Annotated in this window: 41 protein-coding genes (2 of these 41 running past the window's edge); 11 read left to right on the forward strand and 30 right to left on the reverse strand. The window is 63.6% G+C overall.

Going from position 1 to position 57,671, the window contains the following annotated elements:
• From SKZ59_RS27585 to SKZ59_RS27705, 25 genes are all read right to left on the reverse strand, one after another.
• On the reverse strand, positions 1 to 60 hold the 5' end (the start) of the coding sequence (locus SKZ59_RS27585; RefSeq protein WP_034753822.1) for an ABC transporter permease. It extends 702 nt beyond the left edge of the window; only the first 60 of its 762 coding nucleotides appear in the window; its start codon is at positions 58 to 60; the stop codon falls past the left edge of the window.
• Entirely contained in the window at positions 57 to 974 is a 918-nt protein-coding gene (locus SKZ59_RS27590; protein WP_072457445.1) for an ABC transporter ATP-binding protein, read from the reverse strand. Before SKZ59_RS27590 ends, SKZ59_RS27585 begins: the two co-directional genes overlap by 4 nt.
• 211 nt (positions 975 to 1,185) lie before the next feature.
• Positions 1,186 to 1,533 (reverse strand): lipid asymmetry maintenance protein MlaB, encoded by a 348-nt coding sequence (locus tag SKZ59_RS27595; protein ID WP_034753819.1) that lies wholly within the window; start codon positions 1,531 to 1,533, stop codon positions 1,186 to 1,188.
• Between the two features lie 52 nt (positions 1,534 to 1,585).
• Positions 1,586 to 2,221, reverse strand: coding sequence for a phospholipid-binding protein MlaC (locus tag SKZ59_RS27600; RefSeq protein ID WP_034753816.1), 636 nt, complete (start codon positions 2,219 to 2,221; stop codon positions 1,586 to 1,588).
• 71 nt (positions 2,222 to 2,292) lie between these two features.
• Complete coding sequence (locus SKZ59_RS27605) at positions 2,293 to 3,174, reverse strand: VacJ family lipoprotein (RefSeq protein WP_319993538.1); 882 nt, start codon at positions 3,172 to 3,174, stop codon at positions 2,293 to 2,295.
• A complete protein-coding gene (gene mlaD / locus SKZ59_RS27610; protein WP_034753810.1) occupies positions 3,171 to 3,641 on the reverse strand; it encodes an outer membrane lipid asymmetry maintenance protein MlaD in 471 nt (156 codons plus the stop codon). The genes SKZ59_RS27605 and mlaD overlap by 4 nt, the downstream gene beginning before the upstream one ends.
• An 80-nt stretch (positions 3,642 to 3,721) precedes the next feature.
• Positions 3,722 to 4,504, reverse strand: a complete 783-nt coding sequence (gene mlaE, locus SKZ59_RS27615; protein WP_034753807.1) for a lipid asymmetry maintenance ABC transporter permease subunit MlaE — start codon at positions 4,502 to 4,504, stop codon at positions 3,722 to 3,724.
• Positions 4,501 to 5,310 (reverse strand): ABC transporter ATP-binding protein, encoded by an 810-nt coding sequence (locus SKZ59_RS27620; RefSeq protein ID WP_034753922.1) that lies wholly within the window; start codon positions 5,308 to 5,310, stop codon positions 4,501 to 4,503. The genes mlaE and SKZ59_RS27620 overlap by 4 nt, the downstream gene beginning before the upstream one ends.
• A gap of 259 nt (positions 5,311 to 5,569) precedes the next feature.
• Entirely contained in the window at positions 5,570 to 7,033 is a 1,464-nt protein-coding gene (locus SKZ59_RS27625) for a glutamate synthase subunit beta (RefSeq protein ID WP_072457449.1), read from the reverse strand.
• A 79-nt stretch (positions 7,034 to 7,112) separates the two neighbouring features.
• Positions 7,113 to 11,813 carry a glutamate synthase-related protein gene (locus SKZ59_RS27630; RefSeq protein WP_319993539.1) on the reverse strand — a complete coding sequence of 1,567 codons (4,701 nt, stop codon included), beginning with the start codon at positions 11,811 to 11,813 and terminating at the stop codon, positions 7,113 to 7,115.
• A gap of 194 nt (positions 11,814 to 12,007) precedes the next feature.
• Complete coding sequence (locus tag SKZ59_RS27635) at positions 12,008 to 12,715, reverse strand: transposase (protein ID WP_319993540.1); 708 nt, start codon at positions 12,713 to 12,715, stop codon at positions 12,008 to 12,010.
• Positions 12,716 to 12,869: 154 nt separating this feature from the next.
• Positions 12,870 to 13,550 carry a response regulator transcription factor gene (locus tag SKZ59_RS27640; protein ID WP_034753797.1) on the reverse strand — a complete coding sequence of 227 codons (681 nt, stop codon included), beginning with the start codon at positions 13,548 to 13,550 and terminating at the stop codon, positions 12,870 to 12,872.
• 136 nt (positions 13,551 to 13,686) lie between these two features.
• Positions 13,687 to 14,814, reverse strand: coding sequence for a PAS domain-containing sensor histidine kinase (locus tag SKZ59_RS27645; RefSeq protein WP_319993541.1), 1,128 nt, complete (start codon positions 14,812 to 14,814; stop codon positions 13,687 to 13,689).
• Positions 14,815 to 14,863: 49 nt separating this feature from the next.
• On the reverse strand, positions 14,864 to 17,968 hold the full coding sequence (locus SKZ59_RS27650; RefSeq protein WP_070303719.1) for a DEAD/DEAH box helicase: 3,105 nt from the start codon (positions 17,966 to 17,968) through the stop codon (positions 14,864 to 14,866).
• A gap of 207 nt (positions 17,969 to 18,175) precedes the next feature.
• On the reverse strand, positions 18,176 to 18,664 hold the full coding sequence (locus SKZ59_RS27655; RefSeq protein WP_319993542.1) for a YbjN domain-containing protein: 489 nt from the start codon (positions 18,662 to 18,664) through the stop codon (positions 18,176 to 18,178).
• Between the two features lie 25 nt (positions 18,665 to 18,689).
• Entirely contained in the window at positions 18,690 to 19,361 is a 672-nt protein-coding gene (locus tag SKZ59_RS27660; protein ID WP_319993543.1) for a hypothetical protein, read from the reverse strand.
• A gap of 6 nt (positions 19,362 to 19,367) precedes the next feature.
• Positions 19,368 to 21,101, reverse strand: coding sequence for a putative porin (locus tag SKZ59_RS27665; RefSeq protein ID WP_319993544.1), 1,734 nt, complete (start codon positions 21,099 to 21,101; stop codon positions 19,368 to 19,370).
• A 38-nt stretch (positions 21,102 to 21,139) separates the two neighbouring features.
• On the reverse strand, positions 21,140 to 21,856 hold the full coding sequence (locus SKZ59_RS27670) for an energy transducer TonB (RefSeq protein WP_319993545.1): 717 nt from the start codon (positions 21,854 to 21,856) through the stop codon (positions 21,140 to 21,142).
• A gap of 10 nt (positions 21,857 to 21,866) precedes the next feature.
• Entirely contained in the window at positions 21,867 to 22,277 is a 411-nt protein-coding gene (locus tag SKZ59_RS27675; RefSeq protein WP_034753784.1) for an ExbD/TolR family protein, read from the reverse strand.
• Positions 22,278 to 22,290: 13 nt separating this feature from the next.
• Positions 22,291 to 24,072: a DUF2341 domain-containing protein gene (locus tag SKZ59_RS27680; protein WP_034753782.1), complete on the reverse strand. Its 1,782-nt coding sequence runs from the start codon at positions 24,070 to 24,072 to the stop codon at positions 22,291 to 22,293.
• A 56-nt stretch (positions 24,073 to 24,128) separates the two neighbouring features.
• Positions 24,129 to 25,766 (reverse strand): ShlB/FhaC/HecB family hemolysin secretion/activation protein, encoded by a 1,638-nt coding sequence (locus SKZ59_RS27685; protein ID WP_319993546.1) that lies wholly within the window; start codon positions 25,764 to 25,766, stop codon positions 24,129 to 24,131.
• 139 nt (positions 25,767 to 25,905) lie between these two features.
• Positions 25,906 to 39,567, reverse strand: coding sequence for a filamentous haemagglutinin family protein (locus tag SKZ59_RS27690; protein WP_319993547.1), 13,662 nt, complete (start codon positions 39,565 to 39,567; stop codon positions 25,906 to 25,908).
• Positions 39,568 to 39,740: 173 nt separating this feature from the next.
• Positions 39,741 to 40,688, reverse strand: coding sequence for a FecR family protein (locus SKZ59_RS27695; RefSeq protein WP_219329358.1), 948 nt, complete (start codon positions 40,686 to 40,688; stop codon positions 39,741 to 39,743).
• Positions 40,681 to 41,238: an RNA polymerase sigma factor gene (locus tag SKZ59_RS27700; RefSeq protein WP_034753775.1), complete on the reverse strand. Its 558-nt coding sequence runs from the start codon at positions 41,236 to 41,238 to the stop codon at positions 40,681 to 40,683. Before SKZ59_RS27700 ends, SKZ59_RS27695 begins: the two co-directional genes overlap by 8 nt.
• 2 nt (positions 41,239 to 41,240) lie before the next feature.
• Entirely contained in the window at positions 41,241 to 41,903 is a 663-nt protein-coding gene (locus SKZ59_RS27705; RefSeq protein WP_319993548.1) for a secretin and TonB N-terminal domain-containing protein, read from the reverse strand.
• A 260-nt stretch (positions 41,904 to 42,163) separates the two neighbouring features.
• Between SKZ59_RS27705 and SKZ59_RS27710 the strand changes: the two genes are divergently transcribed.
• From SKZ59_RS27710 to SKZ59_RS27730, 5 genes are all read left to right on the forward strand, one after another.
• The gene (locus SKZ59_RS27710; RefSeq protein ID WP_319993549.1) at positions 42,164 to 42,529 is read left to right on the forward strand and encodes a hypothetical protein; all 366 of its coding nucleotides are present in this window, start codon (positions 42,164 to 42,166) and stop codon (positions 42,527 to 42,529) included.
• 94 nt (positions 42,530 to 42,623) lie between these two features.
• Positions 42,624 to 44,972, forward strand: a complete 2,349-nt coding sequence (locus SKZ59_RS27715) for a Tex family protein (protein WP_046683175.1) — start codon at positions 42,624 to 42,626, stop codon at positions 44,970 to 44,972.
• Between the two features lie 4 nt (positions 44,973 to 44,976).
• Positions 44,977 to 45,447, forward strand: a complete 471-nt coding sequence (locus tag SKZ59_RS27720) for a GNAT family N-acetyltransferase (protein ID WP_319993550.1) — start codon at positions 44,977 to 44,979, stop codon at positions 45,445 to 45,447.
• Between the two features lie 105 nt (positions 45,448 to 45,552).
• Positions 45,553 to 45,864 carry a Grx4 family monothiol glutaredoxin gene (gene grxD, locus SKZ59_RS27725; RefSeq protein ID WP_034753766.1) on the forward strand — a complete coding sequence of 104 codons (312 nt, stop codon included), beginning with the start codon at positions 45,553 to 45,555 and terminating at the stop codon, positions 45,862 to 45,864.
• Complete coding sequence (locus tag SKZ59_RS27730; protein WP_319993551.1) at positions 45,857 to 46,471, forward strand: UbiX family flavin prenyltransferase; 615 nt, start codon at positions 45,857 to 45,859, stop codon at positions 46,469 to 46,471. The genes grxD and SKZ59_RS27730 overlap by 8 nt, the downstream gene beginning before the upstream one ends.
• Positions 46,472 to 46,626: 155 nt before the next feature.
• Here the strand turns inward: SKZ59_RS27730 and SKZ59_RS27735 are convergent, their stop codons facing one another.
• Complete coding sequence (locus SKZ59_RS27735; protein ID WP_046683172.1) at positions 46,627 to 46,953, reverse strand: hypothetical protein; 327 nt, start codon at positions 46,951 to 46,953, stop codon at positions 46,627 to 46,629.
• Between the two features lie 89 nt (positions 46,954 to 47,042).
• Positions 47,043 to 47,450, reverse strand: a complete 408-nt coding sequence (locus tag SKZ59_RS27740) for a hypothetical protein (RefSeq protein WP_034753756.1) — start codon at positions 47,448 to 47,450, stop codon at positions 47,043 to 47,045.
• Positions 47,451 to 48,171: 721 nt separating this feature from the next.
• On the opposite strand from SKZ59_RS27740, the gene SKZ59_RS27745 reads away from it, so the two are divergent.
• The 6 genes from SKZ59_RS27745 to SKZ59_RS27770 all read left to right on the forward strand — a co-directional run bounded on the left by SKZ59_RS27745 (position 48,172) and on the right by SKZ59_RS27770 (position 54,860).
• A complete protein-coding gene (locus tag SKZ59_RS27745) occupies positions 48,172 to 48,576 on the forward strand; it encodes a MerR family transcriptional regulator (RefSeq protein ID WP_034753754.1) in 405 nt (134 codons plus the stop codon).
• Between the two features lie 137 nt (positions 48,577 to 48,713).
• The gene (locus SKZ59_RS27750) at positions 48,714 to 49,898 is read left to right on the forward strand and encodes an isovaleryl-CoA dehydrogenase (protein ID WP_034753750.1); all 1,185 of its coding nucleotides are present in this window, start codon (positions 48,714 to 48,716) and stop codon (positions 49,896 to 49,898) included.
• Between the two features lie 53 nt (positions 49,899 to 49,951).
• Positions 49,952 to 51,751 carry a bifunctional isocitrate dehydrogenase kinase/phosphatase gene (gene aceK / locus SKZ59_RS27755; protein WP_319993552.1) on the forward strand — a complete coding sequence of 600 codons (1,800 nt, stop codon included), beginning with the start codon at positions 49,952 to 49,954 and terminating at the stop codon, positions 51,749 to 51,751.
• Positions 51,748 to 52,944, forward strand: a complete 1,197-nt coding sequence (locus SKZ59_RS27760) for an acetyl-CoA C-acyltransferase (protein WP_319993553.1) — start codon at positions 51,748 to 51,750, stop codon at positions 52,942 to 52,944. Before aceK ends, SKZ59_RS27760 begins: the two co-directional genes overlap by 4 nt.
• Before the next feature lie 80 nt (positions 52,945 to 53,024).
• Positions 53,025 to 53,693, forward strand: coding sequence for an SDR family oxidoreductase (locus SKZ59_RS27765; RefSeq protein WP_319993554.1), 669 nt, complete (start codon positions 53,025 to 53,027; stop codon positions 53,691 to 53,693).
• 39 nt (positions 53,694 to 53,732) lie between these two features.
• Positions 53,733 to 54,860 carry an acyl-CoA dehydrogenase family protein gene (locus SKZ59_RS27770; RefSeq protein WP_319993555.1) on the forward strand — a complete coding sequence of 376 codons (1,128 nt, stop codon included), beginning with the start codon at positions 53,733 to 53,735 and terminating at the stop codon, positions 54,858 to 54,860.
• A 377-nt stretch (positions 54,861 to 55,237) separates the two neighbouring features.
• Here the strand turns inward: SKZ59_RS27770 and SKZ59_RS27775 are convergent, their stop codons facing one another.
• From SKZ59_RS27775 to SKZ59_RS27785, 3 genes are all read right to left on the reverse strand, one after another.
• Positions 55,238 to 56,131 (reverse strand): YihY/virulence factor BrkB family protein, encoded by an 894-nt coding sequence (locus SKZ59_RS27775; RefSeq protein ID WP_034753736.1) that lies wholly within the window; start codon positions 56,129 to 56,131, stop codon positions 55,238 to 55,240.
• An 86-nt stretch (positions 56,132 to 56,217) separates the two neighbouring features.
• Complete coding sequence (locus SKZ59_RS27780) at positions 56,218 to 57,297, reverse strand: LD-carboxypeptidase (RefSeq protein ID WP_319993556.1); 1,080 nt, start codon at positions 57,295 to 57,297, stop codon at positions 56,218 to 56,220.
• A gap of 88 nt (positions 57,298 to 57,385) precedes the next feature.
• Positions 57,386 to 57,671 carry the 3' end of a TonB-dependent receptor gene (locus tag SKZ59_RS27785; protein ID WP_319993557.1) on the reverse strand. 2,468 nt of this gene lie beyond the right edge of the window, so 286 of the gene's 2,754 nt are visible here — the last part of the coding sequence; the start codon falls outside the window, past its right edge; its stop codon occupies positions 57,386 to 57,388.

The raw sequence follows: 57,671 nt of genomic DNA on the forward strand, positions 1-57,671 counted from the left end.
CACTTTCCAGAAGCGCAGCGTCTCTTTGTAGACGAGGGTGCGAAATCCTGTCGAAATCATACGGTACCTTTATCCATGATCTGCAAGAAGATATCTTCCAGGTCGGCTTGTTGCAATTGCATTTCATCGATCTCGGCACCCGCTTCGCGCAGGCGGGCGAGGATTTTCTCGACTTCGCTGTATTCGTTGACGCGCAGGCTGAACTTGTTCGGCGCCTGCTGTTCTTCCGCATGCAGCACCAGGTGCCGCAGGTCGTCCGGCAGGCTGCCGTTTTTGAGGTGCACCTGCAGTTGCGAGCCGGCGATGCGGCGGATCAGTGCCGACATGGTGTCGAGCGCCACCACCTTGCCCGTCTTCAGCATGGCCACGCGCTGGCACATGGCTTGCGCCTCTTCCAGGTAGTGGGTGGTCAAGACGACCGTGTGGCCGCCTTCGCGGTTCAGGCGCGAGATGAACTTCCACAAGGTCTGGCGCAGTTCCACGTCGACGCCGGCCGTCGGTTCATCGAGCACGATGACAGGCGGCTTGTGCACCAGCGCCTGCGCCACGAGCACGCGGCGCTTCATGCCGCCGGACAGCGCGCGCATATTCGTGTCGGCCTTGCCGGTCAGGTCGAGGTTTTCCATGACCTCGTCGATCCACTTGTCGTTGTTCGGCAGGCCGAAATAGCCGGACTGCAGGCGCAGGGTTTCGCGCACGGTGAAAAACGGATCGAACACCAGTTCCTGCGGCACCACGCCCAGGTTGCGGCGCGCGTTGCGGAAGTCCTTGACCACGTCGTGGCCATGGATCTTGACGGTGCCCGCGTCGGGGCGTATCAGGCCGGCGATGATGGAAATGAGGGTGGTCTTGCCGGCGCCGTTGGGACCGAGCAGGCCGAAAAACTCGCCTTCTTCGATGGCCAGCGACACGCCGCCCAGCGCCTTGAGCGATTTATAGCTCTTTTCTACATTCGTTATTTGAATTGCGGTCATGTGCTTGTTTCAAGTGTAATGCGTCTGGTGTGATGCGCCAGTTGCCGGAGACATCGAGGCCGGCAGGCCGGTGCAGGGCGCCACCTTCAGGCGAGGACGGCGCAACAGTCAATTATAGTTGGAAAATTCGTGGAACACTTGGAGATCAATCCGGCGGCGCTGCTGGCCTGCCGGCTTGAAAGCTACTGCTGATGCGGGGAGTGGGACAGGATCAATGATGATGCAGGTCGGACGGGCTGCGTTCGGCGTGGCCGCCGGCGCTGGCGCAGTCGTCAGCCGTCAACGTGCTCGAGACGAGCGAGCAGACGCCATACAGCTTGGTGAGGTTTTTCAGGTTGTTCGGCAGGTTTTTCAGCTCCAGCACGGCGCCGGCATCCTGCGCGGCGCGCTGCCACGTCAGCATGACGGAAACGGCGGCCGAATCGACAGCCTTGACGTTGCGCAAGTCGAACTTCGTCTGACCCGAGCGGATGGCGTCCAGACCCTGCTCCAATGCCGAAGTGGCATTGTGCACGGTCAGGGAAGTCAGGGACTGCAAGGTGTCGAGAGAGTCGGGCATGGCGTCGGGCTGCGCTGGTCTGGAGCTGGGTCAGGAGCTATATGATAGCCGATTATTTGGCTTTGGCAGCGGGACGGCTGGCCAGGGCCTTGTTTTTTGCCTGCAAGGTCTTGATCAGGCCATCGATGCCGCCCTTGCTGATCTCGCTGGCAAAGCTGCTTTTGTACGTTTCCACCAGCCACGCGCCCAGCACGTTGATGTCATAGATCTTCCAGCCGGACGGGGTTTTCGCCACGCGGTAGTTCAGGGGCACGGGTTCGCCGCGCGCCACGTTCACTTGCGAACGCACTTCCACTTCCGTGTCGGCCGGGTCGGCGCGCAGCGGCTTGAATTCCACGGTTTCGTTCTTGATCTGCGACAGGGCGCCCGAGTAGGTGTAGATCAGCAAGGTGCGGAATTCCGCGGCCAGCTGCTTTTGCTGGTCAGGCGTGGCGTCGCGCCAGTGGCGGCCGGCGGCCAGCGACGTCATGCGCTGGAAATCCACGTACGGCAGGATCTTGCTTTCCACCAATTCGGTGACGCGCTTGATATCGCCAGCCTGGATGGCCTTGTCGGCCTTGGCCGTGTCGATCACGTCCTGGCTGATGCGTTTGACGAGGACGTCCGGCGCTTCGACAGCGGGGGCGGCCTGGGCGGCGGTGGCAAAGGCGATGGTGGCCATCGCCAGCAGTTGTTTCATCAATTTCATGGTTTTACCTTTCATGGTGTTGCTATGCACCGGCTGGCGTTGATCGCAGCCGTGGTGTTCTTGCGTCCAGTTTACTCCTGCGGCCTGGTCTGGGAAGCAACGGTATTGCTACCAGATGTTACGAGGTCCGCTGGCGCCACATCGGCAGCGGCCGTGACCGCAGGCGCGTCATTGGCAGGCTGCGGTTTTGCCTCGTATTCCGGCTCGTAATCGCTGGTGTCGTTTTTTGGCACTTTGCGGTCGCGGCGGTCCGTATCGCCATCGAACACCTTGCTTTCGCGCGCCTGCAGAAAGCCGTCGCGGATGAACTCATAACGGTCCAGCGCGGCCGCTTCCATCAGGTTGGTCGCGTCGAGCAGCGCGGCGCGCTTGTCAACCACGCGCGTCACCGTGCCGATATTGCGCACATAAGCCGGATCCTTGTAGCGCCATGGGTCGCCCGCGATATCGAGCGGCAGGGCCGCCGTGTCGCGCACGGTCGATGGGCCCAGCAGCGGCAGCATCACGTACGGACCTGACTGGACGCCATACCAGCCCAGGGTCTGGCCAAAGTCTTCGTTATGCTTGGGAATGCCGGCCTGCGAGGCGATGTCGATCAGACCGAAGATACCGAAAGTCGAGTTCATGCTGACGCGCACGACGTCTTGTAAGCCCGCTTCGCCCTTGCCTTGCAGCAAGTTGTTCATGGCGCTCCACACATCGGACAAGTTGCCGAAGAAGTTGCCCACGCCCGTTTGCACGAACGATGGCGTGACCTTCTTGTAGGCCGTGGCGACCGGCTTCAGGGCGACCTGGTCAACCGTGTCGTTGAACTTGAACATGGCGCGGTTATACCCTTCCAGCGGGTCGCGCGGATTGGTGCCGGTGGCGCAAGCGCTCACGCTGGCGGCGATGGCCAGGGCCAGGCCGATACGCGCCAGGCTGCCTTGGGATTGTTTGGTCGACTCGCTCATTTGCTGTCCTTTCCTTCCGCTGCCTTGCTGTAGATGAACTGATTGATCAGATCTTCCAGCACTGTGGCCGATTGAGTACGGGCGATCTTGTCGCCCTCTGCCAGGTTCGCCAGATCGCCGCCTGCTTCCAGGCCGATATATTGCTCACCCAGCAAACCGGCCGTCAAAATCTTGGCCGAGCTGTCTTTCGGAAATTTGTAGCCATCTTCGATGTCGAGTTTCACCAGCGCCTGGTAGGTCTTGTCGTCAAAGACGATTTCAGAGACCCGGCCCACCACCACGCCAGCGCCCTTGACGGGCGCCTGCGGCTTGAGGCCGCCAATATTGTCGAACTTGGCACTAATGGTATACGTCTTGCTGAAAGACAGCGAGCTCATATTGCCGGCCTTGAGCGCCAGAAACATCAATGCCGCCACACCGAGCAAGACGAACAAGCCGACCCAGACATCCAAAGATTTACGTTGCATAAACAATCCTAAATAATTTTTACTTGCCGCCACCTGCGCAGAACACTGCCCAGGCCGATAATTTTGTCGCCTATCGGCAATTACTTGCTAAACATCAAAGCCGTCATCATGAAATCGAGCCACCACACCATCAACGACGAAATGACCACCGTGCGCGTGGTGGCGCCGGACACGTCTTCCGGCGTCGGCTGTGCCTGGTAGCCCTGGAACAGCGCGATGAAGGTCACCGCAATGCCGAACACCAGGCTCTTGATGGTGCCGTTGCCCACTTCTTTCCAGACATCCACGCCGCCTTGCATCTGCGACCAGAACGAACCTTCATCGACGCCGATCAGCACCACGCCGACCAGGTAGCTGCCGATGATGCCGACGGCCGTGAAGATCGCGCCCAGGATCGGCATGGCGATCACGCCGGCCCAGAAACGGGGCGCCAGCACGCGCTGGATCGGGTTGACGGCCATCATTTCCATGGCCGACAGTTGTTCGCCCGCCTTCATCAGGCCGATTTCCGCCGTCAGCGACGTGCCGGCGCGGCCAGCGAACAGCAGCGCCGTCACGACAGGACCCAGTTCGCGCGTCAGGGACAGTGCCACCAGCAAGCCCAGCGACTGCTCGGCGCCATACGTGGTCAAGGTGTAATAGCCTTGCAAACCCAGCACCATGCCGACGAACAGGCCGGAAACGGCGGTAATCACCAGCGAGCGGTTACCGATAAAAAACAGTTGCTCAATCACCAGGCGCGGACGGCGCCACAGGCCGCCCGACGAGGCGATGATGATGAAAAACGACCGCACGGCAAAGCCGAGGTCTTGTACCGAACGACGCAACCACGCTCCGATCGCCGCCAGGAAACGCGCGATCATCGGCCGCCCCCCGCCTGCAGACCCAGGTCGTCGGCCAGCGACTTGCCCGGATAATGGAACGGGACGGGGCCATCGGCCTCGGCATTGACGAACTGCTTGACGTATGGATGCGTCGACACGGCCATCTCGGCCGGCGTGCCGTGCGCCACGATCTTGCCCGATGACAGAAAATAGACGTAATCAGCGATGGCGAAACACTCCTTCACATCGTGCGATACCAGGATAGACGTGGAGCCCAGCGCATCGTTCAGATTGCGGATCAAATTGGCCGTCACGCCCATGGAAATCGGGTCCAGGCCGGCGAACGGCTCGTCGTACATGATCAGTTCGGGGTCGAGCGCGATGGCGCGCGCCAGCGCGACGCGGCGGCCCATGCCGCCCGAGATCTCGGCCGGCTTCAATTGCGCCGCATTGCGCAGTCCCACGGCGTGCAGCTTCATCAGCACCAGAGTGCGGATCAGCTCTTCATTCAAGTCCGTGTGTTCGCGCAGCGGGAACGCCACATTCTCGAACGCCGTCAAGTCCGTAAACAGCGCGCCGTGCTGGAACAGCATGCCCATCTTGCGGCGCAGCTGGTATAACTCGTCGGTGCCCAGCGTATGCACGATCTGGCCGTCCACATTCACGGAACCGGAACTGGGGCGCAACTGCCCGCCGATCAGACGCAGTACGGTCGTCTTGCCACTGCCGGAGCCACCCATGACGGCCACAACTTTTCCACGTGGGAAATCCATTTGAAGGCCCGATAAAATCGAACGTTCTCCATAGGCAAAGTGTAAATCACGGATCTCAACAAGATTTGGCACGACGAAGCTCACTATTTTAATGGCGTATTGTAGTGCAGAAACGCCAACCTCTGCTGAGACACCCCTGCTTACAGCCCGGGACAGGGGAAGAATACAACACTAATGAATCGAAAGTCAGATATTGTAGTGGAAATTCAGCCGCCACATCGCGTCCCTGCCCGATGACGTTCACGCCTGTTGACTTGACCAGTAAAAATAACAAAAGCCACGTCGCGATCCGCGCCGTGGCCCTGGCAAAAAACGAACAATTGCTCGTTTTTTAGCGTGGCAGCAGCGATGCCCCCATCAGGAACTCATCGACGGCGCGCGCGCACTGGCGCCCTTCGCGGATGGCCCACACCACCAGCGACTGGCCACGGCGCATGTCGCCGGCCGCAAAGACTTTCGGCACCGAGGTCTGGTAACAGCCGGCGCCATCCGTTGTCGCCTTGACATTGCCGCGCGCATCCGTATCGACGCCGAATGCTTCCAGCACTTGTTGTACAGGTGAAACAAAACCCATGGCAAGGAAGACCAGGTCGGCCTTCATCTCGAATTCCGAGTTCGGCACTTCGCTCATCTTGCCGTCTTTCCACTCGACTCGGCAGGCGATCAGCTTTTCCACCTTGCCGCCCTTGCCTTCGAAACGCTTGGTGGCCACGGCCCAGTCGCGCTCGCAGCCTTCCTCGTGCGAGGACGAGGTACGCAGCTTGGTCGGCCAGTACGGCCAGACGAGCGGCTTGTTTTCCTGTTCCGGCGGCTGCGGCATCAGTTCGAACTGGGCCACCGAGGCGGCGCCATGGCGGTTCGACGTGCCGACGCAGTCGGACCCCGTGTCGCCGCCGCCGATCACCACCACGTGCTTGCCCGTCGCCTTGATCTGGTCCTTGAGCTTGTCGCCCGCGTTGACCTTGTTTTGCAGCGGCAGGAAATCCATGGCGAAATGCACGCCTTTCAGTTCGCGGCCCGGTACGGGCAAGTCGCGCGGCTGCTCGGCGCCGCCGGCCATGATGACGGCGTCAAATTCTTTTTCCAGGTCTTCGGGGAAAATGGTTTCCTTGGCCCAGTTATTCACGTGGGCAGGGAAATCCTTGCCCACCAGCACGCTGGTACGGAAGACCACGCCTTCGGCTTCCATCTGTTTCACGCGCAGGTCGATGTGCGATTTTTCCATCTTGAAGTCGGGGATGCCGTAACGCAGCAAGCCACCGACCCGGTCGCTCTTTTCAAACACGGTGACGGCATGGCCGGCGCGCGCCAGCTGCTGCGCGGCCGCCAGGCCGGCAGGGCCGGAACCGACGATGGCCACTTTCTTGCCCGTGCTGAATCCCGCCGGCTGCGGCGTAACCCAGCCGTGCTCCCAGCCCATGTCGATGATTTTATGCTCGATCGACTTGATGCCGACCGGGTCTTCGTGGATGCCCAGGGTACAGGCCGATTCGCACGGCGCCGGGCAGATGCGGCCCGTAAATTCCGGGAAGTTATTCGTCGAATGCAAGACGTCGAGCGCTTCGCGATAGTTACCGCGGTACACGAGGTCATTCCAGTCGGGAATGATGTTATTCACGGGGCAGCCCGTGGTGCAGAAGGGAATGCCGCAATCCATGCAGCGCGCGCCCTGCACCGTCGCTTGCGCGTCCGACAGGTGCAGCACGAATTCCTTGTAGTTCTTCAGGCGCGCGGCAGGCTCCAGATAGTGTTCGTCCTGGCGCTTGAATTCCATGAAGCCGGTAATTTTACCCACGATAGTTCCTTTGTATTTGGCTGGCGGGGAGCGGCCGGGCCGCTCCCTGGTCATTCATTTGGCAATGAGCTTGGCTGGCTCAGGCGGCGACGGCTTGGACTTCCATGGCGGCGTCGGCTGCCATTTCAATCAGCGCGCGCTTGTATTCGTTCGGGAAGACTTTCACGAACTTGCCGCGCGCCGCAGCCCAGTCGTCGAGCAAGACGCGGGCGCGGGTGCTGCCTGTGTGCTTGAAATGACGCTCGATCAGGCGCTTGAGGATCACCTCGTCCGCTTCCGGCACACCATCGCGGTGCTGCGTATGCCAGGCATCGCGGTCGACATGCTGTTCCGCTGCCGACACGACCTTGTCCAGGCCGACCATGGCCGTGTTGCACTTGCTGGCAAAGTCGCCGGCCGGGTCATACACATAGGCGATGCCGCCCGACATGCCGGCCGCAAAGTTGCGTCCCGTGTTGCCCAGGACCACCACCGTGCCGCCCGTCATGTATTCGCAGCCATGGTCACCCAGGCCCTCGACCACCGTGGTGGCGCCCGAGTTGCGCACGGCAAAGCGTTCGCCTGCCACGCCATTGAAGAACGCTTCGCCGGCGATGGCGCCGTACAGCACCGTGTTGCCGATGATGATGTTGTCCACGGCCCAGCCGCGGAACTCGGTATTGGGCCGCACGATGATGCGCCCGCCCGACAAGCCCTTGCCCACGTAATCGTTGCCTTCACCCACCAGGTCGATCGTGATGCCGTGCGCCAGGAAGGCGCAGGCCGACTGACCCGCCGTGCCTTGCAACTGGATATGGATGGTGTCATCCGGCAAGCCGGCATGGCCGTATTTCTTCGCCACTTCGCCGGACAGCATGGTGCCCACCGTGCGGTTCAGGTTGCGTACGGGCGAGATGAACGAGACGCGCTCGCCCTTTTCCAGCGCCGCGCGCGCTTGCGCGATCAGCTTGTGATCGAGCGCCTTTTCCAGCGCATGGTCCTGGAACTCCACGTGGCGGCAAGCTTGGCCATCCGGTGTTTCCGGCTTGTGGAAGATGGCCGAGAAGTCCAGGCCCTGCGCCTTCCAGTGCGAAATCGCCTTCGATTTATCGAGCAGATCGACACGGCCGATCAGTTCGTCATACGTACGGATGCCCAGCTGCGCCATCAATTGACGGGCTTCTTCGGCAACGAAGAAGAAGTAATTGACGACATACTCGGGCTTGCCCGAGAACTTGGCGCGCAGCACCGGATCTTGCGTGGCCACGCCCACCGGGCAGGTATTCAAGTGGCATTTGCGCATCATGATGCAGCCTTCGACCACCAGCGGCGCCGTGGCGAAACCGATCTCGTCGGCGCCCAGCAGGGCGGCGATGACCACGTCGCGGCCCGTCTTCATCTGGCCGTCGGCCTGTACGCGGATGCGGCTGCGCAAGCCGTTCAAGACCAGCGTTTGTTGCGTTTCAGCCAGACCCAGCTCCCATGGCGTGCCCGCATGTTTCACGGACGACAGTGGCGACGCGCCCGTGCCGCCATCATGGCCGGCAACGACCACATGGTCGGCTTTCGCCTTGGTGACGCCGGCAGCGACCGTGCCGATACCCACTTCCGACACCAGCTTCACGGAAATCGAGGCGCGCGGATTGGCGTTCTTCAAGTCATGGATCAGCTGCGCCAGATCTTCGATCGAATAGATGTCATGGTGCGGCGGCGGCGAAATCAGGCCCACGCCCGGCACGGAGAAGCGCAGGCTGGCGATGTATTCCGATACTTTATGGCCTGGCAACTGACCGCCTTCGCCCGGTTTCGCGCCCTGCGCCATCTTGATCTGGATCTGGTCGGCCGAGTTCAGGTAGGCGGCCGTGACGCCGAAACGTCCCGACGCCACCTGCTTGATGCGCGAGCGCATGGAATCGCCTTCCTGCAGCGGAATGTCGACGACGATCTGCTCGGCGCCCACGATGGACGCCATGGTGTCGCCCTGGCGGATCGGGATGCCCTTCAATTCCTGCGTGTAGCGGTTCGGATCTTCGCCGCCCTCGCCCGTGTTCGACTTGCCGCCGATACGGTTCATGGCGACCGCAAGCGTTGCGTGCGCTTCCGTGCTGATCGAACCGAGCGACATGGCGCCCGTGGCGAAGCGCTTGACGATTTCCTTGGCCGGTTCCACTTCATCGAGCGGGATGGCCTTGGTCGGGTCCAGCTTGAACTCGAACAGGCCGCGCAGGGTCAGGTGGCGACGGCTCTGGTCGTTGATGATTTGCGCGTACTCTTTATAGCTGGAGAAATTGTTGCTGCGCGTGGAATGCTGCAGCTTGGCAATCGCATCCGGCGTCCACATATGGTCTTCGCCGCGCACGCGGAATGCGTATTCGCCACCCGCGTCGAGCTTGTCGGACAGCACGGGATCGTTGCCGAAGGCCAGCGCGTGCAGGCGCAGCGCTTCTTCCGCCACTTCAAACACGCCGATGCCTTCCACGTTCGAGGCCGTGCCCTTGAAGTATTTATCCACCAGCGACTTGTTCAAGCCGATGGCTTCGAAGATTTGCGCGCCGCAATAGGACATGTAGGTCGAAATACCCATCTTCGACATGACCTTCATCAAACCCTTGCCGACAGCCTTGGTGTAGTTATAGATGGCTTTGTCGCCCGACAAATCGCCCGGCAAGCCATGCGCCATATCGGCCAGGGTTTCCATGGCCAGGTACGGATGGACGGCTTCCGCGCCATAGCCAGCGAGCAAGGCGAAGTGGTGCGTTTCGCGGGCCGAGCCCGTTTCCACGACGAGGCCGGTGGAGGCGCGCAAGCCCTTGCTCACCAGGTGCTGGTGCACGGTGGACGTGGCCAAGAGCGCAGGGATCGCCACCTGGTCGGCGCAAATGGCGCGGTCCGAGACGATCAGGATGTTGTGGCCGGATTTCACGGCGTCGACGGCTTCCGCGCACAGCGAGGCCAGGCATGCTTCCACGCCTTCCTTGCCCCAGGCCAGCGGGTAGCAGATGTCCAGTTCGTACGACTTGAACTTGCCGCCCGTGTGGGCGCTGATGTTGCGCAGACGGGCCATGTCGTCAAAGCCCAGCACGGGCTGCGCCACTTCCAGGCGCATCGGCGGGTTGACGTTGTTCGTATCGAGCAAGTTCGGTTTCGGGCCGATGAAGGATACGAGCGACATCACCATCGCTTCGCGGATCGGGTCGATCGGCGGGTTTGTCACTTGCGCAAACAGCTGCTTGAAGTAGTTATACAAAGGCTTCAATTTGTTCGACATGACGGCCAGCGGCGAGTCATTGCCCATCGAGCCCGTCGCCTCTTCGCCGGCCACGGCCATCGGCGCCATGAGGAATTTCAAATCTTCCTGCGTATAGCCGAACGCCTGCTGGCGGTCGAGCAAGGACGGCTGGGCTTTTTCGCCCTGCGCGCGGTCCTGTTTCGCTTGGCCTTCGGCCAGCTTGATCTCGTCGAGCTTGATGCGCACGGAGTTGATCCACGCTTTATAGGGCTTGGCGTTGGCGTAGGTGTTTTTCAATTCCTGGTCGTCGATGATGCGGCCCGCTTCCAGGTCGATCAGGAACATTTTGCCAGGCTGCAAGCGCCATTTCTGGATGATTTTCGACTCGGGAATCGGCAGCACGCCCGATTCCGACGCCATCACCACGAGGTCGTCATCCGTGACGATGTAGCGGGCTGGACGCAAGCCGTTGCGGTCCAGGGTGCCGCCGATGTGGCGGCCGTCCGTAAACGCCATGGCGGCCGGGCCGTCCCACGGTTCCATCATGGCGGCGTGGTATTCATAGAAGGCGCGGCGGTTGTCATCCATCGTCGTGTGGTTTTCCCACGCTTCCGGAATCATCATCATCATCGCCTGGGCGATCGGATAGCCGGCCATCAGCAGCAGCTCGAGCGCATTGTCGAAACACGCCGTGTCGGACTGGCCTTCATAGATCAGGGGGAACAGCTTTTGCAGGTCGTCGCCCAGTACGGCCGACTTCATGACGCCTTCGCGCGCGCGCATCCAGTTGAAGTTGCCTTTGACCGTGTTGATCTCGCCATTGTGGGCGATCAGGCGGTACGGGTGGGCCAGCGGCCATTCGGGGAAGGTATTCGTCGAGAAACGCTGATGCACGAGGGCCAGGGCCGAGATGCAACGCGCGTCCTGCAAGTCCTTGTAGTACACGCCCACCTGGTCAGCCAGCAGCAAGCCTTTATAGACGATGGTGCGCGCCGACATTGACGGCACGAAGAATTCCTTGCCGTGCAGCAGTTTCAAGGCCTGGATGGCGTGGCCCGACGATTTGCGGATCACATACAGTTTGCGCTCGAGCGCGTCGGTGACCATGATGTCCGGGCCGCGGCCGATGAAGATCTGGCGGATGACGGGTTCCTTGGCGCGCACGGTAGGCGACATCGGCATGTCCGTATCGATGGGCACGTTACGCCAGCCCAGTACGACTTGCCCCTCGATACGCACGGCGCGTTCGATTTCCTGTTCGCAAGCGATGCGCGATGCGTGTTCCTTCGGCAGGAAGACCATGCCCACGCCGTATTCGCCAGGCGGCGGCAATTCCACGCCCTGCTTGGCCATTTCTTCGCGGTAGTACTGGTCGGGAATCTGGATCAGGATGCCGGCACCATCGCCCATCAGCGCATCGGCGCCCACGGCGCCCCGGTGATCGAGGTTTTTCAGTATCAGCAAACCCTGTTCGACGATCGAATGGGTCTTGTTGCCCTTGATATGGGCGACGAAACCGACGCCGCAGGCATCGTGTTCATTGGCTGGGTCGTACAGGCCTTGCGCTTTCATGGGCTTCTCCGCTGCATATGACTATCGAAAAACTAGAGTAGTGCAACGCAACAAAAAACTCAACCAGAACAATTAGGGTCGGAGTCGAATTAAATCTGATTTTGTCGCCCTGAAAATTTAATAGGGACATAGTCGAGGTGATTTCAATAAAACGTCAGAAAGGAGTCATTTTTTGTTTTAAATGCGAATGGTTTTCAATTGGCATCCGCTTCGGCCACGATTTTTCGGGGACGGCCGCGCTTGGCAGGCAGCACTTGCCGCTGCATTTTCTGCTCCAGCGCCTGCTTGAAAGCGTCGGACCCGAGCGGCCAGCCCTTCAATACAGCCTGTTCCAGGGTTTTGACCTGGCTGCTACCGAGGCCTTGCTCGAACAGGCGCAGATACGCCGCCTCGCGGTCGAACGGCGTGTTGCCCAGCGCCCAGTACAGCGCGTGGTCGGTGATGACGGGATCGGGCCGCACGCCGGCATGGTGGGCATAGCTCGACCACGCATGGTCGAGGGCATGTGCCACCAGCCCCGTTTGCACGGGCACGCATTCGAGGTAGCGGCAGCAAGTGAGGAAGAAATTGTCGGGATCGATGACGGAAGTTTTGTAGCGTCCCTGCCACAATGCCCCTACACGGTCGTATTTTTGGTTGAAATAGGGCACGTAATAGCGTCCCAGCCACTGCATCAGCTGCCCCAGACCCGTCGCATCGCTGGGCGTGGCCAGTAAATGTAGCTGATCAGGCAATAAAACGTAGGCCTGGATGGCCACCTTGAACATTTTCGCGCCTGTTTTCAGCCAGGAGAGGAATTGCGCGTAGTCTGCCGCGTCCTGGAACACGGGCTGGCGGTTGCTGCCGCGCTGGATCACGTAATGGGGCAGTGCTGGAATGATGAGGCGGGGCAAACGGGCCATGGCAAGAGTCGGTAAATAAAGGCTAAGGCCTTGATTTTACACACTTGTACGCACAAGGCGTGACTCTGACCCTGTTTTATTTGACATGCTGAAAAAAACGGCTGACTCTGTCCCTTTTATGCCGCCACCTCGTGCGGGCGGCTGGCATCGGGTGTCAGGACAGATTAAAACTGGCCGACAGGCTGTAGCCCTCGCCATACGCGCTGCGCAGCGGCAAGTCCTGGCCCAGGCCCGTCTTGGCCTTCTTGCGCAGGCGGTACACGAGCATGTCGACCCGGCGGCCCGCGTCGGGATCTTCGCCGCCCATGCCGGCCACGATGACGTCTCGCGGCACGGGGCGGGTATTGATGGTCAACAGGTGCAGGAAGTTGAATTCCTTTTCCGTCAGAGCGATAACGGCGCCCATCAGCTCAAGTTGGCGAGCGCTTACTTTCAAGGTCCACTTGCCCGGCTCGGGCACGGGGTCTTGCGGACCGACGCGGCGGTCGAGCGCCTCGATGTGGGCGGCCAGTTCGGGGAATTTGATCGGCTTGGTCAGATAGTGGTCGGCACCCAGGCGCAAGCCCAGAATGCGGCTGTCGAAGGCGACGCGCCCCGTCAGCACCAGCACGCCGATTTGCGGATACAGCTGGCGCATGCGGGGGATGACGTTGAAGCCATCCTCATCGGGCAAGCCCAAGTCCAGCACGACCACGCCAACATTGCCATGGCTCAACGCCGTCCACATCCCGCCAGCGGAGCTGGTGATATGAACTTCGTGTTCGAGCTCAACGAGAAACTCCGCCATGTCTTCGGCGTAGTCCAGATTGTCTTCGACGATCAGTATTTTCGTCATTGCAACGCCATTCTTCCGTTAGTGAGCTACCGTGGGCAAACCATGCCATTCACTTCTACACCATGATGGACGGCACAATAGGTTTACGTCAAGGAATTATCACGGTTGCCTTCAGCGGAAGCAACTTTTTTCTAGTCTAGCCAGGAAGCGGCAGCCAAATCCGGAAAAGTGCCCCGCCTTCGGGCAGATTATGCCCCTGCAAACTCCCGCCATGCACGTCGACGACGGCGCGCGCCATGTACAGGCCCAGGCCCGCGCCCGGATGCGTCGCATGGCTTCCGCGGCTTCCTTTGTCGAACAGCTGCGCCAGTTCTTCTTCTCGCAAGCCAGATCCCGCATCGCGCACGCACAGCGCCACGCCGCCTTCGGGCACCAGCCTGGCCGACAAGGTGATGGCGCTGCCCGGCGGGCTGAACTTGACGGCGTTATCCAGCAAGATTTTCAGGCACAGGGCCATGCCGGGCACGTCGCAGCGCAGCCGGGCCGGCAAGTCTTCGTCGAGTTCCAGCTGCACCGGGTGGCTGGCAGGCACGGTGGCGGCCGCCTGCTGCAGCAAGGCCAGCGGCGCGATGCCGTCGGCGGCCCGCTCGCGGCCGATGGCCGCCATGCGTTCGGGCGACAGATAGTCGTCGATCATGGCCAGCAGGCGGTCGACGGCCGTCTGGATTTTTACGTAGCGCTTGCGCGTGGCCTCGTCGGCATCTTTCGATGTCGAGACGAGGCGCTGGATGGCGCCGTCGATGGTGGCCAGCGGCGTACGGAATTCATGCGACAGCATCGAGGCGAAGCGCTTTTGCTCCTTTTCCCGTTCCGCTTCCTGCGCCTGGAGCTCGCTGACGTCGCGCACCGTGCCCGCCAAGGTCACGCCCTTCCCTGCCGCTGCGGGCACGATGGTCGAACTGATTTCCAGCGCCAGCAGGTGGCCGTCGGCGTGCGGCAATTCCACTTCGCGCAGCAGGGTCAAACGGCTGGTGTCGCCATCGCGCCAGCGCTGCAGACGGGCCGGCACATCGGCCGCCAAACGCGCCGCATGCTCGCGCAAGGCAGGCATGTCATGGCCCGTCAGGCGCTGCGCGGCGGGGCTGATGTAGAGCAATTCCAGGGTAGTGGCGTCGAGCAGGAAGGCCGCGTCGCGCCCGTGCTCGGCCAGCAGGCGGAACTGCGCTTCGCCCGCCCGCGCGCGCAGCAGGGCGCGGCGCAACTGGACGAAACGCAGCGCCATGAGGATGGCGCCGGCAAGCAGCAGTAAGAAAATGGGCAGCATGCGTTATACCTGGCAAGAAAGAATCGCCAAGTATAAGCGTGCGGCAGCGTTAATCTTCCAGCGGGGCGAAAATCTGCTGCAAGTCTTCCTGCGTGAGGGCCATCTTCTGCGATTCGCCTTCGGCCAGGATCGATTGCGCCAGTTCCGATTTCTTTTGCTGCAGCAGCTGGATTTTCTCTTCCAGCGTGCCCTTCGCGATCAGCTTGTAGACGAACACGGGCTTGTCCTGGCCGATGCGCCAGGCGCGGTCCGTGGCCTGGTTTTCCGCCGCCGGGTTCCACCACGGGTCGTAGTGGATCACCGTGTCGGCCGCCGTCAGGTTCAAGCCCACGCCGCCCGCTTTCAGGCTGATCAGGAAAATCGGCACGGCGCCCTGCTGGAAGGCCGCCACTTGCGCGCCCCGGTCCTTCGTTTCGCCCGTCAACAGCGCGTACGGGATGTCGCGCGACTCGAGTTCTTCCTCGATCAATTCCAGCATGCTGGTAAATTGCGAGAACACAAGAATCTTGCGCCCTTCGTCGAGCAAGTCTTCCACCATCTGCATCAGGTCGAGCAGCTTGGCCGAGCCGGCCGACTGCTTCTTCGCCGGCAACGATTTCACCAAACGCGGGTCGCAGCACACCTGCCGCAATTTCAGCAGCGCTTCGAGGATGACGATCTGGCTGCGCGCCACGCCCTTCTTGTCGATTTCTTCACGTACCTTTTGATCCATCGCAAGACGCACGGTTTCATACAGGTCGCGCTGCGGCCCCGTCAATTCCACCTTGCGCACCATTTCCGTCTTCGGCGGCAGTTCCTTGGCGACATTGTCCTTCGTGCGGCGCAGCAAGAAGGGTTTGATGCGGCGGTTCAGCAGCATGCGGCGCAGCGGGTCGTCCTGGCGCTCGATCGGGTGGCGGAACTGCGTGTTGAACGTCTTCTCGTCGCCCAGCAAGCCCGGCAGCAGGAAGTGGAATTGCGACCACAGTTCGCCCAGATGGTTTTCCAGCGGCGTGCCGGACAAGCACAGGCGGTGGCGCGCGCGCAGCAGGCCCGCGCTTTGCGCCGCCTTGCTGCGCGTATTCTTGATGTAGTGCGATTCGTCGAGGATGACCAGGTGGAAATCGTGCTCGCGCAAGGTTTCCTCGTCGCGCGGCAACAGCGCATAGGTCGTCAGCACCAGATCGCATTGATCGATCTGGTCGAACTGCTGGGCACGGTCTTTGCCTTGCAGCAGCAGCACTTTCAGGGAAGGCGCGAACTTGGCCGCCTCGTCCTGCCAGTTGCCCATCAAACTCGTCGGCGCAATCACCAGGGCCGGATGCGTGAGACGGCCCGCTTCCTTTTCCACCAGGATATGCGCCAGCGTTTGCACGGTTTTACCTAAGCCCATGTCATCGGCCAGGATGCCCGCCAGGTCATGGTCGCGCAGGAATTGCATCCATGCCAGGCCATCGGCCTGGTAGTCGCGCAAGGTCGCCTGCAGGCCGGCTGGTGCCGCCACTTTTTGCACGGAACCGAACTGGCTCAGCTTGCGGCCCATGGCGCGCAGCTGCTCGCCGCCCGTCCATTGCATCTCCAGGCCCCGTGCCAGCTCTTCCAGGCGCGCCGCGTCCAAGGTCGACATGCGCACGGCATGTTTGATCTTGTCGCTGAAATACAGTTCGCCCAAGGTGTTCAAGATGGGGCGCACGCGGCCCCACGGCAGGGCCACGCGCGTGCCGTCCGGCAAGGTTGCCAGCATCTGGTCGTCGTCCGCGTGCGCTTCGATAACTTTCGGATTGAAATCGTTGGGCGCGTTGCGGATCAGCTGTACCAGCACGGGCAGCAGAGGAACTCTTTCGTGGTTGACGACGATGCCCAGTTCCAGCTCGAACCAGGCGTTGCCGCTGTCCGGGTCCTGGTCGTCGATTTCCGCGTACCAGTCGCCCACGTCGCTCACGTCGTAGCGGTACTTGGCCGTCTTTTCCACGATCCAGCCCTGCTCCAGCAAGGCGTCGATGCCGGACTCGGCAAAACGCAGCCATTCCGCCTGGGACGGCAGTTGCAAGGCGCCCTTCAAGCCGCTCAAGGGGGCCGAGCCCGGCTTCTTGAATTGCAGCTCGGCCAGGGTGGCCAGCGCGCGCGCTTCGTCGACCGTGTTTCTCTGGATGATTTCCGTCACGTCGCCCACTTGCCGCACCACGCGCTGCGATGGGTCGAACGAGACGCGCTCGCCATCGTAGTCGTAGGACAGCACGGCGAAATCGCTCCAGCGCTGGATGCTGCCATCGGCCAGCATGGCGCTATCGAGCAGCAAGACCGGTTGCGCCGGCACGTCCTTGCGCAAGCGCTGCGGCAACGGCTGCGGCAGCGGCATCAAATGCTGCAAGCCTTGCGCCAGCAACAGTTGCGACACCCGTACCTTGTCGTTCGCGTTCAACGGCGGCGCCTGCGCCACCAGCGCCTGCAAGTCGGCCAGGGAAATGTCGGAGCCGCCCTGGTTCAGTTCCAGCACGCCGCACGACAGATTGTCGATGTACCACGGCGGATCGGTCGGCAGCATGTAGTCGATCTGGTCGGCGCCATGGTGCTTCGCGCCTTCCGGCGGGTCCACTTGCCAGCCCAGGCGCATGGTCTTGCCCTCGTCGCGCCAGAACAGGCGCGCGGGACGCACGGGACCTTCCTTCAACGGGTACACGAGGCCATTGCCGACATCGGCCCAGGAATTGGCCCACAACAATTTATCCTGCTCGGCCAGCATTTTCAGCAGGGCCGCGCCCACCTTGCCCTTCGGCTCCGTGGCGCTGCCCGTCTGCGAATTCTGTCCGCTGCGCATGGCCACGAAGAAACGCACGAGGTCTTCGTCGGCCGGCGTCAAAAACGTGGGGGGCGCCGACAGCAGCGAGAAGATTTCGCTGATGGGCGACGCCGCCGCCACGTCGCCGTTCGGCCGCAGCCGCGCCTTGTACAGGCACAGGGCCACGTGGCGGCCACCGCTGGTGGGCGCCAGCACGTAGATCAATCGGTGCTGGTTGAGTTTGGGATCAGGCTCGGCAATCGTCAGCACGGCCTTCGGATGGGCGGCAGCCTCCACCCGCTGCAGCCAGGTGGCGACGGCATACGGCAAAGGCGCTCCCGGCGCGCTGGCCGGGGCAACTGGGGTTTCACTGGTTTCGTCGCGGGTAAAATCCATGGGGCGCATTTTTGTGTAAAGGTCGTATCCAAATCGGCAACAGGCAATATTATCCGCCATACAGCCGTTGCTGGCTTGATTCACACACGCTCTTTGAGCAGTTTTAATGCGCGATGCCTAAAAAATAAGTATTTAATACGACACTTGAGACCCGCAGACGGCAAAAATGGCCCGTCGCGGGCCATTTTTCCTCCACTGGACGGCTTATCAGGCCGGCACAGTTTCTTCTTCTGCCACGCTGGCGGCCTCGACTACCGGTGCGGTGCTCGTATCGGCCGGCGTAAAGTTGCGTAAAAACAAGAAGAACTGGCCCATCATCTGCGTCCACAGTTGCAGATTGATATTCAGGTACTCCGTGCTGACGCCGCCGGCGACCAGCACATCCATCTCCAGCACGACGAAATCGCCATGCTGGGCCACGCGGGCGAAACGCTTGCTGCGGTGCCATTCGGCCAGCAAGCCGGCCGGCAAGTCGCCGCCTTGCACGCGCAGCGGGCAGCTCAGGGTCAGATCCGCATACTGGCCAGGCGCGGCTTCATTGCCCCACAGCACCTGGAAGCCGATGCCATGGCTGGCGCTGTGCAGGCGCACGACGCCGTCGTGTTCGATGCTGGTCACGGCGCAGCCGGCCGCCTTGATGGCGTCGGCCGTTTGTTCCGCATTCAGGGTGGTCAGCAAGTTGTTGGTGTTTTCCATCGTCATTCCATTCATTTCAAAAAAATTATTGGGGGGCCGGCGTTTCTGTTTGGCGTGCATCAAAGCGGCCCTGGTACAGCTGGTCGCCGTACTGCTGCGCGATTTGCTCGAGTTTCACCCTGCTTTGCGCGGCGAACGGCTGGCGCGCCTTCATAACGTCCAGCACGCCGAGACCTTCATACGCTTGCAGGATGTCCTGCCCGGCCGCATACAGCTGGGCATTCTTGCTTTCGCAGCGCGCCAAGGCACCGCGCTGGGCCGTCACTTCGCCGTCCAGGCGCGCACGCTCCGCTTCCAGCCGCTTGCCCGTGGCAGTCCATTGCTCGCTGGCCTGGCGGTACTGCGCCAGGCTGGCGGCCGCCTCTTGCGCGGCGGCCGTGCTGCGCTGTTGCTGCTCGCCCAGCTTTTCCCGCTGCGCGCGCTCGTGCGCCAGTTGCGACTGGCTGCGCGCCAGCTCCTTTTTCAAGCCATCGCTGGCGGGCGCGGCCGCAGCGGGCGCCGCCTTGGCGACAGGGGCACCCTTGGCTTTGAGCAATTCCAGCTCGCCGCGCGTCTGCTGCAATTGCGCCGTCACGTTACGCAACTCGGCGCGCAAGCGCTCTTCCATGCTTTGCCCCTTCTGCGCCTGGGCCGTGCCGGCGGCCAGCAAGCTCAGCAGCAATAAAGGCAGGCGCATTTTGTTGGATATCAACATCATGGCTCCTTAAAAACGCGCGTTCAATTCGATTTGCAAGGTGTCGATCGACAGTGCCGAACCGAACACTTCGCGGCTCGACGTCCAGCGGCCGTTCAGCCACGTATTCTTGTCGAGCGCATACGCGCCGCCCAGGTAGTAGCCGCGCGCATTCGTGCCGCCCAGGTGGAAAGTGGAATCGTTGTAGGCGTCAGGCAAGGCATCCGGTTCGATGCGCTTGTAGCCAAGCAAGACGTTCCAGTCGCCGCGCGCAGCCGGGCTGGCCTTGCCCAGGGTCGCTTGCAGCATGTAGGCATTGCCGCCGCTCTTGAAATCGGCTTGCGAGACGCCGCCTGTGCCGCCGAAGTTGTTCATGATGCCGCCCTTGGCGCGCGCCCACATTTCGTTCTTGTCGTAAGCCATGTTGCGCACATAATCGCCTTCGATGCGCAAGTCCGTGCCGCCCGCGACCTTGCTATCCCAGCGCGCATTCAGGTTGGCCAGGCGGAACTTCGACGCCAGGCCCACGAATTGCGGCTGCGGCGTATTGGCCGGGTCCAGCGGGTTCAAGGCGATATTGCGCAGCAACATCAAGCTATTGCCCTTTTGCATGCTCGATGGACGCGACCAGTCCGTGCTGCAGCCATCGGCGCCCGCGTACAGCGCGCACGGCTGCGAGTACTCTCCACTGATGTTGCGGAAGTTGTAGTAGGCCAAGGCGCCACGCAGCTGATGGTCGCTATTGATCTTCCACGACGCGCCCACTTGTGCGCCCAGCAGCCACTTGTTTTCGCTGGCCATTTTTGCCTGGCTGCGGCTAGGCGCATTGTCGGACGAATACTCGAGCGGAATCAGGCCCAGGGTGCCGAAAACGGTAACGTCCTTGCTCTCGCCGACCGGTTGCTGCACCTTGGCAGCGATGCCGTCGAAATTGAGTTCGCTGGAAAACAGTTCGTCGCCAGACACGAATGGATTGTCGAAGCGGCCCGCCGTCAGTTTCAGCCAGGAAGCGGGTTGGTAGGACAACCAGGCCTGGTCCAGCCAGATGTTTTTCTTGCCCAGGCCGCCACCGAGGGTTTGCGTGGTGGACACGGGGCTGTCGTCGTTGCCGCTGGCCAGGCGGATGCCCGCTTGCGTGGTCTCGGAAATGTCGGCCAGGATACCCAGGCGGGCACGCGCGCGCAGCAAGTGCTTGCGGTCTTCGCGCGTGTTCAGCAACGCCGGCAGGGCCAGGTTGGTGTTCGAATTGACGTCGTAGCCGCTGCCGCTGTTGAGCGAGCGCCAGTCGATCTCGATATTGCTGTTGGCCATGTCGTAGTAGCGCGATTCGTAGCGCGCGCGTACGTCGCCTTCCAGGCGGATGCGCTTGGTCCAGGCCGGTGTTTCATTCGGCGCCGCCCAGCCGCCCGCTTTTGCCTCGGCCATGACCTGGCCCTTGATTTCGTCGCGGATCTGCTCGCGCACGGTTTGCGAAATATACGGCACGCGCACGTCGCCCGGCTGCACCTGCGCCAAGGCGGCCGGCGCGGCGGCCGGACGGGCCTGCGCTTGTGCCAGCGCTTCGCTCTGCGCCTGCGCCAGCAGCGCTTCGCCGGCATCCTTGTTCAGGGCGCCGCTCTGGATCAGGCCGCGGATCAGCTTGACCATGGTGCTGTCGGCCGGTGCTTGCGCTTGTACCGCGCCCGCCGCCATGCTCAGGGCCAAGGCGGCCAGCGCCAGCGGAAGGCGGCGCATGCGCTGTGAGGGAGAGAATAAGGAATTCATTGTTTCTTTCGGAAAAAATTAATATGAATTTGGGGACGCTATGGCCGGCGGCCCTTAATGGAAACGCGGGCCGGGAACCGCAGGGATGCAGGTGGCCGCTCATCGGCGCGGAAGTCGCGCACCATGGCCAGCACTTGTTCATCCGTCTGCGCATTGCCCGTGCCTTGCACCAGCTGCACTTTCGTCGTCTTGCCTTCCGCATCGAGCCACAGGTCGACGCGGATATCGCTAAACGCCAGCTGGCGCGTGCGCGGGTCGCGGGCAAAGGCCAGCTGCAGCGCGTTGGCTACATAGCGGCCATACGATCCCGCGCCGAGTCCGCCGCCACCGCCGCCGCCCGTCATGCCGCCGCCGCGTCCGGCCTGGATGCCGAAAGCGTCGCTGCCAGCCTGCGCCGCGCCATCGATCGTGACGGGGTCGCCCTTGTCCGGCGACGGGCTTTCCGGCGCGTCATCCATGGGCTTGTCGGCCGGCGTCGGTTCCGGCTCCGACACTTCCGGCACCACCTTGTCCGGTGTCGGTTCCGGCAGTTTTTCCGGTTCCGGCGGCGGTGGCGGCGGAGGGGGCAGCATCAGCATCGGCGGGGCCGCCACTTCGCGCTTGGTGGCGGCCGTGTCCGACAGCAAATACCAGACCAGCGCGGCCAGCGCGCCGGCCAGCAGCACGCCGCCGGCCACGCCGCCCCAGCGGCGCCACCACTGCGCCGCACCCGACGATTCCGGGGCGGCCATCTTCATCATGTCGTCACGCTTCACCTTGCGCTCCTCATGCCGGCTTGCCGGTCACCAGGCCCACCTGGTTCAGGTCGATGCGGCGCAGCAAATCGAGCACTTCGACCACTTTCGCGTACTGCACGGCGGCATCGCCGCGCACGATCACGGGGAAGTCGGGCGTCAGGGCCTTTTCCGTGCGCAAGCGCTCTTCCAGCTCGGGCAGGGTGACGGGATAGGCGTCGAGAAAGACCTGGCCCGCGTTATCGATGGTGATGGCCTTGGTCTTCGGTTTTTCCAGCGCCATGGCCGAGCTGGCCTTGGGCAGGTCGACCTTGATGCCGGGAATGCTGGCGTTGCTGGTCAAGATGAAGATCACCAGCACCACCAGCAGCACGTCGACGAAGGGCGTGATGTTGATGCCGCCGCTACGCTTGCGGGGGGTAAACTTGGCGGAGGTGGCCATGGTTATGCGCCCCTCACGCCTGCTGCAGCACGGGACGCATCTGGCGTCCGTCGCCCTGCTCTTCGGCCAGGCGCGTGGCGAACTCGTCGACGAAGACGGCCATATCGGCAACGATGGCGTCCGAACGCGAGGACAGCCAGTTGTAGCCGAACAGCGCGGGAATCGCCACGCCCAGGCCGGCGGCCGTACACAGCAGCGCTGCCGCCATGCCCGGCGCCACCGAGTTGATGTCCACGGCGCCCGCCATGGCCGCCACGACGAACACCAGCATGATGCCGATCACGGTGCCGAACAGGCCGACATACGGTGCGCCTTCGATGGTGGTCGACAGCCAGATCATGCGTTTGGACATGCGTTCGCTTTCGCGCACCATCACGCCATCCATGGCGGCGCGGATAGCGCCAATCGTTGCGTTCGAGACGGCGTTCAGGTCGTAGCCGCGGTCGTGGCGGCGGCGCATCTCGTCGATGGCCACGTCATACAGACGCCACAGCGAGGAATCGGCCTTCACGGAAGCGCTGAGCTTGCCGTTGCGCGACAAGTGGTCGAGCGGCGCGCCGGCCGCTTCGTGGAACGATTGCATGAATTGCGCATTGGCGCGCGAGATGGCGCCATAGCTGCGGCCCTTGCCGATCATGATGATCCACGACAAGACCATCATCAGGCCCAGCACGCCGACGACGATCCAGGCGTCGAGCGGCATGGCGGCGATGATGAAACCGAAATGGCTTTTACCCGCTTGCTGTTCATCGGCGCCAAACACGGCCAGGCGCGATTCGGAACCTTGCGAGACGGCGTCGGCCAGCAGCAGGGCGTCGGGACGGGCCGTGCGCGACAGGCGCAGCTCGTCGATGGCGCCCGTGAAGTTGGCCAGGGTGGCGGTACCGGAAGCGACCGGCGGCGCATCGGCGCCCACCGAAGCGGCAGTGGCGAAGGCTGGCAGCGCGGTGGCCAGCGACACGGCCGGACGGCCGCCCACGTACAGGGCCACGTTGGCTTTGTCGGCCTTGACGGCCAGGTGCGACCATTGCGCGGCCTGGATCGGCTGGCCCGGCTTGCTGCGCTGGCCATTCACCTGCACGAAGGGCACGCCCTGGTCTATGCCGATCAGCAATTCATTGGCGCCATCGCGGCGCGCATACAGCACTTGCTGCGCGCCCAGGCTGTCGGGACGCACCCAGGCGGAAAACGTGAACGGCGCACCGGCGGCCAGCGCCAGCGATGGCGAGGCGGGCAGCATCAACGGCATGGAGCCCAGGCGGGCGCCGGCGCCGATGACGGAACCGTCGAGCGCCGGCACGGCCGTCTGCGCATGGTTGCCATAGGCGGTGCTGTCGCGCGAGGGCACGCCAGGCTCGGTGAAGTGGTACACGAGGCTGTAGTCGGGATCAAAAGTACGCTGGCCATTGCCGGAAGCGGGCGCCTTTGGATTGCCGTAGTACATCCACAGTTGCTGCGGCGTACCGGCCGTCAGGGCCGGCACGTCGACCCAGATCAGGGCGATGCCCAAGAGCGGATTGAATTGCTCGATCTGGTGGTTCAGCACCGTTTTATCGTCGCCCGCCACGAAGCGCAGGTCGGCGCCGTTGTCGCTGACGCCTTCGAAGTTGAAGTTACCCGAATGCAAGCGCAGCAGCACGGGAATGCGGCCGGGATCGCCGCCCACGGCGCCCGCCTTCGGGCCGGCGTCGATGGTGACGGGTTTGCGGTAAGCCCAGTCGGGCTGCCACCAGGCATGCGCCAGGCCGGGAACAAGCGTGCCCAGGATCGTGAGCAGGAAAAAAAGACGTTGCATGACAGTGATTCTCCGAAGAAAAGTCTAAAAAAGTGCGGTGCTGGTGAGCTGGCCCGTCAGTAGCTGGCCGACAGGTTGAAATTGATGCGGCGCACGTGCTTGTGCGTGCGCGGGCCATCGCGCAGCGGGTAGGCGAAATCGATGCGGCCATTCAGGTAGCGCAGGAACTGGAAGCTGCTGCCCACGCCCACCGAAGCCAGACCGAACAGGTCTTTCTGTTCCGGCAGCGGGTCGCGCAGACGCAGGCGCGCGCCATCGGCAAAGGCAAACAGACGCCAGTTTTCCAGGCGGCTGAAATACGTCAGCTGGGGCGTGCGCCATTCGACGGTGCCCGAGACGCCGTAGTCGCCCGTCGCTTCGGCCGACAGGTAGCCGCGCACGGAATTGGCGCCGCCGGCGGCCATCTGCTCGCCCGACACGAGCGCCGCGTCAGCCAGCTGGCCCGCCAGCTTGCCGTACAGCTGCGCGCCGCTGCCCAGGGTAGTGGTGGCGTTGGCGTCGCCCTTCAGCACGAGAAAGCTGGGCGAAGCCTTGTAGCGTTTGTTGTCGTAGGCGGCGCTGTTGCTGCCATAGCCGAACGCGGCGCGCGTGCCTGCCACCAGCGACAGGCCCAGGCCGTACGTCGCCGTCTCCGTCTGCGCAAAGCCGTTGTAGGCCACGCTGAGCGGCACATACTTCAGGGGAACACTGGAGCCGGCGCCATTCAGCTGCAACGCTTCCTGGTTATCCTTGAAATCGATGCCGCCGCTAAAGCTGTGCCACCAGATGCCGCTGTTGGGTACCGTGTAATTGAGCTTCATGCCCAGCGCATGGCCCTTGCCCAGCACGCTGGTGCCGCCCGTGCTGGCCACGTTGCTGTTCGACTGGTAGCCGGTCGCTTCCACGCTCCAGCCCTGCGTGCCGATGGGCGCCACGTACGAGGCCGACCACACCTTGGTCTGGTTCAAGTCGCCCGGCGTGCCGAAAAAGCTGACGGTGGCGCTATGCCCCATCTGCCACAGGTTGTCGTGGCCGAGCGAGATGCTGCTGCGCAGCTTCTTGGTATCGGCGCTGTAATCGTTGTTCAAGCCGACGCTGGCGCGCCACGGGCTGCTGTCCTCGACTTTCAAGTCCACGTCCATGGTGCCGGGCAGACTGCCCTGCTTGACCAAGGGCATCACTTGGCGCTTGGGACCGCGGTTCAAGGCCGTCAACTCCACTTGCGCCTGGGTAAAGTCGGGTACCTTGCCTTCCGTCAGGGCCGGCACTTGCTGGCGCACGTCGAGCGGCGAGTTGTATTGCGCGCCGACCACGCGCAAGCGTCCCACCTTTGTTTCGCTCACCTGCAGCACCACCACGCCCTGCTCCACCTGTTGCTCGGGCAAGTCCACGTAGACTGACTGATAGCCCCTGGCTTGATATGCAGCAACGAGGGCGTCGCGCGCCCCTTCCACGTCCTTCAGGGTGCGGCCCGGCCCCAGGAAGGGCGTGACCGCTTCTTCGATGGCACGCGCGTCGAGCACGGTATTGCCGCGCACCAGGTATTCCTCGATCGTCACCTGCCGTTCCGGCGCGGCCACGGGGGCGGCTGCCGGCACAGCGTCCTGCGCGCGCGCCATGCCAGGCAGCGCCAGCATGGCCAGGCACAGCATCGTCAAGGCCCTTGCAGGCGCCGCTGGCGGCACGCCCCTGCCCTTGGTTATCATTTCACGCATCTTCCATTCACCTTAAAATCAAACGGTTGCCCTGTGTTGCGGCGCTGGGCCGGCGTTTTTTCTGTTAATGCTGATCTACTGATGCCTAGACAGCCGCCGCGCGCGGCGACTGCCGAATGTCATCAAATGTTCATAAAACTCATGGCTGCAAGCCGCGCCGCTCGTTCGGCGTGAGCGCCTGCAACTGCGGCGCCGTCAACGGCCCCGCGCCCAGCACCTGCACCACGCCGGCCGGCTGGTAGCTGGACGCCTGCGGCTCGCCGCCCTGGTGCTTGCCGGCACCGGCTTCGTCCGCCTGCTCGTTGCCAAAGCCCAGCACCTTTACTGTGAACAGCGACGGTTGCGCCTGGCGCGTGGCGGCCCGTTCCCGTTGCAGCACGTCTTGCGCCGCCGTGACGGCTTGCGTGGCGGCCGCGCTGGCATTGCTGAGCGCGCCCACGTTCACGGTAGAGATCACCGGCAGGCCCGCCGACTTGCCCTGCACCTGGACGTTTTCCGCATTGATCACCTGCAAGGCCGCCAGGTTGACGTTGCCCGAGACGCGGATGCCCGCCTCGCCCGCGTCAATGCTGCCCAGCGGGGCGATCAGGTCGATGTCGCCGGGCGGCACCTCCGGGATCGGGTTCAGGGTGGCGATGCCGGCGCCCGTGGCCGGCGTGCTCGGCGACAGGCTGACGAGGCCGATGCTGTCGTAGGTGCGGCGCTGCGGTGTGTAGACGACGGTGGACTTGGTGCCACGGCCCGCATTGATGTCGCCCGTTGCCGACCAGGCCAGGATGTTGCCGCCGAAGGTGGTAAAGATGCGGCTCTGGCCCAGCAGGATGCTGTCCTTCGCATACATCTGGATCTCGCCCGCGCCCTGCGTCAGCACGCCCGAGCCTTCGCCCGGCGCATAGCCGCCATCGACGCCGATCAGCGCCCGTCCGCCCGGCACCGTGATGCCGATATCGCCGCCGACATCCGTATGGATGCCCGCGTCGTTGACGATCACGTGCGGCACGTTGACCGTCGGACGGCCCGCTTCGGCCCACTCCTGCGGACTCAGGTAGCGCACGCCCGCCACCGGCCGCTTGGTGTACACGCCGTCGTAGTCGTTAATCGTGTACAGCGCGCTGCTGAACATCGTCAGGTCGCCCTTGTACTCGATCTTCTGGCCCGCCTTGTCCTGCGCCGGGAACAGGGTGGCGATGGCTTCGCGGCCGCGCAGGTAGCTGCCGCGGCGCATGCCGTCCGGATCGTTGTACTCGCGCCCGGCCGCCTTCAGTTCGGCAAAGTAGACATTGCTCAGGTAGACCTGCTGCTGTTCCTTCGGCAAGGCGGCAAAGAAGCTGCGCGCATCGGTGGCCGGGTCGTAGCGGATGCCCAGGCCGCTGTCGCCGCCAAAGCGCGTCGTCAGCCAGTTCACCAGGTGCAGCTGGCTGACCTGCGCATACTCGCGCGCCAGGTCGCGCCGCACGGCGCCCGATGCCTGGCCGGCCTTTTCCAGTTCCGCCTGCTTCGTGCCGAGGAAGGCGGACGCGCCCGCCTCGTCGCCGCTGTAGGCGAACTGGCCGCGCAGCCAGTCGGCCAGGGTCAGCTTGCCGCCGTAGACGTACACGGCGCTGCCGGCCTGGTCGGCCAGCGGCTTGGCCGGATCGGCCAGCTTGGCCGGGTCCAGGTAGCGCGCCGCGAAAGCCGCATAGTCGGGACCATTGCGGCCCACGCCGGCCGCCACGCTGATGCCGGCGCCATTGCCGCGCTCGCCGGGGCCCGTGTTGACGATGGAGCCGAGGCTGCGCAATTCCGCCTTGTCGGCCATGTACAGGTCGCGCCCGGCGCTCACGTTCAGCTGGCCCGGTCCCGCCACATAGAAGGTGCTGTAGCGGATGTCACGCCCGGCGCTGACGACGGAAACGTCGTCGGCATGGCGGTGCACGAACAGATTGCCGCGCGCGGACGAGACGCCGGAGACCACCGGCTTGTCCGGAAAATCGGGCCGGCCGACAAAGCCCTGGCTGGTCCATCCGGCCGCGCCTTCCGGCACGCCTTCGACGCTGCCGAGCGGCGTGCCGGAATTGACGATGTCGCGTCCGGCCCGCACGGCCACGGCGCCGCCGCCTTCGTACCACACGCCCAGCGGGCCCGTTTCGCCCTTCAGTGTTCCCCGGTACACGATGCCGCCCGTGCGCAAGCCGACGATGTCGCCGCTGTTGGCATAGAAATGTGCGGGCTGCTGACCCACCGGCACGTAGTCCGACACCGTCGGCGCCGTCATGCTGAACAGCGGATACAGTTGCTGCGAGGCATCGCTTGCGCCATTCGACGACGAACCGAACCATTTCAGCGCGCCGGGCGCCAGCCCGTTGGCGCTGACGTTATGCAAGGGCAGCAGGCCGAACCAAACCGGGTCCAGGGCGCCGACGAAGCCCGGGTTGAATGGACTTGGCAACAGGCGCGGATCGGCGCCCGATGCGGTGATCGGATAGCCGGCCGCATGGATGGAGTCGGCCGCCAGCATTTCCAGCTGGCCCGTGCCCGTCTTGACAAATTGCGGCGCCACCGGCGACGGCGCCAGGATCACGCCGTTTTGCGGCATGTCGACCTTGCCGCCCTCGCCCAGCCTGCCCAGGCTGGCATTGCCGTAATACAGGCTGCCGCTGGCGGCCACGGCGCGCAACACGGATGGCATGACGAAACGTGCATCCGTTGGCGCGTGGTTATCGCCCATGTCCGATTGTATCCAGGCGGACGTCGGCGTCAGATTGCCGCCCGCGCTGAACAGGTCGATGGCGGTGGCCGGCGTCCACAGCGAGAACCAGCTCCAGCCCTCGCCCTGGCGCTCGACGCCCTGGTAGTTGAACGGCGAACCATTGCCCAACTGCTTGACGCGGCCCGCATCGGCCGTACCGCCCAGCACCAGGTCGCCGCGCGCATCGATGCGCACGCCGCTGTCGCCCGGCACGAGGATGGGCCCGCCGCTGGCAATGGCCGTGCCCGCCGCATAGGTTTCATACGGCCGCGATTCCTTCGGATCGGCGCGGTCGAAGCGCAGTTCGACGCCGCCCACGGCGCCCGCCTCCATGCGCAGCGCGCCGCGCAGATTGGTGAAGGTGCTGTTGAGTGTCGGATACTGGCGCTCGAAGCGCGTGTCGGCATTCGGGGCATCGCTGTTGGCATCGAAGCTGCGCACCTCGGCGACAGGGTTGAGCCCGCCGCCGATGCGGATATCGAGGTCGCCACCGCCCGTCAGCAGCAGCTTGCCGTCCGGCGTCACCCTGCCCGTGCTGCCCACGGCCACGTTCAGGCCCTGGCTGCGCGGCGCGAACACGCCGCCCGGATCGGCGCGCGAGGTCAGCATGCCGGCGTTGCCGCCCGCCTGCAGCAGCACATTGCCGCCGCCGAGGGTGCCGATGCCCGTAAAGCCCGACACGACCGGCAGACCCGCAAACAGGTCGCCGCCTTCGGGACGCGCGACATAGGTGCCGAAATTGATCCACCATGCCGTCGGCACGCCCGCCCCCGTGCTGCCGCTGCCCTGGCGCCACAACCAGGCGCCGATGTCGCTGGTGTCCTGCTGCGCGCTCAGGGTGCCGATGGCATCCTCGCGGCGCTGCAGGGCGGTGCCTACGGTGTCGCCCTTGACGTCGCCCTGGGCGCGCAGCAGCAGGTTACCGCCGTGCTCGGGATACCAGGCGCGGTACAGGCTCTCGCTGCCGCCATCGACGAAACGCGTCAACTTGTCGTCGCCCAGCGCGCCGAGCAGCTTGCCCTTGGCGTTCAGGCCGCGCGGCAGGTTGAACAGATCCTTGCCATCGACCAGCGGCGAGGCCGACTGCGTGCCCGCCGTGTAGACGCCATACAGCGAACGCATGTCGAAATCGCCGGCAGCGAGCAAATCGAGGTCGCCCATGCCCGTGCGCAGCACGCTGAACAGAAGCTGGCGCGCCGGCTCATCCTTGGTCACCATTTCGGGCGGCGTGCCGTCGGCAATCTTGGTCACCAGATCCGCATAACTCTCCAGCATGTTCGCTTCGGTACCAAACCACATTGTGATATCGACCTCGCCTTCCGGGAACCCCAACATGGTGGCGTACTCGTTGAAAATATAGGTGCCTGGCAAGCCCGTGCCCGGCTTGACCGACGTCCGTTCCTCCATGCCGTAATGCGTATCGGCCAGCATCAGATGGGCGTCCTTCGCATGCGGCCGCAGCGCGCGCGTATCGGCGGCGGCCGTATCGGCGCCGCCCACCAGGCGCAGCGACCACGCTTGCGAACCCTGGGCCAGCATGGGCGCCAGCGCCAGGTTGCGGCCCTGGCGGCCCGCGCCATCCTCGGCGCGCAGCGCCACCACGGTCGCGTCGCCAGGCAGCTTGACCAGCGTGCCGGCCGGCAGCACGCTGCCCTTGTCCAGCGCCAGCGCCGCCGCCAGCACCACGCCGTTGACGGTATTGACGCTATCGCCCGTGTCCCGCGGCTTGCCTTCGGGGAAAGGCAAAGCCACATTCGCCGGCCACAGCATGGCCGCCACGCTGGCCGCGCCGGGCAGGCGCAGGCCGGGATCGAGCTGCATGCCGCTCGATAAGGCCAGCGCCTTCGGCAAGACCGTGCCGGCCGCGTACAGCACCTTGCCGTCGGCATCGCGCACGGCGCCGCCCAGCACGCTGCCGGCAGGCAAGTTCAATTCCGCCGTCAAGGTGGCGCGCGCCGCCAGCAAGGTGCCGCCGCGCAGCTGCATGGCCTTCATCGGCACGGCGAAATTGACGCTCGTGCCCGATTGGAAATACGTGTCTTCGGCCAGGGTAACGAGGCCCGCTTGCGGCACGACGACTTCGCCGCCCCACGGCAAGCGGCCCTTCACCAGTTGCCAGCCCTTGTCGTCCGGCGTGACGGGCAAGGTGCGGGTATCGAAGCCATCCGTGATACTGCCAAAGACGCTGAGCTTGCCACCGGCGCGCACGACCAGCGCGCCCGCCTCGCCCGAACCGTACACGCCGCTCAGGCGCGCCAGCGGATTGACGCCATCGTAGCGGTGGCCCGACAGGTCGATGTCGCCATCGATGTGCAAGTCGCCGCCCGGCGTGGCGCTGACGATCTCGACGCCAGGGCGCAGGTGGAAAGCGTTGGCATCTCCACGCAAGCCGCGCAATTTGTTGTTCATCAAGTTGCCGTTGGCCAGCGCGTGGGCCATGAAGAGCTGGCTGTCCCCGTGTTTCTCGTCCAGATAGGCCTGGTTGATGCCCTGGTAGCTGCGGCCGTCCGCATCCTTGCCGGTACCGGCCGGGGCATCCTTGTATTGCCAGAAAGCGTTGACGTTGATGGTGCGCGCGCCGGCGATGTTCAGCGCGCCAGCCGCATCGATGTCGATATCGTCGCCCGTGGCGCCACCGAGGCGCCGCGCATTCAGGTCGATGCTGCCGTAGTTGCCGCCCTTGTCTCCGCTGCGCAAGTCGAAACGCGCGCCGTTTTCCAGGCTCAGGCGTCCACCAGGCGCGGCCAGTTCGATCACGGCGCGGTTCGGCGCCTCGATCGCTTGCCCGTAGCTGTCCGTGCGCAGCACCGTGCCATGCGCGTCGAGCACGGCGCCCGATTGGATGGTGACGCCATCGCGCCCGGCCAGGCGGATGCTGCCCACCTGCTCGCCGCTGGCGTCGATGCGGCCACTCACGCTCAAGCTGCCGCCATCGACGGAGACGCTCACTTCGCGCGCCTTGACCTCGTCGCCGATGGTCAGATCGCCCTGCTTGAGCTGGAAGCTGCGGCTGCCGAACACCTTGCCCGTGTTCAGGCGCTGGTTCAGGCCGGCGAAGTCACCGATCTGCTGGGCGCGCACCTCCACGCCGCCGGCCGCGTACGGCACGAGAGTGCCGCCCGCGTCATAATGGCCGCTGGCGCCGCCCAGCAAGCTGCCGCGCAAGTCGGCAGTACCGGCCGCGTCGCCCGTGGCGATCACGCTCAGCTTGCCGGCGCGGTTGTTCACGGCCGACAGGTCGATCACGGAAGCGCCCGCCTGGCGCACGTCGCCTGCGCGGCTGTCGAGGATCACGTCGCCGCCCCAGCTGTACTTGCTGGTGTCGTAGAAATCGATCTTGCGGCCCGCCAGGTCCAGCTTGGCCTTGTCGCCCAGCAGCACATCGCGCTCGGCCGACAGGGTCAGTTTTCCGCTTGGCAGAACCACGGATGTATCCACGCTGACACTATTGCCGTTCAGCGCCACTTCGGCGCCCAGGGCGCCGGCCAGCGCCGCGTTCGTCGGTGTGGCGGGGGTAGCGCCGGCCGGCGCGCTCACCTTGAGGTCGCCGCCCGCCGTGATGCGGTTGACGGAACCGGCCGCGCCCGTCAGCAGCGGCGTGTTGATCAGCAGATCGCCGCCGCTGTAGCGGTAGCCATTGGTGGCCGTATCCCACGCGCTTTGCGACTGGTAGATGGACAGGCTGCCCTTGTTGTTGGCGGTCAGCTGCTCGCTGGCATTGAGCGCCACCTGGCCGAAGCCCAGTATCAAACGATCGAGGTTGTGGATGGTGTCGGGGCGGCTGTCCGGCGTGAAGCCGAACTCGATGCGCTTGGCGTCGATCTGCAAGCGGCCGCTGCCCGTGCCGGGGCCGTTGGCAACGACGGCGCCGGGCGCATTCGTCGCGCCCTGCCACACGAGGGTGTCCGTGTGGATGCGCGCCAGCGCGTCCTTGCCGCCATAGCCGTAGATGGCGGGCGTGTTGAGCACCAGGCGCGACAGCGACGACTTGCCCGTCGCCGCATCGATGGTCGACAGCTGCGACGAATCGTAGAAGTTGAAGGAATTGCGCGCCGTCAAGCCCAGGCTTTCCAGTGCCGGTGCGCCCGTGCTCGTATCGCCGCGCAGCAGGCGGTCGAGCACGTCCTGGTTCAGCGCCAAGCCGTCCGGCAGGGCGCCGCGGGCGCTGGCATCGGCCAGCGAAGCTGCGCTGCCGATATTGATCGAACCCATCCCCAGCACCAGGTTGCGCGTGCCGTAGCGCACGTTGTCGCGCAGGGTGAATGCGCGCTCCGTGACGGCGGCGATGGTGCCCTCCGAATACAGCGAGGTGGTGCCCGTGCAGGCGCCGCCCGCCTTGGCGCACGTACCGATGTCGATGATGCCGGGGCCACCCGAATCGGACGGCGTGCGCACGGCCGGCAGCATATCCAGCCAGCCGTTCGAGACGGCCAGCACGCTGCCCATGGGCTGGTACACAAAGCCGTCGCGCGAATCCCAGGCCGCCTTGCCACGGCCCAGCGTATTGATGCCGGAACCTTGCTCGAGGAAGATGCCGTCGTCGGTTTTCGTGGTCACCAGGAACACTTCGGCCGCCTTCAGCACGGCACCGTCGCGCAGCACGATGCCGCCCGCCGATTCGTTGATGGCGGCGATATTGGCGCGCTGATTGGTACCCGTGGCGAAATCGCTGTAGGTGACGCGCGGCAAGCCGCCGATACCCAGGCGCTGGGCGCCGAAGGCGTTGATCTGCGAAGCGTGCACGGAGACGCCATCGAATTCCGCCTGCGCTGCCGTACCGTCGGCCAGCACTTGATAGCGGGTACCCGCATGGCCGCCCGTGCCCAGCAGCAGCGAGCCGCCAAAGCCGCCCTCGGCCGGCGTGTACAGGGCGCTGCCATCCATCATCAATGGCGTGTGGTTATTTTCGACGCTGTGCAGGGACGGGGCGATCAGTTGCACCCGCACGCCCTTGGCGTCGCGTTCCAGCGTGGCGCGCGGCACGCCGTCGCGCGTGGCTTGCGCCACGGCAAAGGCGGCATAGCCCGTTTCATTGTATTGCGAGTAGGTACGCAGCACGTCGGCCGGCGTCAGGATGGCCTGGCTCGGCACGGCGTCGCGGATGGCCGTGCCGGCGATGCCCGTCTGCGCCGCCGTCGCATACGAACCATTGCGCATGGCCACCATGCCGCCCGCCTCGACGGCGCCGGCCAGGCCATTCAGCTCCACGCGGAAGGCGCCCGGCAGCAAGGCGAAATTCGATGGCAGCAGGGTGTAGGTACCGGCCGCCAGGCCGGGCACGCCCGCGGCGATGGTGATCTGGCGTCCCACGGCCGGCTTGCCCGCGCCCTGCTCGGCCGTCAAAGGCGCCACGTCCGGCTGCACGCCGGGAATGATGGCGTACACGGGGTTGGTATTCAGGCCGGGCAAGGTAAAGCCGCCATTCGGCTTCATCTGCACCAGCGGATTGAGGCGCGCATCGGTGGAGCCGCCCCGTCCGGCCAGGAAGGCCGCGCCCGTCAAGGTGCCGCCGCCCGACAGGTCGAGCACGGCGCCGGCTTGCACGTCGACGGCGGCGCCGACCAAGGCGATCTCGGGACCGTTGCCCACGCCCTTGAACACGACGTCGTTGCCGTCATACAGGTAGCTGAGGCCATCGAGCGTGCCGCCGTACGGCATCGTCAAGCCTTTCGCGCTGACGGACGTCAGGCTGCCCGGCAACAGATTGACATGGCCCGTATTGGCTTCAAAGCCTTCGGCCCCCAGGGTGATCTGGCCCAGCGGTGCGCGCAGCACGCCGTGCTGGTTGATGGTGGGCGCGACCAGGCTCAGGCTGCCGAACACGGAAAACGGCTGATTCGGCGTGGCGCTGCCGGCGCTGCGCTCGACAGTGAGCGTGCGCAGCGGATCGAGCGTGACGCGCACATTGCCGTATTCATCGACCCGGCTGCTCTGGCCCACCGTGACCATGCCGCTGTCGCCCGTGGCCGGGTAGATTTGCGCGGCGACCAGGGTCGCGTTGCCCGGCTGGTACAGGGCGGCGTTGTTCGACATGCGCAAGTCGCCGCGGCTGTTCAGGGTCAGCTGCTCGAAGGCATCGCGTTCGACGGCCAGCGGCGTGCCGCTGCTCTGCACGATCTCGCCACGCGTGCCCATGTTGACCTCGCCCGCGAGATCGAGCATGCCCGCATCGATCTGCAGCAGGGAGCCATCGGCCACCAGCGGCACGCCCAGCATGCCGCGCCCCTTGCCCGAGTTTTTCGAGCCCTTCACGGCATTGGGCACGATGTAATTGTCTTTCTGCGCGCGCGCGGCCGTTCCCAGGCGCACATACGGCGCCGCCAGGCGCACCTGGCTGGCAAGGCCAGGCACCTTGTCCTGGCCTTCCCCATCCAATTGCGGCAACGGCTGTTGCTGCTGCGCCAGGCCCAGCGAACTGGCGCTCAGGCGCAGGCTCTGGCCCAGCGCCAGGTTGACGTCGCCATCGACGCTGAGCATGCCGTTCACATGCATGGCCAGGTTATCGAAGCCACCGGCCTTCACACGGTCGGCGCCCAGGCGCGCACTGCCGTAGCGCAAGGCCTCATCCTGCTGGCCGGCGCGCAAATCAACCGGCAAGACGCTGTCGCCCTGCACTTGCGCCAGCACGAATTCGCGCGGTACTCGCACCGCATTGTCGACGCTATCGCCTTCCAGCGTCTGGCGGTTCACCTGGCCGTAATTGGGCGTGTCGAGCGCCATCGCCAGGGTGCCGCCGGCCGCCCCGGCGCCACCGGCCACCGCGCGCAGCGTGCCGTCGGCAAAGATGCCGTTGTACGAACTGAGCGAAATCAAGCCGCCGCTGCCGGCCACGTTGACGGCGCCCTGGTTCGGCAAGTCCAGCGTGGCTTGCGCGCCGCTGGCGTCGAGCAGCGCGCCCGGACGCACGACGACAAAGGCGTCGGCCGCGTCGACGCTGGCCGCATCGGCCTTGTAGCGGGCGCCGATTTCGATGCTGCCGCCCTTGTCGGCACGGCCATAGCGGCCGCCGCGCATATCGGTGGCGACGGTGGCGCGGCCGGCGACGTCAAGCACCGCGTGTTCGCCGATCCAGATCGACGTGGCTTGTCCCTTGCCGTTCGGCACATCGGCATCGCTGCCCGTACCCAACGTGCCGGGCAGGATGGCGATCTTGCCGCCCCAGGCGTCGAGTCGGCCGTCGATACTGACCTGGCCATTGCTCGTTATGCTGATCTGGCGGCCCGGATCGACCGTGACGACGGCGCCTTGCGCCACGGCCAGGGCGCCCTTCACGTACGGGCTGCCGGCCGTCAGCGTCAGGTCGGCGCCGGCGCGCTGAGTCAAGCGGCCCTTGCGCGCATCTTCCTGGTACAGCTCCGGCGTCCACACTTCCAGCGCGGCAGCCGGATCGGTGCCACTCGCCACCGTGTGGCCGGTGGCGGGATTGAAGCGCAGCACGGGCATCTTCACATCGATCCGCGCATCCTTGACCACCACGACGCCGTCGCGGCCCGTGACGGCGTAGTCGGCAAAGCCGCTCTGGAACAGGCTGGCGTCCAGCGCCAGCATGGGCTGGACGGCAACGTCACGGCCTAGCATGGTGCCGGTCGGCAGCAGCACGCCGCGTGGCGCGCGCACGTCGTCGGCGGCGATGCTGCCGGCCGCATACTGGGTCGTTATCGGCACGATGGGCAAGCCATTCGGAAAAGCCGCCGCCGAAACCTCGAAGCCTGTAGCGAGGCCATTGATGGCCGTCACCACGCTGCCTGCGGGAACGATGGAACCACTCCAGACATACGTCGTGCCGTCGATGAAGAAGCTCGCGCCCGGCGGCACCAGCAAATCACTCCCCAGCACCAACGGTTTCTGCGCCGACACGTCCACCGTCACGGGCATGCTCAAGGTCTGGCCCGGCTTGATCACGCTGGTGCTGAGCGCGAAATCGAAGGGAATCTTCTCGCCCTTGGCAATCAAAAATTCATCGGCCAGGCGCAAGCCGACGGGGGCGCTGCTTCCTCCTGGCAGCACGTCGCCGTCCTGCAGCTTGCCGCCGATGCTGACGGCCGTGCCGCTGTCGATCGTCAGGCGTCCGCCGCCCTTCACGCCATGGCCGCGCAACTCGCCGTCAAGCTTGAGCAAGGCGCCCGTCGGCGTTTTTTCACGTGGCAAGTCGACGGCCAGGGCGATGTCGCCGCCGCGCCCGCCCTGCAGGCTGCCATTGCTCATCAAAGCAGCGCCCGACGAAACGTCGATGACGCTGCCGCCGGCCAGCTCGATGCCGCCCGAACTCTTCAATGTGACCTTGCCGCCATTCACGTACGGCAGGCCGGCGACCGCTCCCGGGTCCAGTTCCAGGTTGCTCCACAGGCCCCGCGTATCGAGACGCACGCCCGGCGCCACGCGCACGCCGGCCGGGCTCGCGGCGCGCCCTTCCGGCGACACGGTCCCTTCCACCCACACGGCGCCCGCGTTCGCCAGGTAGCGCGAGATGATGTCACCGGCGGCGATGCTGCCGCTGCGCGCGCTCACGTTCGCCTTGATGGCCACGTCGGTGGCGTGCAGGACGATGTCGCCGCCATCGGCCACGCGCACGTCCGCGTTGACGTCGAGCTTGTCGTAGGCGTAGATATTCAGGGCCCCCAGTTCCAGCCCATTGAGCCAGTCGGCATCGAGCTGCAAGGTCTTGCCGCGCGCGGCCGGCAAGGCCTCGTTCAGCAGCTGGCCATCGGCGACGGGTGCCACCTTGCCGATCTCGACGTTTTCCAGCACGGCTTGCGGGCTGTCGCGCAGCTGGCCCGCCTTCGTATCGAAGACGGGCGTCATTTTGCCGACGATCAATTGACCGGCGCGCGCGGCCGACGTCTGCGCCTGCTTGTAGCTATCGACGCCGTCGTCGCGCTTGCGCTGCTGGCGTTCGCCCTGGAACACGGACGTGTCGATATCGCCTTCGAGCACGGCAGCGCCCGTGGAAACGATCAGGCGGCCCGCATCGCGGCCCACCGTGTAGCCGTTTTCCAGGCGCTCGCGCGGACCGATCAAGGCATTCGCATGGGTTTCCGTCGTGTTGGCACCCCAGCGCGCATGCGTACTTTCATAGCCGCGGTACAAGCCCGTGTACAGATTGTCGCCAGGGGCCGTGCTCAGCTTGTACATCGCGCCATCGGCGCCCTTCAGCCACGTCTGCTTGACCATGCCCGTCTGCACGTCCAGCGAACCGCCGGCGATGTTGATGCGCGAACCGGCCTGCGTCACCACTTCGCCGCCGCCAAAGCCGACAGTGCCGCCCTGGGCCGCCCATTCGCCGATGCCGTGGCCGCTGGTGTTCAGGTAGCCGCTCACTTCCAGCAAGCCGCCCGCCGTGTACCAGCGGTCCGTGGCGTAGCCGTTGGTGCCGGCCGGCACCAGCACCAGGTCGCGGCGGTCGACCCACACGTCGCTGTTGTTCAGGTATTTGGCGTCGCGGCTGCCCGGTGCGTCGCGCTGTTCGTTGCCCTGCACGTTGATCAGCACATTGTTGCTGCTCATGTCGACCTTCACGCCGACGGCGCCGGAGACGTCGATGGCGGCGCCGCGCGCCACGTGGCTGCGGCGGGCCGCATCGGCCAGCACCTGGCCACCCGTGGCCAGGGTCAGCGAATCGCCTTCGAACTCGATGTTGCCGGCAGAAACAATGCGCACCAGCGACTGGTCGCGCCGGTCCTGCGGCGTATCCGTGCCCTTGCCCGTGTCTTTCAGCAAGGTATCGCGCTGCACGTCGAGCGCCGTGGCGCCATTGTCGTCGATGACGATGGCGCTGACGCTGCCGCGTGCCAGGGTGACCCCGGCATTCTCGCCCGCCGCCGCCAGGTGGATCGTGCCGCGGCCATTGACGGTCGTGCTCGACAACAGCACGCCATCCTGGCGCACGCTATTGCCGCTGAGCGTGATGTCGCCCGTGGCCGCCTGGATCAGGCCGTTGTTGACGACGCTGCCGGCGCCGCTGTCGGCCACGCGCAGCATCTCGACTTCATTGCCGCGCGTGCTCGAATACTGGTTCTTGTCCGTGCCCATGCCCTGGCGCACGACGATGGCGTCGCCAGCCGCCAGGGTGGTCTGGCCATTCGGCGTGGTGATGGCGCCCGCATTCTCGACGGCGCGGCCGGCCAGCAGCACGTAGCCGCCGCCTTCCGTCACCGTCTGCGGCTTGCGCGTGTCGATGCGCGCGCCGGCGGCGACGACGACGTCCGCTTCGGCCGCCGCATGCGTAAAGGTATTCTGGTCCAGCAACAAATCATTCGCGAAGGTCGGCACGGCGCCCGTACCCTGCGCCTTGCCGTACAAGCCGCTCTTGAACTGGCTGTCGCTCATGCCCATGGCGGCCGCGGCCAGGCTGCGCGTATCGACCTGGCTGCTGCCCGTAAACACGATGCCGTTGCGGTTGACGATCATCACCGTGCCATCGGCCTTGATCTGGCCCTGGATCTGACTGGGGCGCGCCAGCGGATCGTTGACGCGGTTCAACACGGACCAGTGCGATTTCTGGTCGAACTGCAAGGTGGTGTTCTTGCCGACGTTAAAACTTTCCCAGTTCAGGATGGCCTTGTCGTCCGTCTGCACGACCTTCACGACGGTCTTGCCATCGGCCTGGCTCTGCACGGGGGCCTGGGCGTTGAGCCAGCCCGCCGTCAGGCTGTTGCTGTCGACCTGCAAGCCGCCCTTGACGAGGCCATCGGGCGCGCCGCCGGCCGCCAGCGCCGCCTGGCGCGCGGCTGCCTGCACCGCCTGTTCGGCGGCGATGCCGCGCGCGGCCAGCAACAGGTTGTTCAGCGACTGCTGCAGCTTGCCTTCGGCTTTTTGCTGCTGCAGCAAAGGATTGTTCAGCGAGGTGGCCGGCTGGCCATTCGGCAAGCGTCCCGTGGCGGCGGCCGTGCCCTGCTGCGCGCCCTTGCCCGCGAACCAGGCGCCGCTGAACGGCTGCTGCGCCTGCGCGCCCCCCGCCTGCAGCAGCATGGCGATGGCCAGCGCCAGCGGTTTCAAGCGCACCGGGCGCCCGTTGTGGCTGCCCGCCATGGCGGAGGAGGATGCGTGTTTCGTGACCGACTTGCTTCGCTGCATGGCGACATTCCCTTTTCATGTTCCGTTGCTGACCGATATCGCGAGGCGGCGCGCGGCACGCACGGGGCGGGCGGCAGGCACTGATTCGCGGCTTCCAGCAGCATTGACAGGGAACAAGGTCCGGGACTGCAAAAGGTCATGAAAATGTCATAATTGGCGCCAGGCCTTTGCGCTCAACCAAACAGCACGATACCGCCAGGCAAACGCGTCACGCGTGCGCCATACGCGTCCTGGATCAGGGCGATCACGTCGTCGAGGCGGTCGAGCGAAAAGCTCGCTTGCACACGCGTGTGTTTCAATGTGTCGCCATTAAGGATCAGCTTGCCGGGACGGTAGCGGTTCACCTCGTCCACCACCTCGGCCAGGGTGCTTTGTTTGAAGACCAGCAGGCGCTGGCGCCACGCGCTGACGTCGCCCCTGGCCACGGCGCGGGCGATGCCGAAATGCTCGGGCCGGTAACGCAGCTGCTGGCCGGCGGCCAGTTCCGCATCGTTGCCGGCCTGCGCCACGCGCAGGCGGCCCGCCAAACACGTCACGCACACTTCCTGGCCGAACAGGCGGATATTGAAACGCGCGCTGCCGGCCGACACGGTGCCGTCGCCCGCCTGCACGCGCACGCTGGCCGCGCCGCGCAAGCCGGCCTGGAACTCCGCCTCGCCCGCCAGCAGCACCAGCGACGCGGCGCCGTCCTGCACGGGCGCCGCATCGAGCCGCGTCTGCGTATTCATCTGCACCAGCACGCCGCCATCGAGCGCCACTTCACGCTGCTCGCCCGTGCCCGTGGCATAGTCGGCGGCCAGACCCGCCACGGCCGGCCACAGGTCCGTGGGCGGGCGCAATACCAGCAAGCCCAGCGAGGCAGCGACGGCGCCGCCGAGCCAGGCGCGCCGAGCCACGTTGACAGGCGCCTGCGCCCGCTTGACGGCGCGCGCGGCCGGCGCCATGGCGCCCCACACGGCGCGCGCCTCGGCAAAGGCCGTCGCATGCCTGCGGCTGCGCGCGCACCAGTGACGGAACACTTGCGCGTCGCGCTCGCTGACCTGACCCGAGGCCAGGCGCACGACCCACGCCTGCGCTTCCTTCTGGATGACACCCATGTCGTCTTCCGTTTGTTCAATCATGATGTTTAGACGTTTTTCCCGCGCCGGGACCGAAGCGCTGGATGAAATCGCGTCCCATGCGTTCGCAGCAATGTTCGAGTCCCGCGCGCAATTCCTTCTCCACGGTGCGGGCGGAAATACCAAAGCGCTCGGCGATGTCGCGGTGGGGCAACTGGTCGACGCGGGCGGCGATGACGATGGCGCGCCGGCGTTTCGGCAACTCCTGCAAGGCCCGTTCCAATTCCTCGAGTTCGGCGCGCGCGCTGAAGGTGCGGGCCGGGTCGGCCAGCTCATCGGCCATCTCGTACAGATCGTCGATATCGGGCAGGCTGAGCAGGCGCGCATTGTCGCGGCGTTGATCTTCCGCAATGTTGATGGCGATGCGCATCAGGTAGGCGGACGGGTAGCTGATCGCCTCGGGCGCCGTCATCCGCTCCACCCGCAAATACGTTTCATGCAGCGCGTCATTGGCCAGGTCTTCCGAGCCCAGGCGGCGCTGCAAATGGCGGCGAAACTGTCCGTAGCGTTCCAGGAACAGCTTGCGCAAGGTGGCTTTCAGCAAATCCGACATGGTCAGGGCACCCCAGGCAAAAGGTAGGGCGCGCAATCGGCATCGGGATCGGGCCGCGGCGTCAATAAGATCGTCAGCGGCTGCGGCAAGCCCGCCGGCGGCGCGCCATCGATCAGCAGGCTGCGCAGGCGCTGCAGCACGGCGCGGTCGCGCTGTTCCACGCCGCTCGGTTCGAGCACGTGCACGGCGCGCACCTTGCCCCGCTCGTCGAGCCACAGCTGGAAGGCCAGGCGGTAGCGGCCGAAGGCGTCCGGATGCAGACGGCACAGGGCGCGCGTGAGCGAGCGCTGCAGGACGGCCGCATAGCCTTGCAATGGTGCGGTGGCGGGGGCAGCTTCGGCCGGCACGGGCGCCGACGCCACGGGTGCATCGGCCAGCGCCAGCAAGGTGAACGCATTGCTGCCGCTGAAGCGCGCGCCCAGCTGGGTGCCGGCCAGCAAACGCTGCAGCGCTTCGGCAGGCGTGTAGTCACCGCGCACGGGCGAGGCCACCCTGCCGGCCGCCAACTGGCTGCTGACGAGCACGGAATACCCGGTCACTTCGCCAAACGCCACCAGGGCCGCGTCGAGCGGCTGGGCGGGCAAGTCGAAGCGCAGGGTTGCGTGCGCGGCGGCGTCAGCACCGTCCGCGCCCGCAGCCGGCCGCACGAATGTCATGAATGTCATCAATGTCATCAGCAAGCAGGCGGACAGGGCATTGCCCTTTGCGGCGCGGCGGTGGCTTAGTGTCATTTTCCAGGGGACGCAACGAAAAGTCCTGCTCATGAAGTGTCTTGACTGCAATAGTTCAAGCAGAATGGCAAGATGGTAGCTTCGTAAAATGACAACTGCATGACATGGCATCAGCCCGGCCCTTGGCCTGTGTCATCGCTGCGACACATGATCTTGCTATGCTGGACGCTGATTCCACCGTTCCGGGAGCCGCCATGGCACGCCTGTCCTTGCTGTTACTGTTGGCCTGCGCCGCCCTGCCCGCGCAGGCGGACGAGCACACCATTGTCGTAAAAGCTCCCGCGCCGCAGAAGGGCTGCGTGGAGGTGGAAGTCAGTGGCCAGCGCGCGCAGTCGATATCTTGCTTGAATGAAAAATTATTGCCGAATAGCAACATCATGAACCGGCAGCCACCCGCCCTGTCCGGCGCGGAAGCGGTCATGCAGCGCCCGTCGAACCAGCTGGGCCTGTACAACCGCGCCGCCCTCGAACACCGCATGGGCAATGCCTTTGGCAAGTCCGTCACGCCACAGAGGCCGCCAGCTCCCGCGCCCGCCAGCCCGCTGCTGCCGGCGCGCTAGGCCGCTTGTCAACGCACAGTCCATTTGCGCTGTCAAGATTGCGCAATCGCGCCGATTGCGTATCATTCCAGGCTTGATCGCTCTGGAAACAACCATGCTGCCCACTATCGAACAACGCCTTGCCCTTGAACTTGCCGCCAAACCGGTGCAAGTTGCCGCCGCCATCGAACTGCTCGACGAAGGTGCCACCGTGCCCTTCATCGCCCGTTACCGCAAGGAAGCGACCGGCGGCCTCGACGATATCCAGCTGCGCCTGCTCGAAGAGCGCCTGCGCTATCTGCGCGAACTGGAAGAGCGGCGCGCCGCCATCGTGGCGTCGATCACGGAACAGAACAAAATGACGCCCGAGCTGCTCGACGCCGTCATGCACGCGGAAGACAAGACGCGCCTGGAAGATTTGTATTTGCCGTACAAACAGAAGCGCCGCACGAAGGCGCAGATCGCCATCGAAGCGGGCCTGATGCCGCTGGCCGACGGCTTGCTGGAGAACCCGGAACTGACGCCGGAAACGGAAGCGGGCAAGTTCCTGCGCGACGCGTTTACTAGTGCCGACGGCAACAACCCGGGCGTGCTTGATACCAAGGCGGCCCTCGACGGCGCGCGCCAGATTTTGATGGAACGTTTCGCCGAAGATGCGACCCTGCTGCAAACCTTGCGCGAATACGTGCAGGAACACGGCATCGTCGAATCGAAAGTGGTGGAAGGCAAGCAGGACGAAGGCGAAAAATTCGCCGATTATTTCGATTACTCGGAAACCATCTCGACCGTCCCTTCGCACCGCGCGCTGGCGCTGTTGCGCGGCCGCCGCGAAGGCATCCTCGATGTCACCCTGCGCCTGGACACGGAAGCGGAAAAACCGAAATGGGATGCGCCGCACAACCCGTGCGAAGGCCGCATCGCCGCCCGCTTCGGCATCAAGCAACAAGGCCGCCCTGCCGACAAATGGCTGGCGGACACGGCACGCTGGACCTGGCGCGTGAAAAGCTTCATGCACCTGGAAACGGAACTGATGGGCGCGCTGCGCGAACGCTCGGAACTCGATGCGATCAACGTCTTTGCCACCAATCTGAAGGCGCTGCTGCTGGCCGCGCCAGCCGGCCAGCGCGCCACCATGGGCCTGGACCCAGGCTTGCGCACGGGCGTCAAGGTCGCTGTCGTCGATGCCACCGGTAAAGTCGTCGACACGGCCGTGATCTACCCGCACCAGCCGAAGAACGACTGGGACGGCTCGCTACACACCCTGGGCCGCCTGGCCGCGAAGCACAATGTGTCGCTCATTTCCATCGGTAACGGCACCGCGTCGCGCGAAACCGATAAACTGGCGCAGGACCTGATCAAGCAGCATCCGGAAGCGAAGATGACGAAGATCGTCGTCTCGGAAGCGGGCGCGTCGGTGTATTCCGCGTCCGAATTCGCCTCGAAAGAATTGCCGGACATGGATGTGTCCCTGCGCGGTGCCGTCTCGATCGCGCGCCGCCTGCAAGACCCGCTGGCCGAACTGGTGAAAATCGACCCGAAATCAATCGGCGTGGGCCAGTACCAGCATGACGTAAGCCAAAGTCAGCTGGCCCGCTCGCTCGATGCCGTCGTGGAAGATTGCGTGAACGCCGTCGGCGTGGACGTCAATACGGCGTCGGCTCCGCTGCTGGCGCGCGTGTCCGGCCTGTCGGCCAGCGTGGCGCAAAGCATCGTCACCTACCGCGACATGAAGGGCGCGTTCACTTCGCGCGCAGCCCTGAAAGCCGTGCCGCGCCTGGGCGACAAAACGTATGAGCAGGCAGCCGGCTTCCTGCGCGTGATGGGTGGCGAGAATCCGCTGGACGCCTCGGCCGTCCACCCGGAATCGTACCCGCTGGTGGAAAAAATCCTGGCGGACATCAAGAAGGATATCAAGGCCGTCATCGGCGAAACGGCCTTGCTGAAAACCTTGAGCCCGGCAAAGTACGCGGATGAAACGTTCGGCGTGCCGACCATTTCCGACATCTTGAAGGAACTGGAAAAGCCGGGCCGCGACCCGCGTCCGGAGTTCACCACCGCCACCTTCAAGGAAGGCGTGGAAGAAATCCGCGACTTGCGCCCGGACATGATTCTCGAAGGCGTGGTCACCAACGTGGCCGCCTTTGGCGCCTTTGTCGACATCGGCGTGCACCAGGATGGCCTCGTGCACATCTCGGCCCTGTCGAACACGTTCGTGAAAGATCCGCACACGGTGGTCAAGGCTGGCCAGGTCGTGCGCGTGAAAGTGCTGGAAGTCGATGAAAAGCGCAAGCGCATCGCGCTGACCATGCGTTTGACGGACAGCGCGCCGCAAGCGGGCAGCAAGCCCGAGCAACGTGGCGACCGCAACGACCGCCGCAGCATGGCGCAGCATCAGTCGCAATCGCGCAACGCGCCCGAGCCGGCCGGCAGCATGGCTGCCGCGTTCGCCAAGCTGCGCGGCTAAGTCCATGGCCGCCAGGCATGATTTCGTCATCCTGGCGGTGGACGCCGCCAGCGTGGAGGCGCAGCTGCTGCTCGACGCATTGTCGAACGCGCTGCTGCGCATCAATGGCGACAGTGGCCGTTCTTCCTTCGATGTCGAGGCGGCAACGCCGCGCGGCGGCTTTTACCTGGCCCGCGATACGGCTGGAGACCTGCTCGGCTGCGCCGCCCTGCGCCCGCTGGGCGAAGCGGACAGCGCCGTAGGCGAACTCAAGCGTATGTATGCGCGCCCGGGTTCCGCTGGCGTGGGCGCGGCTCTGCTGGCCCATGTGGAGGCGCAGGCGCGCCGGCACGGCTACCAGGCCCTGCACCTGTCCACGCGCGTGGCGAATACCCGCGCCGTGGCGTTTTATGCCAAACACGGCTATGCACCCGTCATTGCCTGGGGCAAATACGTGGGCGCGGCACAATCGACCTGCCTGGGCAAGACCTTATAAGCGTCAACGTGGCTGACTTGCCCAATTTATGACTTGAGCGCATACCCGTGCCGGCGTTTTCTTATAAAATGACGGCATCTATTTATTTACCCATCAGAGGCAGCTATGAGCGACGTACAAACCTGGATCAAAGAAACCGTGACGAACACGCCAGTCGTGCTGTTCATGAAGGGCACGGCCCAGTTCCCGCAGTGCGGCTTTTCCGGCCGCGCCATCCAGATCCTGAAAGCGTGCGGCGTGGAAAACATCGCTACAGTCAACGTGCTGGATGACCCGGAAGTTCGCCAGGGTATCAAGGATTACTCGAACTGGCCGACCATTCCACAGCTGTATGTCAAAGGCGAGTTCATCGGTGGTTCCGATATCATGAATGAAATGTTTGAATCGGGCGAACTGAAGTCCCTGCTGGATGCCTGATAGCCAAACGCAGCGGCCGCGCCGTATCGTCGTGGCCATCACGGGCGCCACGGGCGCCGTGTATGGCTTGCGGCTGCTGCAATTGCTGGGCGCCATCCCCGGCGTCGAGACGCATCTGGTCTTGTCGGATGCGGCCGTATTGACCCTGCACCAGGAAACGGGCGTAGGGCGCAAGGAAATCGAAGCGCAGGCGCACGTGGTGCACAAGCTGCGCGACATCGGCGCCAGTATCGCCAGCGGCTCGTTTCAATCGGATGGCATGGTCGTCGCACCGTGCTCGATGAAGACGCTGGCGGCCGTGGCGCATGGCTTGTCGGATAATTTGATCACGCGGGCAGCCGATGTCGTGCTCAAGGAGCGCCGCCGCCTGATCCTGATGGTGCGCGAAACGCCGTTCAACCTGGCGCACCTGCGCAATATGACGGCCGTGACCGAAATGGGCGGCATCATCTTCCCGCCCTTACCGAGCTTTTATCACCACCCGCAGAGCATCGCGGAGATGGTCGACCATACGGTGGCGCGCGTCATCGACCTGCTCGGCATCGAGCACAGCCTGGCGCCGCGGTGGAATGGTCTCAAGTCTGCAAGCGACACCCCTATTCTGTAGTTGGCGTCACGATGTAACTCTGGCGTCACGATGCCTGACAAAAGCGTAGCGAGCGGAAGGAAGAGGTGGTCGAGAAGCGCAACCGTGCTCTAGCACGGTGAGCATCGCAGGCCGCCTATGCCGACGCGCAGTAGCTTTGGTCAGGCATCCACCGTTCAGCGTTTTTCGAACTGCGTGGCACTTGCCTGCTTCAAATCCCTGGCTTCTTCAACCATCCTGCGGTGGGCGATCCGTTTGCGCATCACTTCCGCATGTTGCGCGGCAGTCATGGGGGGCACGGTCATCAAGTCCTTCAGCTGCGCGGTATTGCTGTAGTTACTTTTCATAAGACGGCTCAAATGCTCGGCTCCGTAGTGGATGAACTGGCTGCTTCTGATGTGATTATGCGCTGGTATTGGCCGCTGCGCCGCCGCACGCGGGATTATTGTCAAATAATTCCGCTGCAGCGCAACATGCGAGGTCTTATTGTGCGGCAAAATCATGTCTCCAGTATGACCTTGCGCAAATAAAAGGACAGGGGGAGCACCGCCAGCGAAAGGCGGACGGCGCCGGCCGGGGATGGCCTGGATGCTTACTTTTGGTAGTTGACTCGTACCAGCATGCGAATAAATTCTCGCGCGATTTGACGATGATGTTCATCTAATCTTTGCAAATCGGCAATTAATTTCACATCAGCGGACTCAAAACGCGACAAAGCGCTGCCCGCTTCGCCATTCGGCGTGGCGCTTTCCGGGCCGCCAAAACGCAACCATTCCGCCGGAACGCCCAACCATTGGGCAATCATGCGCAATTTCTCTTGCGTCGGAATTGCTTCACCTACTAACCATTTCCTAGCTGCATGCACGGTAATCGGGCGCCCGTCGAAACGGATATTGAATTCCCGGGCCAGTCTGGTCGGGCTGTCTGGAGAATAATGGGCGTTTTTGAGAGCCAACTGAAGTCGCTGGCTGAAGCTTTCGCGTTCGTTAGAAGAATTCATAGGTGTACTATTTCATGTTGTAACATGAAAGTCAGTTTCTTGAATGACCATACAGATTGTTACATTTGAAAAGAGTATCAATTAACAATTAACACTCCAGCCGGGCTTTTCAGGTCAAAAAGTGGGCCGAATTTTCTCTTGCGATTCTGCGTGGCTTCGGTTCAAATTCGCGGTTAGCCTTGATTTTCGCACTGCAGCACGATTCAAAGCCTCGGTTTGGCATTACAACGTACGGTATCGGATAATGCCCTCCTCTACCGATACATGCAATGCCGATGTCATACAATTTCTTGTAGACAAAGTTTTCAGAAGGGCCATTTTGTTTCCAATATAGAAACGACATGAACAACGTGCTCATAGTGAAACGTTGTTTTTCGATCGTGCCTATTGGAAAGAGTCTGCGCCTAAAAATTTTACTGCCATCGCAGCGAAAAGAATGTCGCCGTTATGCCAGGAAAGCTCTTTTTGGTGTCATCTTGGCCACCAACTCTCGATCTTAAGCGCGTTTGTGCAAGAAGAATCAATTTATTTTCAGTAATTGTTGTCTGATTCGCCAAATTCTCCCGTTCACGCCCTCTCTTTTCTTTGTTGCAGCACGGGCAGGGCACGCTACAATAGTATTGACGTTGACGTAAACGGCACCTTGCCACCATTGCCTCGCAGCACCCATCCACACCCATCCAGTGACCGACCACCCATGCAACCGACACCGCCCGCATCCATGACGACCTATACGATTACCGAACTGGCGCGGGAATTCGACATCACGGCGCGCGCCATCCGTTTCTATGAAGACCAGGGCTTGCTCAGCCCGAAACGCGAAGGCGCTGGCGGACGCAGCCGCGTCTACACGCCGCGCGACCGTACCCGCTTGAAACTGACCCTGCGCGGCAAGCGCCTGGGCCTGGCGTTGTCGGAGATCAAGAGTCTGGTCGACATGTACGAGTCGCCGAAGGACACGCGCGCGCAGATGGACCGCTTCCTGGGCGTGCTGGCGCAGCACCGGCAGACCCTGGAGCAGCAGCGCATCGATATCGAAATGGCGCTGGCGGAAATCAGCGCGCATGAAGATGCGTGCGCGCGCATGCTGGCGGACTTGAACCTTGATAAGGCGCAAACAAACTAAATCGATGCGGCGGCGCTTACCACGCACAGCGCTTTACACGCCTCACTTTACGTTTACGTAAACGTCACAACTGAGTATCATAGCTTCACTGACCCGGCCCCCATGACCGCCACACTTATAACGACGACGAGGACGACATGCTCCATCTCCCAGGCTTGACCTTTGACCACGGCGACGACATCGCCTCGCTGCGCGAAGCGATCCAACAATTTGCCGCCGCCGAAATCGCGCCGCGCGCGGCCGAAATCGACCGTACGGACCAGTTCCCCATGGACCTGTGGCGCAAGATGGGCGACATGGGCTTGCTCGGCATCACCGTCAGCGAAGAATACGGCGGCGCCGGCATGGGTTACCTGGCGCACATCATCGCCATGGAAGAGATCTCGCGCGCCTCGGCTTCCGTCGGCCTGTCCTACGGCGCCCATTCGAACCTGTGCGTCAACCAGATCAAACGCAACGGCACGGCCGAGCAAAAAGCGAAATACCTGCCGAAACTGATCACGGGCGAACACATCGGCGCCCTGGCCATGTCGGAACCGAACGCGGGCTCGGACGTCGTCAGCATGAAGCTGCGCGCCGACTTCAAGGGCGACCGCTGGGTCTTGAACGGCACCAAGATGTGGATCACCAACGGCCCCGACGCGGACGTGCTGGTGGTGTACGCGAAAAACGACCTGGAAGCGGGTCCGCGCGGCATGACGGCTTTCCTGATCGAAAAGAATTTCAAGGGCTTTTCCATCGCGCAAAAGCTCGACAAGCTGGGCATGCGCGGCTCGCACACGGGCGAACTGGTGTTCCAGGATTGCGAAGTGCCGGCCGAAAACGTGCTGGGCGGCCTGGGCAAGGGCGTCAATGTGCTGATGTCGGGCCTCGATTTCGAACGCACCGTGCTGTCCGGCGGACCGCTGGGCATCATGCAGGCTTGCATGGACCTGGTCGTGCCCTACGTACATGACCGCAAGCAATTCGGCCAGGCCATCGGCGAATTCCAGTTGATGCAAGGTAAGCTGGCCGATATGTATTCGACCATGATGGCGTGCAAGGCCTATGTCTACGCTGTGGGCCAGGCCTGCGACCGCGCCACCACGCCGGAAGCCGTGCGCCAGTTGCGCAAGGATGCGGCCGGCGCCATTCTGTATAGTGCGGAGAAGGCCACCTGGATGGCGGGCGAAGCGATCCAGGCCCTGGGCGGCAACGGCTACATCAACGAGTATCCGGCCGGCCGCCTGTGGCGCGATGCCAAGCTGTATGAGATCGGCGCCGGGACCAGCGAAATCCGCCGCATGCTGATAGGCCGCGAACTGTTTGCGGAAACCAAGTAAGTACGGGCGCGCGACGATCGACTGGGTGATGAGCCATTCATGCGAGCACAGATATGACGCACATTGCCTTCCCCAAATTGCTCTCTTCCCAGATTGCATTCGATATCGCGCGCACCATCCGCGACGGCTTCGACAAGCATTACCGTTTGTTCCGCGAAACGAGCCAGCAAGCCAAGCGGTATTTCGAGCAAGGCGCCTGGGCCGCTGCGCAGACGGCGGCCCGCGAACGCATCGACTTTTATGACAAGCGCGTGCAGGAATGCGTGCAGATGCTGGAAGATGAATACGAAGAGTCGGAGTTGAGCGATGAAGTGTGGCGCGAACTCAAGTTGCACTACATCGGCATGCTGACGGAACACAAGCAGCCGGAACTGGCCGAAACCTTCTTCAATTCCGTCTGCTGCAACATCCTGCACCGCACGTATTTCAATAACGACTATATTTTCGTGCGCCCTGTCGTTTCCACGGAATACATCGAAACGCAGGATCCCGTCCCCACCTACCGCGTGTATTACCCGGGCAAGGATGGCTTGCGCCACACCCTGACGCGCATGGTGAGCAACTTCCAGCTCGACTGCGCATTTGCCAACCTCGAGCGTGACGTGGCCCAGGTGGAAGCGCGGCTGCAGCAGCTGTTCGGCAGCGAGCGGCTCGAGCCGAACCACCAGATCCAGGTCTTGACCAGCTTGTTCTACCGCAACAAGGGCGCCTATCTGGTCGGCAAGGGCATCAACGGCAACCGCGAATATCCGTTCGTCGTACCGATCCTGCACAACCGGCACGGCAAGCTCGTGCTCGACACGGTGCTGTTCGAGCACCAGCAGATCGCCGTGCTGTTTTCATTTACGCGCGCCTATTTCCTGGTCGATATGGAAGTGCCGTCGGCCTATGTGCAATTCCTGCGCAGCTTGCTGCCGCGCAAACCGCGCAGCGAAATCTATACGATATTGGGCCTGCAGAAACAGGGCAAGACCTTGTTTTACCGTGACTACCTGCAGCATCTGAAACATTCGTCGGACCACTTCGAAAGCGCGCCCGGCATTCGCGGCCTCGTGATGCTGGTGTTTGCCCTGCCCTCGTTTCCGTATGTCTTCAAGGTGATCAAGGATTTTTTCCCGCCGCCCAAGGAAACCACGCGCGCGCAAGTCCAGCAAAAGTATTTGCTGGTGAAACACCACGACCGGGTGGGCCGCATGGCCGACACGCTCGAGTATTCCAACGTGGCCTTTCCCCGCGCCCGTTTTGCCGAGGAATTGCTGGCCGAGCTGAAACAGTTCGCCCCCTCGCTGATCGAAGAAGACCACGAGCAGATCATCATCCGCCACCTGTACATCGAACGGCGCATGGTGCCGCTGAACATGTGGCTGAGCAATGCTGAAAAGGACGGCCGCGACGACCTGGTCGAACACGCCATCGTCGAGTACGGCAACGCCATCAAGGAACTCGTGGCGGCAAATATTTTCCCGGGCGACATGCTGTATAAAAACTTTGGCGTAACCCGTCATCAGCGCGTCGTTTTTTACGATTACGATGAAATCGAGTACATCACCGATTGCCAGTTCCGTGTCATCCCCGAGGCGCGCACGGAGGAGGAAGAAATGTCGGCCGAACCGTGGTATCCCATCGGCAAGCACGATGTGTTTCCCGAACAATTCGGCACCTTCCTGTTGGGCAATCCCCGCATCCGCCGCTATTTCATGCAGCACCATGCCGACCTGCTGACGGCGCAATACTGGCAGGCGCGCAAGCAGCGCATTGAAGACGGCCATATCGAGGACGTCTTCCCGTATCCGCAGCACCTGCGTTTTTGTATGCAGTCACCCTCCCCACCCTTAACCGGAGATCCAACATGAATGATCCAGTCGTAATCGTCGGTGCCGCGCGCACCCCCATGGGCGCCTTCCAGGGCGACTTTGCCAACGTCACCGCCAGCGACCTGGGCGCCGTGGCCATCCGCGCCGCCGTCGACCGGGCCGGCGTGGCGCCGGACGCCGTTGAACACGTGTATTTCGGCAATTGCCTGATGGCTGGCCAAGGCCAGGCGCCCGCGCGCCAAGCCTTGCGCAAGGCGGGTTTGCCCGATTCCACGGGCGCCGTGACCCTGTCGAAAATGTGCGGCTCGGCCATGCAGACGACCATGTTCGCGCATGACACCTTGCTGGCCGGCAGCGCAGACGTGGTGGTGGCGGGCGGCATGGAATCGATGACCAACGCCCCTTACCTGGTGCCGAAGGCGCGCGGCGGCTACCGCATCGGCCATGGCATGATCTATGACCACATGATGATGGATGGCCTGGAAGACGCCTACAGCCGCGATGAAAAGGGCAATGCCCGCTCGATGGGCACGTTTGCCGAAGAGTGCGCCAGCCAGTACGCCTTCACGCGCGAAGCGCAGGATGCGTTCGCCATCGAATCCGTGAAGCGCGCGCAAGCGGCCACCAAGGATGGCAGTTTCGAGTGGGAAATCGCCCCCGTGACCGTTTCCGGCCGCGGCGGCGACACCGTCGTCAGCATCGATGAAGGCCCGCAAAAAGCCCGCCTGGAAAAAATCCCGACCTTGAAAGCGGCGTTCAAGAAAGATGGCACGATCACGGCCGCCTCGTCTTCGTCGATCAACGATGGCGCGGCAGCCCTGGTGCTGATGCGCGAATCGACGGCGAAAAAACTCGGCTGCACCGTCATCGCGAAAATCCACGGCCACGCCACGCACGCGCAGGCGCCGAACGAATTCACCACGGCCCCTATCGGCGCGGTGAAAAAGCTGTACGCCAAGACGGGCTGGAGCAGCAGCAATGTGGATTTGTTCGAGATCAATGAAGCGTTCGCGGCCGTACCGATGGCCGCCATGCACGACCTCGACATTCCGCACAGCAAGATCAACATCCACGGCGGCGCGTGCGCGCTGGGCCACCCGATCGGCGCCTCGGGCGCGCGCATCATCGTCACCCTGCTGGGCGCCTTGAAAAAAACCGGCGGCAAGCGCGGCGTGGCGGCCTTGTGCATCGGCGGCGGCGAAGCGACGGCGATGGCAATCGAACTGGTATAAGCTGCTCTGTTGACGACAGGCGCGCGCGGCGTGGATACGTTCGCTGCGCGCCTTTTCATTGATTACTCAGGGAGAAAGACATGCCTACCGCATTGATCATCGGCGCCTCGCGCGGCATCGGCCACGAAATCGTCCGTCAATACCGCCACGACGGCTGGCGAGTGATTGCCACGGCGCGCACGCAAGACGCTTGCGACGCCCTCACGCAACTGGGTGCCGAAGCGCACCGGCTCGACGTGACGGACGTGGACGGCTGTGCCGGCCTGGGCTGGAAGCTCGACGATGAAAAGCTCGACGTGGCCATCCTCAACGCGGGCGTGTATGGCCCGCGCCACGACGGTACCCCCACGCAAGAAGATTTCGATGCCGTCATGCACACGAACGTGCTGGCGGCGATGCGCCTGCTGCCGATCCTGGCACCGCTGGTAGGCAGTGCCAAAGGGAAATTGGCCGTGCTGTCCTCGCACATGGGCTCCTTGAGCGAACGGGGCAACCCCAGCGGTTCGCTGTACCGCGCCAGCAAGGCCGCCTTGAATTCCGTGCTGATTGACACGTCCCTCGTGTACGGCCCGCAAGGCGTCAGCTGCGTGGCCTTCCACCCGGGCTGGGTGCGCACGGACATGGGCGGCGCCGGCGCCGATCTTTCCCCAGAGCAAAGCGCTGCCGGCATCCGCGCCACCCTGGCCAGCTTGCCAGCCACGGACAAGGCCGTGTTCCGCAATTACGATGGCAAGCCCATCAGCTGGTAATTCCACCACACACCATAAAAACAAACGAGACGACGTCCCATGATACTCAATGAAGAACAGACCATGATCCAGGAAGCGCTGCGCAGTTTTTCGCGCGAGCGCCTGGCGCCCAACGCGGCCCGCTGGGACAAGGAACATCATTTCCCGAAAGAAGAATTGCAGGAACTGGCCGCGCTGGGCGCCTTTGGCGTGGCCGTGCCGGAAGCGCTCGGTGGTGCCGGCCTCGACTACGTGTCGCTGGCCCTGGTGCTGGAAGAAATCGCCGCCGGCGATGGCGGCACGTCGACCATCATTTCCGTCAACAATTGCCCCGTGTGCAGCATCGCCATGATGTACGCCAACGACGCGCAAAAGGAACAATGGCTGCGCCCGCTGGCGCAAGGCACGATGCTCGGTGCGTTTTGCCTGACAGAACCACACACGGGCAGCGACGCCTCGGCCCTGCGCACGACGGCCACCCGCGATGGCAATGAATACGTAATCAACGGCACCAAGCAGTTCATTACCAGCGGCAAGTATGCGGACGTGGCCATCGTCATGGCCGTCACCGACAAGGCGGCTGGCAAGCGTGGCATCAGCGCCTTCTGGGTGCCGACGAACACGCCTGGCTACATCGTGGCAGGACTGGAACAGAAGATGGGCCAGCACTCGTCGGACACGGCGCAAATCCTGTTCGAGAATTGCCGCATCCCGGCGGAAAATCTGATCGGCGAAGAAGGACAAGGCTACAAGATCGCCCTGTCCGGCCTGGAAGGCGGACGCATCGGCATCGCCTCGCAAGCCGTGGGCATGGCGCGCGCCGCGTATGAGGCGGCCCTGAGCTATGCGCGCGACCGGGAAAGTTTCGGCAAACCCATCTATGAACACCAGGCCGTGCAATTCCGCCTGGCCGACATGGCCACGCAGATCGAAGCGGCGCGCCAGCTGATACGCCACGCGGCGGCCATGAAGGATGCGGGTCTGTCCTGCCTGAAGGAAGCGGCCATGGCCAAGCTGTTTGCGTCGGAAATGGCGGAAAAAGTGTGCTCGGACGCCATCCAGGTGCACGGCGGCTACGGTTATGTGTCCGACTTCCCCGTCGAGCGCATCTACCGCGACGTGCGCGTGTGCCAGATTTATGAGGGGACCAGCGATATTCAGAAGATTTTGATTGCGCGGGCTTTGTAAACCCCAAGGCAAATGCTGGGGTCAGACCCGGCGGGTCTGACCCCGGGCGACCGCCAACTATGGACGAAAAAAAGCCCGCTAAAACGCGGGCTTGTTCCAATGTATTACCAATGCTTTAATCGTGTCATGGACGCCAGTGCTATCTGCAAAGTGCCTCCTGATTTTCGGACTCCCATGCTATCTGCATGGTGACTCCAAGTGTAAATCGACCATCGTATCCGGAATTACAAAATCCATTTCTTCGCACTGTCACGCCATCGACATTACACCTGTCGGTCGCCGCGCTGAAACTGGATGGTGAGATAATTTGCTGCCAAATCTCAATCACTGAACGGAGTATAGCACAGCTTCTTGTGCGGTGCAATAATCTTTTTAAATCAAGTCCTTAGCGCCAGCGGCTTGTCTTCTTCGCCGCCACGGGCCACTCTTTCGTATTCGGAAATCACTTGCGCGCCCAGCAACAGCAAGGTGGCGCCGATTTCCAGGCTGAACATGACGACGATAGCCGTCGTCATCGAGCCGTAGACAATATTCACTTGCGACAAGGTAGAGAAATACCAGACCAGCACGTGGCGCGCAATTTCCCACAGCAGGGCCGCCGTCACGCCGCCGATCAGCGCATGCGTGATCGATAATCGCCCCACCGGCATGACCAGGTAGATCGAGCTGAGCACGAGGATTTCGCCAGCCAGCCCCAGCAAATACAGCAGCACGCCCGATACCCCTTCCAGGCCCCAGTCATGGCGCAGGAAACGCACGCTTTCCTCGCCCATCACTTGCAGGCTGCCCGCCACCAGGGTGATCAGCAAAATACCGATACCCAGGCACAGGATGTAGCAATACGGCAGCACGGCGGAAATGAGGAAATGGCGGCGGCGGATGGCGACGCGGTGGATGAAGATCACGCTCATGGCGTTTTCCAGCACGGTAAACGCCAAGGAACTGAAAAACAGCATGGTCAGCAGCAAGAGCCAGCCGATCACGCCCCGGTTGTTGAGGAAATGCGCGACCTCGGCCACGATGGCTTTCGATTGCCCGGGCACCAGCCATTCCAGGTAATGGCCGATGGTTTGCAACAATTCGTCCTGCGCGATCACGTGCGACAGGGCCACCACCACCAGCATCAGCAGGGGCACGATGGACAGCAGCGAGTAGTACGCGACGGCGCCCGCCAGCAGCAAGCCCTGGTTGGCGCGGAAACCCTTCAGCACCTGCAGCACGAAGGCCAGCGGGTGGCTGAGGATGTAGGTACTGGCGTGGCGGTTGATCATGTCGGGTACGGTGAAGAAGGCGGCGGGCCTCGTGCCACGCCTGCATTCACACTAGCATACTGACAAGCGCCCCGCTGCACCGTACGCTAACAGACGGCCGGCTCCAATAAGGTCAAGGTTTGCCGGTCCGCATCCAGGGTCGCGAGGATGCCCATCGGTAGCGTGAACTGGTGGCGGATGTGGCCAAACGAATAGCCGCTGACGGCCGGCACGCGCAAGGGCTGCAAATGCTGGTCTACGGTGGCATCGAGGGTCAGCGCGGTATCGCCCTCAGCCGCCTCGCAATGCTCGAAGATGCCCAGCATCAAGGCCGCGGCCTTGTTGAACCCCGTGGACAGGTCGAGCTGGCACAACATCCTGTCGATGCGGTACGGCACTTCATTGATTTCTTCGAGGAACAAAATATGCTCGCGGAAATCGGCCGCATACGGCGTGCCGGCCAGCGCGCTGACCATGCACAGATTGCCGCCCGTCAAGCGCCCCGTCGCCTGGCCGCCGTGCACGGTACGGATGGCGAAGTTCGGCTGCGTCTGCGCGCGGCGGTGATTGTCGAGCGCCATCGGGATCGTGTACTGCTCTTGCGGCGTCATCAGCACGTTTTGCAGCTGCGTCACCGTGTACTCGGAAAACGTGGACGAGGCCACGGGGCCGTGGAAGGTCACCAGACCCGTCTGGCGGGCGATGGCTAGGTGCAGGGCCGTGATGTCGGAATAACCGATCAGCACTTTCGGGTTGGCGCGGATCAAGGCATAGTCGAGCAGCGCCAGCAGCGAAATGCAGCCGGAGCCGCCGCGTATCGCCCACACGACCTTGACGTCCGGGTCGCGGAACGCCGCGTGCAAGTCGTCGAGGCGCTGCTGCACCGTGCCCGCATAGTTGCCGTGCACGGCGCGGATATTGGCGCCCAGGCTGGCGCGCAAACCCAGCGATTCGATATTGCGTACGGCCTTGGCAATGGCGTCTTCGTCCGTAAAACCACCCGGCGCGATGATGGCGACCAGGTCGCCCTGGCGCAAACGCGCCGGCTTGATCAATGCGTGTTGCTGTTGCATGCGTTTGCCCTTCCCTTGCGCGGCCGCCGCCAACACCGGTGTGCCTGCCGCCCCCAAGGTGGCGGCCAGCAGGCCGCCGAAGCGGCGCCGGCTGAGATTGGTCTGACTGGACATGCGGCCCTTTCCTGGAATAAAAACGGCGACGCCAGGCGCCGCCGCACGAGGTTAACACGCCAGCGGGATCGCCGCCGGCATGACCGCCTTACATGAACTTGTACTTCAGCTGGAACGACAGCGAACGGCCGCGAGGATCGGCCACGCGCGGATCCCAGCCGGCGCCCACCACTTCATCCACGTTGTGCGCGGTGAATGGCGGATCGCGGTCGAACAAGTTCTGGATGCCCACGGTAATCGTCGTATTTTTGAAGCCCGTGTAGGTGCCCGACAAGTTATACGTGGTGTAGCTGGACACGTCCGGCTTGAAGCCCGGTGGCGGTGCGCCCTTGCCGCCATTCGGCAGCTGGTCCTTGTAGCCCGACGAAAAACTC

It is taken from the genome of Janthinobacterium sp. GMG2 (assembly GCF_033949445.1).
Classification (GTDB): Bacteria; Pseudomonadota; Gammaproteobacteria; order Burkholderiales; family Burkholderiaceae_D; genus Janthinobacterium; species Janthinobacterium aestuarii.

Excerpts from the sequence above, each read along its gene's own strand:
- SKZ59_RS27590 (WP_072457445.1), bottom strand. The coding sequence starts at position 974 with ATGACCGCAATTCAAATAACGAATGTAGAAAAGAGCTATAAATCGCTC.
- SKZ59_RS27595 (WP_034753819.1), bottom strand. The coding sequence starts at position 1,533 with ATGCCCGACTCTCTCGACACCTTGCAGTCCCTGACTTCCCTGACCGTG.
- SKZ59_RS27600 (WP_034753816.1), bottom strand. The coding sequence starts at position 2,221 with ATGAAATTGATGAAACAACTGCTGGCGATGGCCACCATCGCCTTTGCC.
- SKZ59_RS27605 (WP_319993538.1), bottom strand. The coding sequence starts at position 3,174 with ATGAGCGAGTCGACCAAACAATCCCAAGGCAGCCTGGCGCGTATCGGC.
- mlaD (WP_034753810.1), bottom strand. The coding sequence starts at position 3,641 with ATGCAACGTAAATCTTTGGATGTCTGGGTCGGCTTGTTCGTCTTGCTC.
- mlaE (WP_034753807.1), bottom strand. The coding sequence starts at position 4,504 with ATGATCGCGCGTTTCCTGGCGGCGATCGGAGCGTGGTTGCGTCGTTCG.
- SKZ59_RS27630 (WP_319993539.1), bottom strand. The coding sequence starts at position 11,813 with ATGAAAGCGCAAGGCCTGTACGACCCAGCCAATGAACACGATGCCTGC.
- SKZ59_RS27635 (WP_319993540.1), bottom strand. The coding sequence starts at position 12,715 with ATGGCCCGTTTGCCCCGCCTCATCATTCCAGCACTGCCCCATTACGTG.
- SKZ59_RS27640 (WP_034753797.1), bottom strand. The coding sequence starts at position 13,550 with ATGACGAAAATACTGATCGTCGAAGACAATCTGGACTACGCCGAAGAC.
- SKZ59_RS27645 (WP_319993541.1), bottom strand. The coding sequence starts at position 14,814 with ATGCTGCCCATTTTCTTACTGCTGCTTGCCGGCGCCATCCTCATGGCG.
- SKZ59_RS27650 (WP_070303719.1), bottom strand. The coding sequence starts at position 17,968 with ATGGATTTTACCCGCGACGAAACCAGTGAAACCCCAGTTGCCCCGGCC.
- SKZ59_RS27655 (WP_319993542.1), bottom strand. The coding sequence starts at position 18,664 with ATGGAAAACACCAACAACTTGCTGACCACCCTGAATGCGGAACAAACG.
- SKZ59_RS27660 (WP_319993543.1), bottom strand. The coding sequence starts at position 19,361 with ATGATGTTGATATCCAACAAAATGCGCCTGCCTTTATTGCTGCTGAGC.
- SKZ59_RS27665 (WP_319993544.1), bottom strand. The coding sequence starts at position 21,101 with ATGAATTCCTTATTCTCTCCCTCACAGCGCATGCGCCGCCTTCCGCTG.
- SKZ59_RS27675 (WP_034753784.1), bottom strand. The coding sequence starts at position 22,277 with ATGGCCACCTCCGCCAAGTTTACCCCCCGCAAGCGTAGCGGCGGCATC.
- SKZ59_RS27680 (WP_034753782.1), bottom strand. The coding sequence starts at position 24,072 with ATGCAACGTCTTTTTTTCCTGCTCACGATCCTGGGCACGCTTGTTCCC.
- SKZ59_RS27685 (WP_319993546.1), bottom strand. The coding sequence starts at position 25,766 with ATGCGTGAAATGATAACCAAGGGCAGGGGCGTGCCGCCAGCGGCGCCT.
- SKZ59_RS27690 (WP_319993547.1), bottom strand. The coding sequence starts at position 39,567 with ATGCAGCGAAGCAAGTCGGTCACGAAACACGCATCCTCCTCCGCCATG.
- SKZ59_RS27695 (WP_219329358.1), bottom strand. The coding sequence starts at position 40,688 with ATGATTGAACAAACGGAAGACGACATGGGTGTCATCCAGAAGGAAGCG.
- SKZ59_RS27700 (WP_034753775.1), bottom strand. The coding sequence starts at position 41,238 with ATGTCGGATTTGCTGAAAGCCACCTTGCGCAAGCTGTTCCTGGAACGC.
- SKZ59_RS27705 (WP_319993548.1), bottom strand. The coding sequence starts at position 41,903 with ATGACATTCATGACATTCGTGCGGCCGGCTGCGGGCGCGGACGGTGCT.
- SKZ59_RS27710 (WP_319993549.1), top strand. The coding sequence starts at position 42,164 with ATGGCACGCCTGTCCTTGCTGTTACTGTTGGCCTGCGCCGCCCTGCCC.
- SKZ59_RS27715 (WP_046683175.1), top strand. The coding sequence starts at position 42,624 with ATGCTGCCCACTATCGAACAACGCCTTGCCCTTGAACTTGCCGCCAAA.
- SKZ59_RS27720 (WP_319993550.1), top strand. The coding sequence starts at position 44,977 with ATGGCCGCCAGGCATGATTTCGTCATCCTGGCGGTGGACGCCGCCAGC.
- grxD (WP_034753766.1), top strand. The coding sequence starts at position 45,553 with ATGAGCGACGTACAAACCTGGATCAAAGAAACCGTGACGAACACGCCA.
- SKZ59_RS27730 (WP_319993551.1), top strand. The coding sequence starts at position 45,857 with ATGCCTGATAGCCAAACGCAGCGGCCGCGCCGTATCGTCGTGGCCATC.
- SKZ59_RS27735 (WP_046683172.1), bottom strand. The coding sequence starts at position 46,953 with ATGATTTTGCCGCACAATAAGACCTCGCATGTTGCGCTGCAGCGGAAT.
- SKZ59_RS27740 (WP_034753756.1), bottom strand. The coding sequence starts at position 47,450 with ATGAATTCTTCTAACGAACGCGAAAGCTTCAGCCAGCGACTTCAGTTG.
- SKZ59_RS27745 (WP_034753754.1), top strand. The coding sequence starts at position 48,172 with ATGACGACCTATACGATTACCGAACTGGCGCGGGAATTCGACATCACG.
- SKZ59_RS27750 (WP_034753750.1), top strand. The coding sequence starts at position 48,714 with ATGCTCCATCTCCCAGGCTTGACCTTTGACCACGGCGACGACATCGCC.
- aceK (WP_319993552.1), top strand. The coding sequence starts at position 49,952 with ATGACGCACATTGCCTTCCCCAAATTGCTCTCTTCCCAGATTGCATTC.
- SKZ59_RS27760 (WP_319993553.1), top strand. The coding sequence starts at position 51,748 with ATGAATGATCCAGTCGTAATCGTCGGTGCCGCGCGCACCCCCATGGGC.
- SKZ59_RS27765 (WP_319993554.1), top strand. The coding sequence starts at position 53,025 with ATGCCTACCGCATTGATCATCGGCGCCTCGCGCGGCATCGGCCACGAA.
- SKZ59_RS27770 (WP_319993555.1), top strand. The coding sequence starts at position 53,733 with ATGATACTCAATGAAGAACAGACCATGATCCAGGAAGCGCTGCGCAGT.
- SKZ59_RS27775 (WP_034753736.1), bottom strand. The coding sequence starts at position 56,131 with ATGATCAACCGCCACGCCAGTACCTACATCCTCAGCCACCCGCTGGCC.
- SKZ59_RS27780 (WP_319993556.1), bottom strand. The coding sequence starts at position 57,297 with ATGTCCAGTCAGACCAATCTCAGCCGGCGCCGCTTCGGCGGCCTGCTG.